This is a genomic window from Streptomyces sp. WZ-12 (assembly GCF_028898845.1).
In the GTDB taxonomy this organism is placed as follows: domain Bacteria; phylum Actinomycetota; class Actinomycetes; order Streptomycetales; family Streptomycetaceae; genus Streptomyces.
Genome location: NZ_CP118574.1, coordinates 4,969,641 through 5,025,449, shown reverse-complemented (window position 1 = coordinate 5,025,449; position 55,809 = coordinate 4,969,641). Strand labels below are relative to the sequence as shown.

General features: G+C 71.4%; 53 protein-coding genes and 1 pseudogene (2 of these 54 running past the window's edge). 23 read left to right on the top strand and 31 right to left on the bottom strand.

Annotated elements, in window-relative coordinates; all coding sequences use genetic code 11:
- On the bottom strand, window positions 1-228 hold the 5' portion of the coding sequence (locus PV796_RS21740; RefSeq protein WP_274914997.1) for a NuoB/complex I 20 kDa subunit family protein. Its footprint begins 363 nt before the window's first position; 228 of the gene's 591 nt are visible here — the first part of the coding sequence; the start codon lies at window positions 226-228; its stop codon lies off the left edge, out of view.
- A gap of 9 nt (window positions 229-237) precedes the next feature.
- On the bottom strand, window positions 238-597 hold the full coding sequence (locus tag PV796_RS21735) for an NADH-quinone oxidoreductase subunit A (protein WP_067349851.1): 360 nt from the start codon (window positions 595-597) through the stop codon (window positions 238-240).
- Between the two features lie 762 nt (window positions 598-1,359).
- On the opposite strand from PV796_RS21735, the gene PV796_RS21730 reads away from it, so the two are divergent.
- Window positions 1,360-2,184, top strand: coding sequence for a C40 family peptidase (locus tag PV796_RS21730; RefSeq protein WP_274914996.1), 825 nt, complete (start codon window positions 1,360-1,362; stop codon window positions 2,182-2,184).
- Between the two features lie 505 nt (window positions 2,185-2,689).
- Here the strand turns inward: PV796_RS21730 and PV796_RS21725 are convergent.
- Window positions 2,690-4,066, bottom strand: a pseudogene (locus tag PV796_RS21725) (geranylgeranyl reductase family protein); the annotation flags it as partial.
- Window positions 4,067-4,284: 218 nt separating this feature from the next.
- Here PV796_RS21725 and PV796_RS21720 point away from each other — a divergent pair.
- Window positions 4,285-5,196 carry a D-alanyl-D-alanine carboxypeptidase family protein gene (locus tag PV796_RS21720; protein ID WP_274914994.1) on the top strand — a complete coding sequence of 304 codons (912 nt, stop codon included), beginning with the start codon at window positions 4,285-4,287 and terminating at the stop codon, window positions 5,194-5,196.
- A gap of 507 nt (window positions 5,197-5,703) precedes the next feature.
- On the opposite strand, the gene PV796_RS21715 is transcribed toward PV796_RS21720, so the two are convergent.
- The 4 genes from PV796_RS21715 to PV796_RS21700 form a co-directional block, all read right to left on the bottom strand.
- Window positions 5,704-6,411, bottom strand: a complete 708-nt coding sequence (locus PV796_RS21715) for a demethylmenaquinone methyltransferase (RefSeq protein ID WP_274914993.1) — start codon at window positions 6,409-6,411, stop codon at window positions 5,704-5,706.
- A 990-nt stretch (window positions 6,412-7,401) separates the two neighbouring features.
- On the bottom strand, window positions 7,402-7,974 hold the full coding sequence (locus tag PV796_RS21710) for an imidazolonepropionase-like domain-containing protein (protein WP_274914992.1): 573 nt from the start codon (window positions 7,972-7,974) through the stop codon (window positions 7,402-7,404).
- A gap of 382 nt (window positions 7,975-8,356) precedes the next feature.
- Window positions 8,357-9,556, bottom strand: coding sequence for a cyclic dehypoxanthinyl futalosine synthase (gene mqnC / locus PV796_RS21705; RefSeq protein ID WP_274914991.1), 1,200 nt, complete (start codon window positions 9,554-9,556; stop codon window positions 8,357-8,359).
- A 122-nt stretch (window positions 9,557-9,678) separates the two neighbouring features.
- Window positions 9,679-11,685, bottom strand: coding sequence for a serine/threonine-protein kinase (locus PV796_RS21700; RefSeq protein WP_274914987.1), 2,007 nt, complete (start codon window positions 11,683-11,685; stop codon window positions 9,679-9,681).
- 152 nt (window positions 11,686-11,837) lie between these two features.
- Between PV796_RS21700 and PV796_RS21695 the strand changes: the two genes are divergently transcribed.
- Entirely contained in the window at window positions 11,838-12,980 is a 1,143-nt protein-coding gene (locus tag PV796_RS21695) for an alpha/beta hydrolase (RefSeq protein WP_274914986.1), read from the top strand.
- A 43-nt stretch (window positions 12,981-13,023) separates the two neighbouring features.
- Here PV796_RS21695 and PV796_RS21690 read toward each other — a convergent pair whose 3' ends face one another.
- On the bottom strand, window positions 13,024-13,935 hold the full coding sequence (locus PV796_RS21690; RefSeq protein WP_274914985.1) for a menaquinone biosynthetic enzyme MqnA/MqnD family protein: 912 nt from the start codon (window positions 13,933-13,935) through the stop codon (window positions 13,024-13,026).
- A 249-nt stretch (window positions 13,936-14,184) separates the two neighbouring features.
- Here PV796_RS21690 and PV796_RS21685 point away from each other — a divergent pair, with 249 nt between their 5' ends.
- The 3 genes from PV796_RS21685 (at window position 14,185) to PV796_RS21675 (ending at window position 15,391) form a co-directional block, all read left to right on the top strand.
- On the top strand, window positions 14,185-14,388 hold the full coding sequence (locus PV796_RS21685; protein ID WP_274914984.1) for a cold-shock protein: 204 nt from the start codon (window positions 14,185-14,187) through the stop codon (window positions 14,386-14,388).
- 541 nt (window positions 14,389-14,929) lie between these two features.
- Complete coding sequence (locus PV796_RS21680; protein ID WP_158690127.1) at window positions 14,930-15,067, top strand: hypothetical protein; 138 nt, start codon at window positions 14,930-14,932, stop codon at window positions 15,065-15,067.
- Between the two features lie 12 nt (window positions 15,068-15,079).
- On the top strand, window positions 15,080-15,391 hold the full coding sequence (locus tag PV796_RS21675) for a hypothetical protein (RefSeq protein ID WP_274914983.1): 312 nt from the start codon (window positions 15,080-15,082) through the stop codon (window positions 15,389-15,391).
- A 331-nt stretch (window positions 15,392-15,722) separates the two neighbouring features.
- Here the strand turns inward: PV796_RS21675 and PV796_RS21670 are convergent, their stop codons facing one another.
- A complete protein-coding gene (locus PV796_RS21670; protein ID WP_274914982.1) occupies window positions 15,723-16,406 on the bottom strand; it encodes a TetR/AcrR family transcriptional regulator in 684 nt (227 codons plus the stop codon).
- 212 nt (window positions 16,407-16,618) lie between these two features.
- On the opposite strand from PV796_RS21670, the gene PV796_RS21665 reads away from it, so the two are divergent.
- Window positions 16,619-17,581, top strand: coding sequence for an alpha/beta fold hydrolase (locus tag PV796_RS21665; RefSeq protein ID WP_274914981.1), 963 nt, complete (start codon window positions 16,619-16,621; stop codon window positions 17,579-17,581).
- 151 nt (window positions 17,582-17,732) lie between these two features.
- On the opposite strand, the gene PV796_RS21660 is transcribed toward PV796_RS21665, so the two are convergent.
- The 5 genes from PV796_RS21660 to PV796_RS21640 all read right to left on the bottom strand — a co-directional run bounded on the left by PV796_RS21660 (window position 17,733) and on the right by PV796_RS21640 (window position 22,271).
- A complete protein-coding gene (locus PV796_RS21660) occupies window positions 17,733-19,097 on the bottom strand; it encodes a dicarboxylate/amino acid:cation symporter (RefSeq protein ID WP_274914979.1) in 1,365 nt (454 codons plus the stop codon).
- Window positions 19,098-19,522: 425 nt separating this feature from the next.
- Complete coding sequence (locus PV796_RS21655) at window positions 19,523-19,810, bottom strand: DUF4229 domain-containing protein (RefSeq protein WP_274914978.1); 288 nt, start codon at window positions 19,808-19,810, stop codon at window positions 19,523-19,525.
- A gap of 97 nt (window positions 19,811-19,907) precedes the next feature.
- Window positions 19,908-20,432: a GNAT family N-acetyltransferase gene (locus PV796_RS21650; RefSeq protein WP_274914977.1), complete on the bottom strand. Its 525-nt coding sequence runs from the start codon at window positions 20,430-20,432 to the stop codon at window positions 19,908-19,910.
- Between the two features lie 40 nt (window positions 20,433-20,472).
- The gene (mqnE, locus tag PV796_RS21645) at window positions 20,473-21,636 is read right to left on the bottom strand and encodes an aminofutalosine synthase MqnE (protein WP_274919168.1); all 1,164 of its coding nucleotides are present in this window, start codon (window positions 21,634-21,636) and stop codon (window positions 20,473-20,475) included.
- Between the two features lie 176 nt (window positions 21,637-21,812).
- Window positions 21,813-22,271: an Lrp/AsnC family transcriptional regulator gene (locus PV796_RS21640; RefSeq protein WP_274914976.1), complete on the bottom strand. Its 459-nt coding sequence runs from the start codon at window positions 22,269-22,271 to the stop codon at window positions 21,813-21,815.
- A 126-nt stretch (window positions 22,272-22,397) separates the two neighbouring features.
- Between PV796_RS21640 and PV796_RS21635 the strand changes: the two genes are divergently transcribed.
- Window positions 22,398-22,532 carry a hypothetical protein gene (locus tag PV796_RS21635; protein ID WP_274914975.1) on the top strand — a complete coding sequence of 45 codons (135 nt, stop codon included), beginning with the start codon at window positions 22,398-22,400 and terminating at the stop codon, window positions 22,530-22,532.
- Here PV796_RS21635 and PV796_RS21630 read toward each other — a convergent pair.
- The gene (locus PV796_RS21630; protein WP_274914974.1) at window positions 22,529-23,248 is read right to left on the bottom strand and encodes a UbiX family flavin prenyltransferase; all 720 of its coding nucleotides are present in this window, start codon (window positions 23,246-23,248) and stop codon (window positions 22,529-22,531) included. The genes PV796_RS21635 and PV796_RS21630 overlap by 4 nt on opposite strands.
- 110 nt (window positions 23,249-23,358) lie before the next feature.
- On the opposite strand from PV796_RS21630, the gene PV796_RS21625 reads away from it, so the two are divergent.
- Both PV796_RS21625 and PV796_RS21620 read left to right on the top strand, forming a co-directional pair.
- Window positions 23,359-23,964, top strand: coding sequence for a rhomboid family intramembrane serine protease (locus PV796_RS21625; RefSeq protein ID WP_274914972.1), 606 nt, complete (start codon window positions 23,359-23,361; stop codon window positions 23,962-23,964).
- A gap of 119 nt (window positions 23,965-24,083) precedes the next feature.
- Entirely contained in the window at window positions 24,084-24,659 is a 576-nt protein-coding gene (locus PV796_RS21620) for a DUF4870 domain-containing protein (RefSeq protein ID WP_274914971.1), read from the top strand.
- Between the two features lie 172 nt (window positions 24,660-24,831).
- On the opposite strand, the gene mqnP is transcribed toward PV796_RS21620, so the two are convergent.
- Complete coding sequence (gene mqnP / locus PV796_RS21615; RefSeq protein WP_274914970.1) at window positions 24,832-25,734, bottom strand: menaquinone biosynthesis prenyltransferase MqnP; 903 nt, start codon at window positions 25,732-25,734, stop codon at window positions 24,832-24,834.
- Window positions 25,731-27,185 carry a menaquinone biosynthesis decarboxylase gene (locus PV796_RS21610; protein WP_274914969.1) on the bottom strand — a complete coding sequence of 485 codons (1,455 nt, stop codon included), beginning with the start codon at window positions 27,183-27,185 and terminating at the stop codon, window positions 25,731-25,733. The genes mqnP and PV796_RS21610 overlap by 4 nt, the downstream gene beginning before the upstream one ends.
- Before the next feature lie 87 nt (window positions 27,186-27,272).
- Between PV796_RS21610 and PV796_RS21605 the strand changes: the two genes are divergently transcribed.
- From PV796_RS21605 to PV796_RS21590, 4 genes are all read left to right on the top strand, one after another.
- Complete coding sequence (locus tag PV796_RS21605) at window positions 27,273-27,767, top strand: PLD nuclease N-terminal domain-containing protein (protein ID WP_274914968.1); 495 nt, start codon at window positions 27,273-27,275, stop codon at window positions 27,765-27,767.
- A 66-nt stretch (window positions 27,768-27,833) separates the two neighbouring features.
- On the top strand, window positions 27,834-28,397 hold the full coding sequence (locus PV796_RS21600) for a nucleoside deaminase (protein ID WP_342456925.1): 564 nt from the start codon (window positions 27,834-27,836) through the stop codon (window positions 28,395-28,397).
- 86 nt (window positions 28,398-28,483) lie between these two features.
- Window positions 28,484-29,122, top strand: coding sequence for a DUF4291 domain-containing protein (locus PV796_RS21595; RefSeq protein ID WP_274914967.1), 639 nt, complete (start codon window positions 28,484-28,486; stop codon window positions 29,120-29,122).
- 192 nt (window positions 29,123-29,314) lie between these two features.
- A complete protein-coding gene (locus tag PV796_RS21590; protein WP_274914966.1) occupies window positions 29,315-30,742 on the top strand; it encodes an alkaline phosphatase family protein in 1,428 nt (475 codons plus the stop codon).
- Between the two features lie 93 nt (window positions 30,743-30,835).
- On the opposite strand, the gene ccsB is transcribed toward PV796_RS21590, so the two are convergent.
- The 7 genes from ccsB to hemL form a co-directional block, all read right to left on the bottom strand.
- On the bottom strand, window positions 30,836-31,915 hold the full coding sequence (gene ccsB, locus PV796_RS21585; RefSeq protein WP_274914965.1) for a c-type cytochrome biogenesis protein CcsB: 1,080 nt from the start codon (window positions 31,913-31,915) through the stop codon (window positions 30,836-30,838).
- On the bottom strand, window positions 31,912-33,738 hold the full coding sequence (gene resB, locus PV796_RS21580; protein WP_274914964.1) for a cytochrome c biogenesis protein ResB: 1,827 nt from the start codon (window positions 33,736-33,738) through the stop codon (window positions 31,912-31,914). The genes ccsB and resB overlap by 4 nt, the downstream gene beginning before the upstream one ends.
- Before the next feature lie 3 nt (window positions 33,739-33,741).
- Entirely contained in the window at window positions 33,742-34,503 is a 762-nt protein-coding gene (locus PV796_RS21575; protein ID WP_274919166.1) for a cytochrome c biogenesis CcdA family protein, read from the bottom strand.
- Window positions 34,504-34,510: 7 nt separating this feature from the next.
- A complete protein-coding gene (locus PV796_RS21570) occupies window positions 34,511-35,125 on the bottom strand; it encodes a TlpA family protein disulfide reductase (RefSeq protein WP_274914963.1) in 615 nt (204 codons plus the stop codon).
- Window positions 35,126-35,254: 129 nt separating this feature from the next.
- The gene (locus PV796_RS21565) at window positions 35,255-36,463 is read right to left on the bottom strand and encodes a hypothetical protein (protein WP_274919165.1); all 1,209 of its coding nucleotides are present in this window, start codon (window positions 36,461-36,463) and stop codon (window positions 35,255-35,257) included.
- Between the two features lie 147 nt (window positions 36,464-36,610).
- Window positions 36,611-37,306: a histidine phosphatase family protein gene (locus PV796_RS21560; RefSeq protein ID WP_274914962.1), complete on the bottom strand. Its 696-nt coding sequence runs from the start codon at window positions 37,304-37,306 to the stop codon at window positions 36,611-36,613.
- Window positions 37,307-37,341: 35 nt separating this feature from the next.
- Window positions 37,342-38,667, bottom strand: a complete 1,326-nt coding sequence (hemL, locus tag PV796_RS21555; protein ID WP_274914960.1) for a glutamate-1-semialdehyde 2,1-aminomutase — start codon at window positions 38,665-38,667, stop codon at window positions 37,342-37,344.
- 320 nt (window positions 38,668-38,987) lie between these two features.
- Between hemL and PV796_RS21550 the strand changes: the two genes are divergently transcribed.
- Window positions 38,988-39,584: a hypothetical protein gene (locus tag PV796_RS21550; RefSeq protein ID WP_274914959.1), complete on the top strand. Its 597-nt coding sequence runs from the start codon at window positions 38,988-38,990 to the stop codon at window positions 39,582-39,584.
- A gap of 100 nt (window positions 39,585-39,684) precedes the next feature.
- Here PV796_RS21550 and PV796_RS21545 read toward each other — a convergent pair whose 3' ends face one another.
- Window positions 39,685-40,503, bottom strand: coding sequence for an SDR family NAD(P)-dependent oxidoreductase (locus tag PV796_RS21545; protein ID WP_274914958.1), 819 nt, complete (start codon window positions 40,501-40,503; stop codon window positions 39,685-39,687).
- Between the two features lie 97 nt (window positions 40,504-40,600).
- On the bottom strand, window positions 40,601-41,110 hold the full coding sequence (locus tag PV796_RS21540) for a cupin domain-containing protein (protein ID WP_274914957.1): 510 nt from the start codon (window positions 41,108-41,110) through the stop codon (window positions 40,601-40,603).
- Window positions 41,111-41,253: 143 nt separating this feature from the next.
- Between PV796_RS21540 and PV796_RS21535 the strand changes: the two genes are divergently transcribed.
- Window positions 41,254-41,679, top strand: a complete 426-nt coding sequence (locus tag PV796_RS21535) for a MazG-like family protein (RefSeq protein WP_274914956.1) — start codon at window positions 41,254-41,256, stop codon at window positions 41,677-41,679.
- A gap of 63 nt (window positions 41,680-41,742) precedes the next feature.
- Here the strand turns inward: PV796_RS21535 and PV796_RS21530 are convergent, their stop codons facing one another.
- Complete coding sequence (locus PV796_RS21530) at window positions 41,743-42,423, bottom strand: TetR/AcrR family transcriptional regulator (protein ID WP_274914955.1); 681 nt, start codon at window positions 42,421-42,423, stop codon at window positions 41,743-41,745.
- A gap of 102 nt (window positions 42,424-42,525) precedes the next feature.
- On the opposite strand from PV796_RS21530, the gene PV796_RS21525 reads away from it, so the two are divergent.
- The 3 genes from PV796_RS21525 to PV796_RS21515 all read left to right on the top strand — a co-directional run bounded on the left by PV796_RS21525 (window position 42,526) and on the right by PV796_RS21515 (window position 46,060).
- On the top strand, window positions 42,526-44,313 hold the full coding sequence (locus PV796_RS21525; RefSeq protein ID WP_274914954.1) for an FAD-dependent monooxygenase: 1,788 nt from the start codon (window positions 42,526-42,528) through the stop codon (window positions 44,311-44,313).
- A 366-nt stretch (window positions 44,314-44,679) separates the two neighbouring features.
- Window positions 44,680-45,015: a YnfA family protein gene (locus PV796_RS21520; protein WP_274914953.1), complete on the top strand. Its 336-nt coding sequence runs from the start codon at window positions 44,680-44,682 to the stop codon at window positions 45,013-45,015.
- Between the two features lie 277 nt (window positions 45,016-45,292).
- A complete protein-coding gene (locus PV796_RS21515) occupies window positions 45,293-46,060 on the top strand; it encodes an SDR family NAD(P)-dependent oxidoreductase (RefSeq protein WP_274914951.1) in 768 nt (255 codons plus the stop codon).
- Window positions 46,061-46,237: 177 nt separating this feature from the next.
- On the opposite strand, the gene PV796_RS21510 is transcribed toward PV796_RS21515, so the two are convergent.
- The gene (locus PV796_RS21510; RefSeq protein ID WP_274914950.1) at window positions 46,238-47,431 is read right to left on the bottom strand and encodes an RtcB family protein; all 1,194 of its coding nucleotides are present in this window, start codon (window positions 47,429-47,431) and stop codon (window positions 46,238-46,240) included.
- Between the two features lie 163 nt (window positions 47,432-47,594).
- On the opposite strand from PV796_RS21510, the gene PV796_RS21505 reads away from it, so the two are divergent.
- Together PV796_RS21505 and PV796_RS21500 are read left to right on the top strand one after the other, a co-directional pair.
- Window positions 47,595-48,482 (top strand): hypothetical protein, encoded by an 888-nt coding sequence (locus tag PV796_RS21505; RefSeq protein WP_274914949.1) that lies wholly within the window; start codon window positions 47,595-47,597, stop codon window positions 48,480-48,482.
- A gap of 200 nt (window positions 48,483-48,682) precedes the next feature.
- Window positions 48,683-49,396, top strand: a complete 714-nt coding sequence (locus PV796_RS21500) for a DUF3558 domain-containing protein (RefSeq protein ID WP_274914948.1) — start codon at window positions 48,683-48,685, stop codon at window positions 49,394-49,396.
- A 97-nt stretch (window positions 49,397-49,493) separates the two neighbouring features.
- Here the strand turns inward: PV796_RS21500 and PV796_RS21495 are convergent, their stop codons facing one another.
- On the bottom strand, window positions 49,494-49,703 hold the full coding sequence (locus tag PV796_RS21495; protein WP_274914947.1) for a hypothetical protein: 210 nt from the start codon (window positions 49,701-49,703) through the stop codon (window positions 49,494-49,496).
- A gap of 98 nt (window positions 49,704-49,801) precedes the next feature.
- Window positions 49,802-51,526 (bottom strand): lysine--tRNA ligase, encoded by a 1,725-nt coding sequence (gene lysS, locus PV796_RS21490; RefSeq protein ID WP_274914946.1) that lies wholly within the window; start codon window positions 51,524-51,526, stop codon window positions 49,802-49,804.
- A gap of 222 nt (window positions 51,527-51,748) precedes the next feature.
- Here lysS and argS point away from each other — a divergent pair, with 222 nt between their 5' ends.
- Window positions 51,749-53,503: an arginine--tRNA ligase gene (gene argS, locus PV796_RS21485; RefSeq protein ID WP_274914945.1), complete on the top strand. Its 1,755-nt coding sequence runs from the start codon at window positions 51,749-51,751 to the stop codon at window positions 53,501-53,503.
- A gap of 63 nt (window positions 53,504-53,566) precedes the next feature.
- On the opposite strand, the gene PV796_RS21480 is transcribed toward argS, so the two are convergent.
- The gene (locus PV796_RS21480; RefSeq protein ID WP_274914944.1) at window positions 53,567-55,006 is read right to left on the bottom strand and encodes a transcriptional regulator; all 1,440 of its coding nucleotides are present in this window, start codon (window positions 55,004-55,006) and stop codon (window positions 53,567-53,569) included.
- 328 nt (window positions 55,007-55,334) lie between these two features.
- On the opposite strand from PV796_RS21480, the gene PV796_RS21475 reads away from it, so the two are divergent.
- Window positions 55,335-55,809: the 5' portion of a DUF4232 domain-containing protein gene (locus tag PV796_RS21475; RefSeq protein WP_274914943.1), read on the top strand. The gene runs 251 nt beyond the window's last position; 475 of the gene's 726 nt are visible here — the first part of the coding sequence; it begins with the start codon at window positions 55,335-55,337; its stop codon lies off the right edge, out of view.

Below are 55,809 nucleotides of genomic sequence, written 5' to 3'. Positions count from 1 at the left end.
GACCCGGCCGGCCACGATCATCAGGTCGGCCTGCCGCGGGGAGCCGCGGAAGACCTCCATGCCGAAGCGGGCCAGGTCGTAGCGCCCGGCGCCGGTGGTCATCATCTCGATGGCACAGCAGGCCAGTCCGAAGGTCGCCGGGAAGACCGAGGACTTGCGCACCCAGCCCGCGGCCTGCTCGACAGTGGTCAGCAAAAAGCCGCTGGGCAGCTTCTCTTCCAGTCCCATTGGTGACCCCTAGTCCCATTCCAGGCCGCCACGACGCCAGACGTAGGCGTAGGCGACGAAGACGGTGAGCGCGAAGAGGAGCATCTCGACGAGCCCGAACAGTCCCAGGGCGTCGAAGCTGACCGCCCAGGGATAGAGGAAGACGATCTCGATGTCGAAGACGATGAAGAGCATCGCCGTCAGGTAGTACTTGATCGGGAAGCGGCCGCCACCGGACGGATGTGGCGTTGGCTCGATTCCGCATTCGTACGCTTCGAGCTTGGCCCGGTTGTAGCGCCTGGGGCCGATGAGCGTGGCCATGACCACGGAGAAGATCGCAAAGCCTGCCCCGAGGGCTCCCAGTACGAGGATGGGCGCGTAAGCGTTCACCGTCCTCGCTCCCTTCAGTCGACGATGACTGGATGGCGGTCCGCTCGGGCTCGACTACCCCAGGTGATCGCGGATATGTGAGGCAGTTCACAAGCCCGATGCCCGCATCTTATGCCCGTCGGTCTGTGATCTGCGACACGGGGTAAGCCAACGCCTTTGTGATCTTCACCACCTGACGAAGGATCATGAAGTCGGACGACCCGCGCACCCCGCACACCAAGCGCGCAAGTGATCACCAGAGGTGACATTGGTCGGGGTTACCGCTGGTCAGCACGGTGGTTTCATTATCAAGAAGCCTGTCACACAGGCAAATTGGTGCTGGACGGACGTCAACTGCTATACGCGCGGCGGTCGTAGACGTGATGCGGCCGTGACCCGGTCGTGATCGTCGGCGCGTGCTCGCGTTCACGAGCGGTGGCCGGATTTGTAGGGCGGCGGGGGCGGTTGGGGGCGGCGCGCGAACCGACGGCCGGTCACGGGAACATAACGGACACTCACGAGTGACCTATCCCACGCGTTTTGGAGCCATAAGACCTTGACGGCCGGGAAGCCTTGGCGTGGCGGATCAAGAAGTGGTAGGCGCCCCCGGAGGCCGCGCTCGCCGCCAAATGCCGTGCGTAGGAACATGATCACGAAATTCGGACATCGCGTCAGCTCCGCGCCGGCTGACGAAAAGTCCGTTTTATTCGCCAGGTGCACGTCAAGTGTGGTGCACCCCACCTTTGTTGGCAGCAACCATCGGCTCCTGATAGCCGTGGTGCCATGTCCCCGAACGCACTCATACCCAGCCACCGGAAGCCCCGCCGCTCCGCGTCCTCGCGGGCCCTGCGTGCGGGCGTGACCGGTGGCTTCCTCACCCTCGCGGTGACCGGCGCGACCGTGCCGGCCAACGCCGCTGAGAAGCCCGTCTCCGAAACCCAGGAGATGCCCACCATCACCGCGGCGCTGGCCACCAGCGCCGCCAAGAGCGCCGACGCCGCCCAGCAGGCCGCGTACAACTACGAGCGGCAGGCGCTCCAGGACGCCACGGAGGCCAAGGCCGACGAGGCCGCGGGCAAGGCGAAGGCCGCCGCGGAGAAGAAGGCCAAGGCCGAGGCCGAGGCGAAGAAGGCCGCCGAAGAGGCCCGCCAGGAGAAGGAAGCCGCGCAGGCCCGCGCCTCCCGCTCCGAGACGCGCAGCGCACTGAGCGCCGTCTCCGACTCCTCCTCCTCATCCTCGTCGTCGCACGCGACCGGCAGCGCCGCCTCCCTGGTCTCCTTCCTCAAGTCCCAGCTCGGCAAGGCGTATGTGCTCGGCTCCAGCGGCCCGTCCTCGTACGACTGCTCCGGCCTGACCCAGGCCGCCTTCTCGCAGATCGGCATCGACCTGCCGCGCGTCTCGCAGAGCCAGTCGACCACCGGCACCCAGGTCGGCCTCGGCAACCTCCAGGTCGGCGACATCCTCTACTGGGGCAGTGCCGGCAGCGCCTACCACGTCGCCGTCTACGTCGGGAACGGCAACTTCATCGGCGCCCAGAACCCGAGCACCGGCATCGTCGAGCGCCCGCTCAGCTACGACATGCCCACCGGCGCGGTGCGCGTCCTCTGACACCACCGCGGCGCCCTCCAGCGCGCATAACGGAACCGCCCCTTCCCCGCTCGGAAGGGGCGGTTCCGTTATGCACCCGAAGGGTCAGGTATCCGACGGGTCGGGTACCCAACGGGTCATGTCCTCAAAGGGTCAGGAGAGTTGACCTGAACCGGGACACGGCGGGTGATCCGACGCCCCGGGCCACCCGCCCCCTGTGCGGGCAGCCCGGCCACGGCCGCGACGCCGGCCTACCAGCCCGCGCCGGCCCGACTGCCGGGTCGGGGCGCTGAGCCGGTTGAACCGGCCCGTCAACCCGACCATCAGGACCAGCGCCGCCAGTTGACGCTCGTCGAAGTGGTCGGCGGGCGCCGGCGCGGCCCGCTCCTCGTCGTTGAGGTACGGAGCGCGCGCGGAGAACGTGACAACGGGCCGGCCCCCGGGGAGGGGGCCGGCCCGTTGACAGCGGGGCGCGACGGCGCATGTGGAGGCGGACGCGTGCGAGAGGGGCGGGCGCCCCGCCTCGTCACGCCTTCGGCGCGACCTTGCTCAGCCCGTTGATGATCCGGTCCATCGCGTCGCCGCCCGTCGGATCCGTGAGGTTGGCCAGCATCTTGAGCGTGAACCGCATCAGCAGCGGATGCGTCAGCCCGCGCTGGGTGGCGATCTGCATCACCTTCGGGTTGCCGATGAGCTTCACGAACGCCCGGCCCAGCGAGTAGTAGCCGCCGTAGGTGTCCTTGAGGACCTTCGGGTAGCGCTGCAGCGCCAGCTCGCGCTGGGCGTAGGTGGCCCGCGCCTGCGCCTGGACGATCACCTCGGCCGCGATCGCGCCGGACTCCATGGCGTACGCGATGCCCTCGCCGTTGAACGGGTTCACCAGCCCGCCCGCGTCGCCGACCAGCAGCAGGCCCCTGGTGTAGTGCGGCTGGCGGTTGAAGGCCATCGGGAGGGCCGCGCCGCGGATCGGCCCGGTCATGTTCTCCGGCGTGTACCCCCAGTCCTCCGGCATGGACGCGCACCACGCCTTGAGGATCTCGCGCCAGTCCAACTCCCGGAAGGCGGAGCTGGAGTTGAGGATTCCGAGGCCGACGTTGCTCGTGCCGTCGCCCATGCCGAAGATCCAGCCGTAGCCCGGCAGCAGCCGGTCCTGCGCGCCGCGGCGGTCCCACAGCTCCAGCCAGGACTCCAGGTAGTCGTCGTCGTGCCGCGGCGAGGTGAAGTACGTCCGCACCGCGACGCCCATCGGCCGGTCCTCGCGCCGGTGCAGTCCCATCCCGAGCGACAGCCGGGTGGAGTTGCCGTCGGCGGCGACCACGATCGGGGCGTGGAAGGTCGCCGGCTCCTTCTCCTCGCCCAACTTGGCGTGCACGCCGGTGATATTCCCGGTCAGCTCGTTGACGATCGGGGCGCCCACGTTGCAGCGCTCGTAGAGCCGGGCGCCGGCCTTCTGGGCCTGCCGGGCCAGTTGCTCGTCGAAGTCATCGCGCTTGCGGACCAGTCCGTAGTCCGGGAAGGAGGCGAGTTCCGGCCAGTCGAGCTGGAGCCGGGAGCCGCCGCCGATGATGCGCAACCCCTTGTTGCGCAGCCAGCCGGCCTCCTCGGAGATGTCGATGCCCATCGCGATCAACTGCTTGGTGGCGCGCGGGGTGAGCCCGTCGCCGCAGACCTTCTCGCGCGGGAACGCGGTCTTCTCCAGGAGCAGCACGTCCAGGCCGGACTTGGCGAGGTGGTAGGCGGTGGCCGAACCGGCGGGCCCGGCACCGACGACGATCACATCCGCGCTGTGCTCCGATCGGGGTGTGGTCACGGACTCGGTCACGGACGCGGACTCGGTCACGGCGTTGTCTCCCGGAAGTCGGTATCTGGCTCTGGCTCTGGCGCTTCGGAGCCCCGTCGCAGTCTATGAGGGCCGCGCTGATCGGAACCTGAAGGGTTGTCCCCGGACGTCCGCGGCCCCGGCGCCGCACCCCGCGGCCCGCTCACCCCCAGTAACCCGCCGCCTACGGAATTGACGAAAAACTGTCCGTCCGCGGCGCATCCATCGCCGCGTTCTGAGTGTCTCAAGAGTCAGCGGCACGCCCATGTGGCCGCAACGCAGGGGTATTTGGAGCATCCACTTTGAAAATCGGCATCAAAGGCATCAGGGGCATCAAGGACATCCGGCGCGCTTCCGCCGTGGCCGTCACCACCGGAGCCGTCCTGACCGCCGGGGCGTTCGGCTCCCAGGCGCAGGCCGCCGCCCTCCCGACCCCCACGATCACCGCCGCGGGCGGCTTCGTGATGAACAACGGCACCGGCTCGACGCTGTTCGCCAAGGCCGCGGACACCCGCCGGTCCACCGGCTCCACCACCAAGATCATGACGGCCCGGGTGGTGCTGGCCCAGAAGAACCTCAACCTGGATTCCAAGGTCACGATCCAGAAGGCGTACAGCGACTACATCGTCAACAACAACTGGGCCTCGTCAGCCCACTTGATCGTCGGCGACAAGGTGACGGTGCGTCAGCTCCTTTACGGGCTGATGCTCCCGTCCGGCTGCGACGCCGCCTACGCGCTGGCCGACAAGTTCGGCGCCGGCTCGACCCGCGACGCCCGGGTGAAGTCGTTCATCGGCCAGATGAACACCACCGCCAAGAACCTCGGGATGAAGAACACCCACTTCGACTCGTTCGACGGAATAGGGCGTGGCACGAACTACTCGACGCCGCGCGACCTGACCAAGCTGGCCAGCAACGCGATGAAGTTCTCCACCTTCCGCACGGTCGTGGGCACCACGTCCACCAAGCAGAAGGTCACCACGAGCAACGGCGGCTACCGCTACATGTCGTGGACCAACACCAACAACCTGCTCAGCAGCTACAAGGGCACCATCGGCGTGAAGACCGGTTCGGGCCCGGAGGCCAAGTACTGCCTGGTCTTCGCCGCCACCCGCGGCGGCAAGACCGTCATCGGCACGGTGCTCGCCTCCCCGAACCTGAACAACCGCACCGCCGACGCCAAGAAGCTCATGGACTACGCCTTCAAGAAGTAGCCAGCGAACAGGCCGGCCACCACTCGCCGGCCACGCCGCCATAAGCCAGAGGGCCCGTCCGCACCTGCGGACGGGCCCTCTGCACACCATCTCGATCTCTCCGAGCGCACGCGCCCTTCGGGCCCCTCGCCCCCTTCGGCGCCTCGATGAACGTTCGGCGCCTCGATGAACGGCCGACTCGGGCCAACTCGGGCCGGCTCATTGGCTCGACTCGCCGGCCGGCTCGGCTCTTGCCGGTGCGGACACGCCAGTTGGCTTGACTCGGCCCTCGACCGGCGGGGCCCGCACTCACGGCCGACCGTCCGTCCCAACCCGCGGCAGCCCCGCCTCAACCCCCGCCCGGCTCCGGCCCACCCGCGCCCGGCTACCGGCTACCGGCTACCGGCTACCGGCTACCGGCTACCGGCTACCGGCTACCGGCTACCGGCTACCGGCTACCGGCTACCGGCTACCGGCTCAGTCTCGGCGCCCGGCCTCGGCTCGGCGCCCCGCCTCGGTAGGTGCGGCTCAGCCTTCCTCGGGCTGCGGCTTGACGCCCCGGTGCAACGCCACGATCCCGCCGGTCAGATTGCGCCAGGCGACCTTGGTCCAGCCCACGCCCTGGAGCCGGGCGGCCAACTCGGGTTGGTTGGGCCACGTGCGGATGGACTCCGCGAGGTAGACGTACGCCTCCGGGTTGCTGCTGACCGCACGGGCGACCGGCGGCAGCGCCCGCATCAGGTACTCGGTGTAGACGGTCCGGAACGGCGCCCAGGTCGGCTCGCTGAACTCACAGATCACCACCCGCCCACCGGGCTTGGTGACGCGGTACAGCTCGGCGAGCGCCGCATCGGTGTCCTGGATGTTCCGCAGCCCGAAGGAGATCGTGACGGCGTCGAACACCCCGTCCGCGAACGGCAGCCGAGTCCCGTCCCCCGCCGTGAACGGCAGCCACGGGCGCCGCTTCTTGCCCTCCCCCAACATCCCGACCGAGAAGTCGCACGGCACGACGTACGCCCCGTTCTGCGCGAACGGCAGCGAGGAGGTACCGGTCCCGGCCGCGAGATCGAGCACCCGCTCCGCGGGCCGCGCGGCCACCGCGCGGTCCACCTCCCTGCGCCAGAGCCGCGCCTGGCCCAGCGAGAGCACGTCGTTGGTGAGGTCGTACCGCGCCGCCACGTCGTCGAACATCGCGGCGACTTCGTGCGGCTGCTTGTCCAGGGATGCTCGGGTCACCCGGCCATTGTCCACCGTGCCGAGACGGCCCCCGGCACCGGGCGTCCCGACCGGCCCGCCACCCGGGCTGCCATCCGGCCCACACCCCGGGCCGCTCCCCGGGCCCGCCTGCACCGTCCCCCGGGCCGCCCAACCCTGCGGGTGACCCGCCTGCCCGACGGGTCCCGGGCGGTCTGCCCCGCGGGTACCGGGCGAACCCGGCAGGTCCCGGGCGAAGGAGTTGGCCAGAGTTGGCCAACTCTGGCCAAGCGAACGGAAGTGACTGGCCAAGCGAACGGAAGTGATTGGTCGGGGACGGCCGTCATGCCCCCCTCTGACATTCCGGGCGGTCTAGCGGTGCGCAGTGCATCGTGAGCGGCCGGGCGACGGCCGTCCCCGCGAACATGATCCTTCCGGCCTGAATCGCCCACTCCGCTTCCGTTGACACCGCCCTGATGCACAAACGGCGCGCCCTGACGCGTTCTTGACACCCGCATGCGCCCCCGCGCTCTTCACTCCCCTCCCGCGTCCACCACTCCCCCACACACCTCAACGCCTCCCGCTCGACGCCTCCGGTCCGCCTCTCCGCCTTCCCCACTCCGCTCTCCGCCCACTCTGCGTCTTCGAGGTCCTGCACCGGCACCTGTGCACTTCGAGCCGCCTGCTGCACTTCTGCACCTGCCCCTGCACCTGCTTCGGACGCCCGCACAGGATCTGCGTGCCCGCCCCTGCGCAGGCCCTGCGCGCCTGCCGCTCTACCTCAGGAACCCCGCGCCGCGCGCCTGGTGCACGTCCGGCTCGCTCTCCCCGCGTCGCGCCGCCGCCTCCTCTTACTCCGGCAACGATTACGGAGCGTGAAGCGTTCCCAACTTCGTTACGGAGTGCGAAATTGGTGCGGCGGAGCGTGATGAGTGCAGTGGTGGTGATGGTGATGGTGGCGGGGGTGATGGTGGCGAGAGGCGTGGGGAAGTGCGGGTGTGTGGTGGTGTGGTGCGTGTGGTGCGGGGTGGTTCAGCGGCGGCGGTGGAGGAGGCGGCCGGCGAGGACGGTGGCCAGGCAGGTGCCGTCCGGGGCGAAGACGGCGAAGTCAGCCGGGGCGCCGGGGGTGAGGCGGCGCGGTGCGCCCTGGGGCGCTCGGGCGGGGGTGACGGTTTCGCGGAGGCCGGAGCGGTGGACCGCCGTGCGGACCGTGGGGCGGGTGAACGGGCCGGCGAGGCTGGTGGTGCCGGCGGCCAGCAGGCGCTGGAGGCCGCGCCGGGCGCTGGCACCCCAGCGGGCCTCGGTCATGGGGAGGGCGGCCAGCGCCGCGCCGGTCAGCGGCTCGGTGCCCAGTTCGGCGGCCTCGCGCGGATCGGGGTGGTAGGCGGCCTCCAACAGCGCCGCGCCGTCCGGTTCGTGGCGCCCCGGGGCCAGCGTCCCGTCCCACTCCCGGACCCGGGCCGTGCCGTAGGCCGCCGCCAGTTCCTCGTACGGGCCGACGGCGGCCAACCGGTCGCCGTCGACGACGACCGCGTACCCGAGGAGCGGCTCGGCGTCCTCGGCGGCGGTGAGCCGGACGGCTCGTACTCGATGCAGCGTCAGCATGGGCTTCCCGTGACCATGGGTTCTCGCGGCCAATTGGCGGGTCCCCGTGGCCGATTGACGGTCTGGGTTCAGATGTGCCCGGTCCAGATGCGTCCGATTCGGATGCGTCCAGTCCAGATGCGTCCGGTTCGGATGCGTCCGGTTCGGATGCGTCCGGTTCGGATGCGTCCGGTTCGGATGCGTCCGGTTCGGATGTGGCGTGACCCGCGGAGTGGCGTGGGATGACGGTGACGTGACCGGCCGCGGGCGGGCCGGCGGCCGGACGTCACCAACCGCAGCCGCACGCCAACCGCAGCCGCACGCTAACCGCAGTCGATCACCAACCGCGGCCGTCCACCGGCCAGTTGGAGGTCGGAGACCTGATCCGCCGGCCGGTCGGTAGTCAGTTGGCGTCGATGAGCTTCAGTTCCGGGTGGGCGGTGCCGCCCTCGATGGCCGTCGAGGAGAGGTGCGAGACGACGCGGTCGTCGACCGGGTCGTTGGCCGGGTCGTCGTGGACGACCAGGTGCTCGTACGTCGTCGCGCGCTGCGCCGGGACCCGGCCCGCCTTGCGGATCAGGTCGATGATCTCCTGGCGGTTGGAGCGGTGCTTGGCGCCGGCCGAGGAGACCACGTTCTCCTCCAGCATGATCGAGCCGAGGTCGTCCGCGCCGTAGTGCAGCGACAGTTGGCCGATCTCCTTGCCGGTGGTCAGCCACGAACCCTGGATGTGGGCGACGTTGTCGAGGAAGATGCGCGCGATCGCGATCATGCGCAGGTACTCGAAGAGGGTCGCCTGGGTCTGGCCCTTCAGGTGGTTGTTCTCGGGCTGGTAGGTGTACGGGATGAAGGCGCGGAAGCCGCCCGTCCGGTCCTGCACGTCGCGGATCATGCGCAGGTGCTCGATGCGCTCGGCGTTGGTCTCGCCGGTGCCCATCAGCATCGTGGACGTGGACTCCACGCCCAGGTTGTGCGCCGCCTCCATGATCTCCAACCAGCGCTCGCCGGACTCCTTCAGGGGCGCGATGGCCTTGCGGGGGCGCGCGGGGAGGAGCTCCGCGCCGGCGCCGGCGAAGGAGTCCAGGCCCGCGGCGTGGATCCGCTGGATCGCCTCCTCGATGCTCACCCCGGAGATCCGGGCCATGTGCTCGACCTCGGACGCGCCGAGGGAGTGGATGACCAGTTGGGGGAAGTCCTTCTTGATGGCCGCGAAGTGCTTCTCGTAGTACTCGACGCCGTAGTCCGGGTGGTGACCGCCCTGGAACATGATCTGGGTGCCGCCCAGCTCGACGGTCTCCGCGCAGCGCCGCAGGATGTCGTCGAGGTCGCGGGTCCAGCCCTTCTTGGTGTCCTTGGGCGCGGCGTAGAAGGCGCAGAACTTGCAGGCCGTCACGCAGACGTTGGTGTAGTTGATGTTGCGCTCGATGATGTACGTCGCGATGTGCTCCGTGCCGGCGTAACGGCGGCGGCGGACGGCGTCGGCGGCTTGGCCCAGCGCGTGCAGCGGCGCGGAGCGGTACAGGTCGAGCGCCTCCTCGGGGGTGATGCGGCCACCCTGTGCGGCGCGGTCGAGTACGGACTGGAGGTCGGCGTTCTCGGTCACCGGGGTGTCCCTTTCGGAGGCTGACAGTTGGCACTGACAAGTCGGACTGAAGGCGTGAACCAGCGTACGCCAGGGGTCTGACAACGTTGCTGGCGGCCGGTCCGCGGGCGGCGGCGACGCCGTCAGCCGTCGCTCTTGGTCAGGGTCGCCTTCGGGGTGCCGCCCCGTTTGTCGTCCGAGGCGAAGGTGAGCGTGCCGTTGGTGCCGAGGGTGTAGGTGACGGTGGAGGTGTTGCCGGTGCAGCCCGGCCCCTGGGTGCCGTCGGGGCTCTCCTGGAGCACCAGTTCGCGGGCGGTGGCCGACAGCAGTTTCGCCTTGGCCTGGCAGCGCACGAGCAGCGCGTCGTAGGTCGTCCGTACGACGACGTCGCCCTTGTTGCCGGCCGTGATGACGCTGGAGACGGTGCCGTTGGGGATGCCGTTGGCCATGGTGACGGATCCGTTCCAGGTGCCCAGGAAGGTGTGCGGGACGCCGCGGCCGGCGCCTTGGGCGGGTGGGGAGGGCAGGGTGGAGGGGCGGTGGCCGGACGGCGGTTCGGCGGCGCTGCCGCCGCCCCCCGGCCCCTTGAGCACGCCGAAGAGCACCCCGGCGGTGGTGGCGACCGCCAGCGCACCGGCCACCGAGAGCACCAGGGTGCAGCTCATCCTCCGGGACCGGTCCTTGCCGCCGAGCGCACCACTGAGCGCGATCCGCCGCTCCCTGGGGGCGGGCACGGCAGCCCGGGAGGGTGCGGAGCCGGTCGGCAGGTCGGCGATGTCCGAGGGGGACGCGGACGAGGGCGCGGCACCGGGCACGGCCTGAGGCGAGTACGCGGACGGCGGCGGGGGCGCGGCCGCGGCGCGCGGAGTACCGGCCTCGGGCCAGGCGGCCTGCGGAGGCACGGCCGGCGGCACGGGGCCCGCCCCGGTTCCCGGCCCGGTAGGCGCGCCCTTCCCAGGTGGCGCGTCCCCTCCTCCCTGCACCGGACTGTCGAACGGGATCAGCCCAGAGGCCGTCCCGGATGCGGCTTCTGTATCCGAAGCCGTCCCGGATGCCGCCCCCGCCCCACCCCCGTACGAGGGGTCCGGTGGCCCAAATGCCCCTCCGGGCGCCGCAGTTCCCGCCAACGGGCCGGAGGCGTCCGGGCCGCCCGCATCCGGGCCGCCGGCGCCCGAACCGACGGCACCCCGCCCAACTCCCCCTGCTCCAAAGGCCCCGGCAGCCCCCGTAGCCCCCTGACCCCCATCCCCCGCATCGAGATCCAACAGCGCCACCGCCTGCCGGCTGACCTGTTCGACGAGCGGGCCGGGCAGCCATCCGGCGCGCACCAGCGCGGCCGCGCCGGCGCTGCCCGTGAGCCGGGCCGCGACGGCTTCCGGGGCGGGCCGCCGGGCCGGGTCCTTCGCCAGACAGGAGGTCACCAACTCGCGCAGCGCGCCGGTGAGTTCCGGGCCCAGCTCGGGTTCCTCGTGCACCACCTTGTAGAGCAGCGCGGCGGTCGAGTCCCCGGGGAACGGGTTGGTCCCGGTTGCCGCGAACGCCAGCACCGCCCCCAGGGAGAAGACGTCGGCGGCCCCTTCCGCACCGTTGCCGAGGATCTGCTCGGGCGCCATGTAGCCGGGCGAACCGACCGAGGCCCCGGTGGAGGTCAGCGAGACGGTGCCGTCCGTTGCCCGGGCGATCCCGAAGTCGATCAACCGGGGCCCGTCGAGCGTCAGCAGCACGTTGGAGGGCTTGACGTCCCGGTGGACGAGCCCCAGCGCGTGCACCGCGGTCAACGCCTCGGCCAGGCCGGCGCCCAGGGCCCGTACGGAGGGTGCGGCGAGCGGGCCGTGGTCGGCGATGACGCGCGTCAAGGAGGGGCCGGCGACGTAGCCGGTGGCGACCCAGGGGACGGCGGCGTCGGGGTCGGCGTCCAGGACGGGCGCGGTCCAGGCGCCGCCGACCCGTCGCGCCGAGGCGACCTCGCGCCGGAAACGGGCCCGGAACTGTTCGTCCGCGGCGTACTGGGCGTGCACCGCCTTCACCGCCACGGTGCGGCCGCCCGCGCTGCGCCCCAGGTAGACGCGGCCCATGCCGCCCGCCCCCAGGCGGCCGAGCAGCCGGTATCCGCCCAGGACCCGTGGGTCGTCCGCGGCCAACGGTTCCATGGCGCCTCCCCCTCCAGACGGCAGCCCTCAGCTTATGACCGAGTTCATGCCGGGCCCCCGAAACCGAGAACCCGCTTTCCGCATCAAACAGGGCACAAGCCGGTCATCGGCCCCTCGACCCCGCCCAGGGCCCGTCCATCGGGAGAACGCCCATGCATCACACCCCCGGGGACCGCCCGTACGACCCGCGCCGGCTGTACCGCAGCCCCCGCCGCGGCCTCATCGGCCGTACCCGCCGCACCCGTTCATGGGACGGCCGGTCGGCCCGCCCCCGGTGGCGGATGTCCTTCCTCACCGGCCTGGTCGCCGTGCTCGGCCTCTGCGTCTACCCCGCCGTCAAGTACCTGGACGTGCTGAACGACACCGGTGAGCCGATGTCGTTCAGCCGGTCGCTGCCCGAGGGCGTGCCCGGCCCGGCGCCGGCGGTCGCGTCGGACCCGGCCGTCCGGATGCCGACCGGCCCGCGGGCCGACTTCCGTACGGCGGCGACGCTCGGCGACGGCACGAAGATCGGCGTCACCACCCTGCGCGGCGAGAAGTCGGGGTTCACCGGAGAGGTGTGGGTCTGGGCGCCGAAGGAGTACTACGAGGACCGCTACCGGAACAGCGCCTTCCCCGTCCTGATCGCCCTCCCCGGCAGCTACGGCTTCCCCGTCAACTACTGGAGCAGCCCTCAGCTCAAGCTCCAGAAGACGGTCACGGACCTGGCGGCCCTGGGGCGCGGCAGGCCGTTCATCGTGGCGATGCCGGTCCTCAATCCCGGCAAGCGCTACTACGACGGCAGCGACATCCCCGGGCAGCCGAAGATGGGCACCTGGATGTCCGACGACGTGCCCGACCTGGTCAGGGCCAACTTCCGGACGTTCACCAGCCGGGACGGGTGGGCGTTCATGGGTTCCTCGTCCGGTGGTTTCGTCGCCCTGAAGCAGGTCCTGGCGCACCCGGACCGCTTCAAGGCGGTGATCGCCAGCGGCCCGGACACCCGCCCGGACTCGCCCCTGTGGCGGGGCCACGAGGCGGCGAAGCGGGCCAACGACCCCGAGTGGCTGGCGCAGCGCCTGGCCGCCCGCCCCGGTGCCCCGGACGTCTTCATCCAGTTCCAGATAGGCACGCAGGAGGGCGGCCGGGCCAATCTGGAGCGGTTCGTGCAGCGGTACGCCAAGGGGCCGGTCCACGCCCGGGTGCACGTCATCGAGGGCGGCGGCCACAACGCCCGCAGCTACGTCCGCGGGATGCGGGACGCGAGCCTGGAAGCCGTCAGCCGGGTCCTGCGCGGCCCGACGCCGACGCCGTAGCCCCGCAAGCCGCCGGCCGCGCCCCGAGGCGGCCACCGGCCCGCTACGGCCGCGCGCCGGCCCGCTCGGCCGCCAGCAGCTCCACCGCCACATCGGCCGGGAAGCCGGTCGTCGGTCCCACCCGGCGCGCGAACTCGGTGACGCCGCCCAACTGCTCGGGCCCGAACCGGAAGTCCAGCGTCGTGAAGTACCGCTCCAGCACTTCCGCGTCGAAGTGTTCCCAGCGGGCGGCCTGTTCGGCGACCTTGCCGACCTCCTCCAGCGACAGGTCGCGCGAGGCCAGGAACGCCTCGTGCACCTGGTGGACGACCTCCGGCTCGCGCTCCAGGTAGTCGCGCCGGGCCGCCCAGACCGCGAAGACGAACGGCAGTCCCGTCCAGTCCTTCCACATCTGGCCCAGGTCGTGGACGTCCAGGCCCAGCGCGGGCCCGTCGTGCAGGTTGGCGCGGAGCGCGGCGTCGCCGATCAGCACGGCCGCGTCGGCCTCCTGCATCATCAGCCCGAGGTCCGGCGGGCAGGTGAAGTAGTCGGGCCGCACGCCGATCTTCTCGGCGAGCAGGAGCTGCGCCAGCCGGACGGAGGTCCGGGACGTCGACCCGAGGGCGATCCGGGCGCCGTCCAGTTGCTCCAGCGGCTTCTGCGAAACGATCACGCAGGACATGACCGGCCCGTCGCAGCCGACCGCGAGGTCGGGGAAGGCGACGAGGTCGTCGGCGGCGCGCAGGAACTCGACGAGGGTGATCGGTGCGATGTCGAGCTCCCCGCGCACCAGCCGCTCGCTGAGCTTCTCCGGGGTGTCCTTGGTGAGGTCCAGGTCGAGGAGGGTGCCCGTACGGGCCAGGCCCCAGTAAAGGGGCAGGCAGTTCAGGAACTGGATGTGGCCCACCCGCGGCCGGCTGCGACGGTGGTCGGCGTCGGCTCCCACGGGTGCGTCTCCGAAGGTTGAATTGTCCACACGCGGAGGCTAGACCCGCGGCTTCCGCCGGCGGACGCCGGGGGCCCGGTGTGGCCTTTCCTTCCCCCGGCCAAACGTGATCTTTGGCTCTTCCGCCTTCGGAGCGCACCATGCTAGGCTCAGGCCAAGTTGCAGTTTGGTTTCCCTTGCAGTACAGAGCCTGCGGAGCATGTGACCGCAGGCTTTTGTAGTTTTCAGACTTCTTTGCAGGTTCTGGAGCAGGGCAACCCTTTGGCCCAAGGAGGGCTCATGGCTACCGGAACCGTCAAGTGGTTCAACGCTGAAAAGGGCTTCGGCTTCATCGCCCAGGACGGCGGCGGCCCGGACGTCTTCGTCCACTACTCGGCGATCAACGCCACCGGTTTCCGCTCCCTTGAGGAGAACCAGCAGGTCACCTTCGACGTGACCCAGGGCCCGAAGGGCCCGCAGGCGGAGAACGTCTCCCCGGCCTGAGCTAACCGCTCCGGCTTCTCCTCTACAAGTCGATAAGTAGTACCCAAGGAGCCCCACTCCGCTTCGGCGGAGAGTGGGGCTCCTGCCTTTTGTACAGCCTTTCGTAGCCACACCGCCCCCGCGCCGAAAAATGAATACCTCGTGAATATTGGGCGCCCGGCGCCCGCGACCGGCGCACCGGCGACTCCATCCGCCACCCGGCGCCGCCCCCTTCCGGCACCCCGCCCTCACCCGCCACCGGTCCCCCTCGCCGGGAACGGAACGCGGAATTCCCCTCCCCCGAGAGCCCTCGGAAATACCCCGCACCAGCAAGTTCGGATTGCGGATTTCCAGGATTCCGGTGCCGGAAAACCACCGCCATTCCCACCCCGAGCCACCCCGCCACCGCCCTGGCCTGCGCCCTCCCCGCCCCGGGCGCCCCGATCCACAAATTCGACCAGTCCCGGAAAAACCGGACCCGCTCTCGCCTTCACACCCAACCCTTCACCACGATCACGGAAAGTGGTCACGCGGCCACATGACAAGTCCTACCGTGGGCAGAATGAGCGAGAACATGCCCCCGCAGAAACCCTGTCCGGACTGCGGCGGCGCGGGCACCGTCGAGTGGGAGACCCCTGGCGGCCACAAGGTCACCACGCAGTGCTCCGGCTGCGCCGGCACCGGAACCGTCCTGGCATAGAGGAGGGAGGCCATGGCGGCCTTCAGCAGAAACGGCAAGCCGGTCGGCCTGGACGCCCAGTACGTCGGCAGGCTCCCGTGCGCCGCCTGCGGATTGCGCCCGATGAAACTGCCCGGCCGGGAGGGCGGCGTGTGCATTCCCTGCTATGCGGAAGAACGGGCGGCGGCGGGTCGACGGGCCGCATCGGCCGGCGCGTGGGTCGCGGCCAGCTTCGTCGGCGACCCGTGCCTGGCCTGCGGTTCGCGTTCCGTGGACGCCAACGGATGGGCGTTCTGGTGCAACTCCTGCCAGATGCAGACAGCGGTGGCGCTGCCCCCTCGTTAGGAACCCGTCAGAAAGCAGGCCCCGTGCCACCTCCCCCACAGAGGTGACACGGGGTTCCAGTTTGACGCGCGAAGGCCCCCGGCTCCAGAGCCAGGGCAACCCCTTTCGTCAACGCGCCCCATCTCACAGCGGACCGCGACCTTGGAGCGGAAACCGGCGACCAGGACCGTCCGTCCCACGGCCGGAGAGCCGTCGACGGCGCAGGCCGACGGCCAGCAGACCGACGGGACCCGCCGGCGGGCAGTCGGCAACGACAGGAGATCACGAAGCCCCCCCCCCGCCCACCGGACGGCGCCCGCCCCCGCCCGACCGCACCGAAGGGAACGCCCCCTCACCCCCCGGCGGCCCACCGCTCCCCCGCCATCAGCCGCCCCAGCCCCACCCACGCGAAGTTCATCAGCGTCGTCGCCGCCTCCTTGGCCGTCGGCGGCGCGCACTCGCCCGCGTAGCCGAACGCCGAAGTCCCGTCGGCCGTACGGGCGTTGGCCCACTCGGCGAGCGACTCCGCGGCACCGACGAGGGCGTGCGCCAGGCCCGCCACCTCGCGGTCGGCCAGTTCCCCCACGCACCCCGCCTCCTTCGCGGCGGCCGCGATCAGCCCGGTCACGAACCGCACGATCTCCGCCCGCGTCGCGGCCACCTCGACCGCGAACGGCTCCCCCTGCGTCCGCGCCTGCTGGTGCAACACCGCCCAGCCGTCCGGGTGTTCGGCGGTGTGCGCGAAGAATCCGATCAGCCCGCTCCAGAGCTGTCGGTCGGCGGCGGCCCCGGGCTCCACGGCCGCGGTCACGGCCGCCATCAGGGCGGCCGACTCGCGCCGGATGACGGCGCTGAACAGGTCTTCCTTGGAATTGAGGTAGAGGTAGACCAACGGCTTGGAGACGCCGGCGAGTTCGGCTATCTCGTCCATGGAGGCCGCCCGGTACCCCCGTCGGGCGAACGTCCGCACCGCGGCGTCCATCATCTGCTGCTCCCGTATGGCCCGCGGCACCCGCTTGCTCTTGGCAGCTCCCACCCTGAAGCCCCTCCATCGTCCCGCCCCCGGCACGGCATTGACCGCCGAGTAAGTTTACGATCTTCGTTTTCCGGACCCTCCTTGGTTGACACGATGCGGCCATAACGAGACGATACGGTTCGTTACGCATTGATCGCGTAGCGCGCAACGCAACTCCCGCAGCCACCGGGCCCACCCAGCGCGGCCCACCCGCCCCGCCCCCGGAGGTCCCCATGCCGCAGCCGCCCCACCAGCCACACCCGCAGCGCCGCCACGAGCAGACGACGGCGGAAACCGAACAACCCGGCGCCGAGGAACGCTTCGTCGACGCCGCCCCCGGCATCCGGCTCTGGACCGAGCAGCGCGGCCCCGCCGACGCGCCCCCGCTGCTGCTGGTCATGGGCGCCCAGGCCACCGGCGTCGGCTGGCCGGAGCCGCTGGTGGACGCGCTGGCCGCGTACCACCGGGTGATCCGTTACGACCACCGGGACACCGGCCGCTCCACCTGGTCGTTCGAGGAACGGCCGTACCGGATCGCGGACCTCGCGGCCGATGTGGTCGCCGTGCTGGACGGGCTCGGCATCGAGCGGGCGCATCTCGTCGGGATGTCGCTGGGCGGCATGCTCGTCCAGATGGTGCTCGCCGACCATCCGGGACGGCTGCTCAGCGCCACCCTGATCGGCACCTGCGCGCTCAGCGCCGCCCCGTACACCCGGCCCGACGGCGGCACCGTCCCGGTGGCGGAGCTGCCGGGCGTCGCCCCGGAGGTGCGGGAGCTGTGGGCGCGCCCGGTGGTGGACCAGGGCGAGGAGGCCGAGATCGCGCGCCGGGTCACGCACTGGCGGGCGCTCGCCGGTGGTCAACTGCCGTTCGACGAGGGCTACTTCCGCGCGCTGGAGCGCCGGGTCATCGCGCACACCGGGCACCACCACGTCGGCACCGCCCACGGTCGTGCCGACGACGGCGGGATGCTCCGCACCGACGCGCTGGCGCGGAACGCGGTGCCGGTGCTGGTGGTCTCCGCGCCGGCCGAGCCGGTGTTCCCGCCGCCGCACCCGCAGCACCTCGCGCAGGCGATCGGGAACGCCGCGGTGGTGGAGGTCCCGGGGATGGGGCATGCCCTGCCGCCGGAGACCCACCGTCCGCTGACGGACGCGATCGTGACCCACACCGGGGCGCAACGGGGCGCGCGGTAAGCGCTGGCGCACAACCGGGCCGCGGCAAAGCCCCGTTGCGTGAGCCAGCGGGACACCGCAGCGCCCCCGCGGCCCGTAGGGAGAACGGGCCGCGGGGGCGCTGCGGTGAACTGCGGGGAAGGGGCAGGTACGGACCCGGGCCCGCGGCCGGTCAGGCCGCTGCCACCACCGGCTCCCGCTCCTCGGCCGCTCCGGCGCCGGTCACCGCGTCGTCGGCGATGTTCACGCTGGTGGCGCGGGCGTAGGCGTCGCGGTCCAGGATCTTCTCGCGGGCCGAGACCAGGATCGGGATGACCGACTGGCCGGCCACGTTGGTGGCGGTGCGCATCATGTCCAGGATCGGGTCGATGGCCATCAGCAGGCCGACGCCCTCCAGGGGGAGGCCCAGCGTCGAGAGGGTCAGGGTCAGCATGACCGTGGCGCCGGTGAGGCCGGCGGTGGCGGCGGAGCCGATGACCGAGACGAAGGCGATCAGGACGTAGTCGGCGATGCCCAGGTGGACGTTGAAGATCTGGGCGATGAAGATCGCGGCGATCGCCGGGTAGATGGAGGCGCAGCCGTCCATCTTGGTCGTCGAGCCGAACGGCACCGCGAAGGAGGCGTACTCCTTGGGCACGCCGAGGCGCTCGGTGACCTTCTGGGTGACCGGCATGGTGCCGACCGAGGAGCGGGAGACGAACGCCAGTTGGATGGCGGGCCAGGCGCCGCGGAAGAACTGCACCGGGTTGACCTTGGCGACGGACGACAGCAGCAGCGGGTAGACGACGAAGAGGACCAGGGCGCAGCCGACGTAGATGTCGACGGTGAAGGTCGCGTACTTGCCGATGAGGTTCCAGCCGTAGGTGGCGATGGCGTGGCCGATGAGGCCGACGGTGCCGATCGGGGCGAGCCGGATGACCCACCACAGGGCCTTCTGGAGCAGCTCCAGGGCGGAGCGGCTGATCTTGAGGACCGGTTCGGCCTTCTCCCCGAGCTGCAGCGCGGCGATGCCGGCGACGGCCGCCATGAAGACGATCTGCATGACGTTGAGCTGGGTGAACGGCGTGATGACGTCGGTGGGGACGATGCCGGTGAGGAAGTCGATCCAGGAGCCGGTGTGCTGGGGGAGCTTGCCGTCCTTGGGGGTCAGGCCGGTGCCCGCGCCGGGGTGCGTCAGCAGGCCGATGGCCAGGCCGATCGCCACCGCGATCAGCGAGGTGACCATGAACCACAGCAGGGTGCGGGTGGCCAGCCGGGCGGCGTTGTTGACCTGCCGCAGGTTGGTGATCGAGACCAGGATCGCGAAGAAGACCAGGGGGGCGACGGCCAGCTTCAGCAACTGGACGAAGAGGTCGCCGATGTGCTCCAGGGTGGAGCCGAGCCAGCCGATGTCACCGCTCTTGGCGACCCAGCCGAGCAGCACGCCGAGGACGAGACCGGCCAGGATCTGCACCCAGAACGGGATCTTGGGTATTCGGGAGGACTTCGGGGTCTGGGGCGCCTTCGCGGGCGCAGGGGTCTGGGCAGACGTGGACAACGGACACACTCCGGTGACGGGAAGACGTGGGACGCGGGGCGTCGGGAACGGCGTGCAAGAGCGCCAGGAGGTCCGTACGCGGGATCTCCGGCCGCTGGGGGCATGTCAGCGGCGGCAACAGGCCGCGGACATGCAGCGGCAAAGATCGACGTGCAGGCGCCCCACGAGCGGGACGCTCATGGGATTCGAGGGCGCGGCTGCTGTCTTCATGACAAGCACGTTAACACTTGAACTTTGAGGAACCCAAAGAAAATCTTTGAGTCGGGGACAAGGGCTGACGCAGCACCACGGAGCGGGCGGAAGGCCGCAAAACGGCGCCCGGTCCGGGGAGTTGGGACTCCGCGGACCGGGCGCCGTACGGGGGTGGGGGACGGACGGCGCGCCGACGTGACGCGTCTTACAGTCCGGGGTGGGCGGACGGGGCCTTAGAGGCTGTCCTCCATGCGCTGGTTGGCGGCGAGCCGCTCTTTCTGGCGATCCACCTTGGCCACGATCTGCTCGGACATCGCGTCCCGCTGCTTGCGCAGCAGCACGAAGCTGAGCGGCGCGGAGATGACGATGGCGAGCAGCAGCAGCCAGATCGTGTTGGAGTTGCCGGCGCCGAGCGGAATGATCCGGAAGTAGGCCAGCACCCACACCGCGGCGAAGCAGACGACGAACAGGCCGATGCGAAGGGCGGTGTAGCGGAGCGTGGCGAACTTGGAGCTACTCACGGTCGGGACCTTCTTCTCAACGGCAACCGAAAGGGTCTGCCGTCCAGTCAAGCACAGGACGCCGGGCGATCTTCCGGGCCCCCGGTCCGCGGGCGCTTCAGGCCAGGTCGAGCCACATCGTCAGGTCGTCGCGGAGCTCGTCGTCGGCGAGCTTGATCGCGCGCGGGGCGCGGCCGATCTCGCGGTAGCCGCAGGACGCGTAGAAGCGGTCCAGGCCGGTGCCGCCGCGGCAGGTGAGCCGGAGGCCGATGATGCCGTCGATGCCGCGGGCGACGTCGGCGACCGCGGCCATCAGCGCGCGGCCGGCGCCCCGGCCCTGGAGGTCGGGGTGGACCATGACGGTGGAGACCCACAGCCAGTGGGTGGACATCCAGTGCCAGTTGGCGGTGAGGAACGCGGTGGCCACGACGCGGCCGTCGGCGTCCCGGCCGAGGAGCAGCCGCTCGCCGCCCTCGGCGAGGGCGGCGAGGTGGCGCAGGAGGTGGGAGCGGACGTCCTGCGGGGTGACGGGCGGGACGAAGCCGACCGCGCCGCCCGCGTTGGAGACGTCCGCCCACAACTGGCAGATCCCGTCCCGGACTTCCGGGGTGACGGCGGGGTCCGGCTCGAAGCGCACGCTCATGGGGCGGACCCTACCGGGGCCCCGCGGGGCCCCGGCCGGATCAGAGCCGCATCGGCTGCGGGGACTCGCGGCGCTCCGGGTCCGGGCCGGGGTACTCGCGGATGGTCTCGTAGCGGGTGTTGCGCTCGACGGGGCGGAAGCCGGCGTCGCGGATCAGGTCCAGCAGGTCGTCGCGGGTGAGCTTGTTCGGCGTGCCGTAGTTGTCCGCGTCGTGCGTGATCTTGTACTCGACGACCGAGCCGTCCATGTCGTCGGCGCCGTGCTGGAGGGCGAGTTGGGCGGTCTGCACGCCGTGCATCACCCAGAAGACCTTGACGTGCGGGATGTTGTCGAAGAGGAGCCGGGAGACCGCGAAGGTCTTCAGGGCCTCGGCACCGCTGGCCATCGTGGTCCGCGCCTGGAGCTTGTTGCGGACCTTGCCGTCCTTCATGTCGACGAAGTCGTGCTGGTAGCGCAGCGGGATGAAGACCTGGAAGCCGCCGGTCTCGTCCTGGAGCTCGCGCAGCCGCAGGACGTGGTCCACGCGGTGGCGGGGCTCCTCGATGTGCCCGTAGAGCATGGTGGCCGGGGTCTTCAGGCCCTTCTCGTGGGCGAGGCGGTGGATCCGCGACCAGTCCTCCCAGTGGGTGGCGTGGTCAACGATGTGCTGACGGACCTCCCAGTCGAAGATCTCGGCGCCGCCGCCGGTCAGCGACTCCAGCCCGGCGTCGATCAGTTCGTCGAGGATCTCGGAGGCGGACAGGCCGGAGATGGTCTCGAAGTGGTGGATCTCGGTGGCGGTGAACGCCTTGAGGGAGACGTTCGGCAGCGCCTTCTTCAACTCCCGCAGCGAGCGCGGGTAGTAGCGCCACGGCAGGGTCGGGTGCAGGCCGTTGACGATGTGCAGCTCGGTGAGGTTGTCGTTCTCCATCGCCTTGGCGAGGCGGACGGCCTCCTCGATGCGCATCGTGTACGCGTCCTTCTCGCCCGGCTTGCGCTGGAACGAGCAGTACGCGCAGGACGCGGTGCACACGTTGGTCATGTTGAGGTGGCGGTTGACGTTGAAGTGGACGGCGTCGCCGTTCTTCCGGGTCCGCACCTCATGGGCGAGGCCACCCAGCCACGCCAGGTCGTCGGACTCGTACAGGGCGATCCCGTCCTCGCGGGTCAGTCGCTCCCCGGCGTGGACCTTCTCCTCCAGCTCGCGCTTGAGGCCCGCATCCATCGACGCCGCCATCGGGTCGCCTCCCACCATCTCTGTGTGTCACCGGCCGTTCCACCTGGAACGTCGGCCGTTCCTGCGAAAAACGGGCTTCGCCGAGCCTACTCCCCCGCTTCCGCGGCGGACGGAGGCCCCTTGGGCGCCGCCCGGGGCCCCGTCCGCCGCGGTGTACGCCGGGCTCAGCCGACCTCTTCGGGGAGCTCGCCGACCCGGTTCTCCCACTTGGTGGAGAGCACGATCGTGGTCCGCGTGCGGGAGACGCCCTTGGTGCCGGACAGCCGCCGGATGGTGCGCTCCAGTCCGTCCACGTCGCCGACCCGGACCTTGAGCATGTAGGAGTCGTCGCCGGCGATGAACCAGCAGTCCTCGATCTCGGCGAGGTCCTTGAGCCGGCGGGCGACGTCCTCGTGGTCGGCGGCGTCCGAGAGGGAGATGCCGACCAGGGCGGTCACGCCCAGCCCGAGCGAGGCGGCGTCGACCGTCGCGCGGTATCCGGTGATCACTCCGGCCGCTTCGAGGCGGTTGATCCGGTCCGTGACGCTGGGGCCGGAGAGGCCGACGAGCCGGCCGAGTTCCGCGTAGGAGGCCCTGCCGTTCTCGCGAAGTGCCTGAATGAGCTGCCTATCCACCGCGTCCATGCCCTCAAGCCTTCCAATCTTTCCGCGTTTCTGCGTTTTGCATGTAGAATCTAAGGCATACAGGGGTCCTAGCCCTGTGATTCATTTAGAACGATCAAGGACGATCTTTCAACAGGAGTTGTCACCGTGTACTCGATCGAGATGGCCTACGCCCGCATGCGTGAGCTGCAGGACCAGGCCAATCGTTCTCGTGCCGCCCAGCAGCCCACTACCCCGCGGGCCCGGCGCCGCCTCGGCCGCGCCCTCACCAAGAAGCGCTAACGAGCTTCGGGGGCCTCCCCCTTGGAGCCGCCCCCCAGCTCCCCTTCCCACCGCCGGTACAGCCCGTGCGGCACCTGTGCCGCATCGAGCACCCGGCCCGCGACGAAGTCCACCAGATCCTGGATGTGCGTCGCACCCGCGTAGAACGCCGGAGAGGCGGGCAGCACCACGGCGCCCGCCTCATCCAGCGCCACCAAGTGCTTGAGCGTCGGCCCGTTCAACGGGGTCTCCCGCACCGCGACGACCAACGGCCGCCGCTCCTTGAGCGTCACGCTCGCCACCCGCTGGAGCAGGTCCTTCGACAGCCCCAGCGCCACCCCGGCCACGCACGCCGTGCTCGCCGGGACGATCAGCATCCCCCGCACCGGGTACGAACCCGACGACGGCCCCGCCGCCAGGTCCCCGGCCGGCCAGTGCCGCACCCGCGCCAGCATCTCGTCGGTCACCCGGAAGGTGTCCGGCTTGCCGTCCGCGCCGCGCGCCAGCCACTCCCGAAGGTCGCTGCGCCAGTGCGCGTCCCGGAAGGCGATGCCGGTCTCGTCCAGCAGCGTCAACCGCGACGCCCGGCTGACGATCAAGTCCACCGCCTCCCCCGCGGCGAGCAACCCGCGCAGCACGGACGCGGCGTACGGCGTCCCGGACGCGCCGGAGATTCCCACGACCCACGGGCGACGGCCCGGGTCCTGCTTGCTGGTGTTGTTGTGCGGCGGCTCCACGGATCGAGCCTATCCGGCGGAACCACCGGGACCGTCACGACCGTTACTACCTGTGCGCCGGTACGACGCCACCGGGCGGCGCACGAGAACGACGACGAAGGGGGCCGGCGATGACACCGCGGACCGCAGGGGCCAGGCCCGCACTGCTGCTGATGGTGGGCTGGGTCGCGCTGCTCTGGGTCCTGGAAGGCATCGACACCCTCAGTGGCAACGCCCTCGACGCCTTCGGCATCCAGCCCCGCGATCCGGCCGAGCTGGTCGACGTGGTGCCCGCCGCCTTCCTGCACTTCGGCTTCGAGCATCTGGCGGCCAACACGCTGCCGTTGCTGGTGCTCGGCTTCGTCGCCGCGCTGCGCAGCGGCATCCGCCGGTTCCTCGCCGCGGCCCTGCTGATCATCGTCGTCAGCGGCCTGGGCGTGTGGTTGACCGCCCCGGCGCACAGCAACACCGCGGGCGCCTCCGGGGTGGTCTTCGGGCTCTTCGGCTATCTGCTGGTGCGCGGCTTCATCGAGCGCAAGCCGCTGGACATCGCGATCGGGGTGGGCGTCGGCCTGCTCTACGGCTCGATCCTGTGGGGCGCGCTGCCCACCACCAGCGGGATCAGTTGGCAGGGCCATCTGTTCGGGCTGATCGGCGGGGTGCTGGCGGCGTGCCTGCTGCGCGGGCGGGGGCGGGCGGTGCCGGCGGCCGGCACCGTTGTCAGACCCGCCCCGTAGTCTCGAACTCATCGTCCCGGTCCGGCCGTTCTCGTACCGGCGAACGGGACGTGACGGCCGCGCGACACCACGGCGCGGCCCGTCGGGAGACACGGGGACGCAGATGCGGGGGAGTAGAGATGTCGGACCCTTACCAGGTGGGCTACGGCCCGTCCGCGGGCTGGCAGCAGCCCCCGCCCGGCGGCTACGGCCACCCCGGCGCGGCCGGCTACGGCTACCAGGCCGCCCCCGGCTACGGCGTCCCACCACCGCCCGCGCCCGCGACGGGCCCGGCGATGTGGGCCCACCTCGGCGCAGTGCTGACCATCACCGCGGGCTCGATGTTCTGCGGCCTGGGCGGCTTCCTGGGCTGGATCGCCCCACTGTCCATCCGGGGCAGCGCCCGCCACAAGCACGACCCCTCTGTCCGCCACCACGCCACCCAGGCACTGAACTTCGGCCTCACCCAGACCATCGTCGCGGTGCTCGGCGTGGTGCTGTACTTCGGCAGCGCGCTCGTCTTCGCCGCCGCCGACCACAGCGGGAGCAGCGAGGCGCCGCCGGGGCTGGCCGTGCCGCTGCTGACCGTCATGGTGGTCATGGCGGCCTACGCGATATCCGGCATCGTCTACGCCATCGTCGCCACGACCAAGGCCAACAAGGGCGAGCCGTGGCGCTATCCGCGGCTGATCGCCTGGCCGCTCGTGAAGGGCTGAGCGGCAACTGCCGGGCGGGCGACGGGTCCCGGAGCACGTCGGAGCGCGGCGGGCCGCGACGTCGTCGGGTCGCCACGGCACCACGACGCCAGAACGCCCCGGCACCGCGACGTCACGGTGCCAGGGCGTCAGGGCCTCACGACGTCGGGCGTCGTTTACGGCGTCGGGTCGTTCACGGCGTCAGCCCGCGGACGAACAGATCCAGCAGCGCGCAGACGAACAGCGCGATGCCGATGAAGCTGTTGACCTGGAAGAACGCCCGGTTGAGGCGGGAGGTGTCGTGCGGGCGCACGATCGCGTGCTCGTAGCAGAAGGCCACCGCCACGATCACCAGCCCGATCCAGAAGAAGAGGCCGGCGCCGATGGCGACGCCGTACCACGCCAGCAGCGCGGTCGTGGCGACGTGGCACCAGCGGGCGCCCCAGAGCGCGCCCGGCACGCCGAAGCGGGCCGGCACGGACTTCACGCCGTTCTGGCGGTCCGCCTCGACGTCCTGGCAGGCGTAGATCAGGTCGAAGCCGCCGATCCAGATGCCGACCGCGAGCCCGAGGATCACCGACTCCCAGGACCAGGAACCGGTGACCGCGAGCCAGGCGCCGACCGGGGCCATCGCCTGGGCGAGGCCGAGGATGGCGTGCGGGAAGTTGGTGAAGCGCTTGCCGTAGGGGTAGACCACCATCGGCACCACGGCCACCGGCGCCAGCGCGAGGCACAGCGGGTTGAGCAGCGCGGCCGCGCCCAGGAAGACCACCACGGCGATCAGCGCGCCGGTCCAGGCGGACTTCACCGAGACCGCGCCGGTGACCAGTTCGCGCCCGGCCGTGCGCGGGTTACGGGCGTCGATCTCCCGGTCGATGATGCGGTTGACGGCCATCGCGAAGGTGCGCAGGCCGACCATGGCGACGGTGACGAGCAACAGCCGCAGCCAGTGGACGTGTTGGTCCAGCCGCTGCATCGCGGTGAACGCGGCGATGTAGGCGAAGGGCAGCGCGAAGACCGAGTGCTCGATGACGACGAGCCGCAGGAAGGCCCTGGTCTTTCCCGTTTGCGGTACCGCGGCAGCAGACGCGCTCACAGCCCGTACTCCTTCCAACGCTTCGTCACCCGCTCGGCGATCGCCGGGTCCGACTCGACCATGTCTGGCCAGCCCCCGTCGCGGGTGTAGCCCTCCTCGGGCCACTTCTTGGTGGCGTCGATGCCCGCCTTGCCGCCCCAGAACTGCTGGTAGGAGGCGTGGTCGAGGTGGTCGACCGGGCCCTCGACGACGGTCAGGTCGCGGGCGTAGTCGGTGTTGCCCAGCGCCCGCCAGGAGACCTCGTGGAGGTCGTGCACATCGCAGTCCGCGTCCACCACCACGATCAGCTTGGTCAGCGACATCATGTGGGCGCCCCAGATGGCGTGCATCACCTTCTGGGCGTGCTTGGGGTACTTCTTGTCGATCGAGACGATCGCGCAGTTGTGGAAGCCGCCGGACTCGGGGAGGTGGTAGTCCACGATGTCCGGGACGATGATCTTGAGGAGCGGGAGGAAGAACCGCTCGGTGGCCCGGCCCAGCGGGCCGTCCTCGGTCGGCGGCCGGCCCACCACGATCGACTGGAGCAGCGGGCGCCGCCGCATCGTGACGCAGTCGATCTTCAGCGCGGGGAACGGTTCCTGCGGCGTGTAGAAGCCGGTGTGGTCGCCGAACGGGCCCTCCGGCAGCATCTCGCCGGGCTCCAGCCACCCCTCGATGACGACCTCGGCGTTGGCCGGGACCTGGAGCGGGACCGTCTTGCAGTCCACCATCTCGATCCGCTTGCCCTGGAGGAAGCCGGCGAAGAGGTACTCGTCGATGTCGCCGGGCAGCGGGGCGGTGGAGGCGTAGGTCACCGCCGGCGGGCAGCCGAAGGCGATCGCGACCGGCAGCCGCTCGCCGCGCTTGGCGGCGACCTGGTAGTGGTTGCGGCTGTCCTTGTGGATCTGCCAGTGCATCCCGATGGTGCGCTTGTCGTGGCGCTGGAGGCGGTAGAGGCCGAGGTTGCGGACGCCGGTCTCGGGGTGCTTGGTGTGGGTCAGCCCGAGGTTGAAGAAGGAGCCGCCGTCCTTGGGCCAGGTGAACAGCGCCGGCAGCTTCTCCAGGTCGACGTCGTCGCCGGTGAGCACGACCTCCTGGACGGGCGCCTCGCCCTTGACCCTCTTCGGGGGGACGTGCGTCATGTTCGCCAGCTTGCCGAACGCCTCCCGCACTCCCACGAAGCCGTGCGGCAGTTCGGGCTTGAGCAGCCCGCTGATCTTCTCGCTGATCTGCTCGTAGTCGGTCAGGCCGAGCGCCTTGAGGAGCCGGCGGTCGGTGCCGTAGACGTTCATGGCCAGCGGCATCGCCGAGCCCTTGACGTTCTCGAAGAGCAGCGCCGGCCCGCCGGCCTTCTGCACCCGGTCCACGATCTCGCCGACTTCCAGATACGGGTCGACCTCGGCCTTGATGCGCTTGAGGTCGCCCTCGCGCTCCAGGGCCCGCAGCAGGGAGCGAAGATCGTCATAAGCCATGCGTTCCAGTATCCGGTACGCACTACCCTGTACGGGTCACGGGGCCCCGTCGCGGGTCCGCCCGCGCGCCCAGGGGGACCGTCCGTCATGCTCAGGTATCTGCCGTTCCTACTGGTGCTGGCGCTGTGGATCTACGCCTTCATCGACTGCCTCAACACCCCCGAGTCGCAGGTCCGCGGGCTGCCGAAGGTGGCGTGGGTGTTCATCATCCTGCTCTTCGGCGAGGTGCTGATCGGGCCGATCGCCTGGCTGGTGGCGGGCCGGCCGCGGGACCGCGTCCCGAACGGCCGGGGCGGCACGCCCGCCGAGCGGCACCGCAACTCCGGCGCCGCGTGGGTGGCGCCGGACGACAACCCCGAGTTCCTGCGGTCGCTGCGCGAGGAGAACACGAAGGACGAGGCGCTGCTCAAGGATTGGGAGGCCGATCTGCGCCGCCGCGAGGAGGAGCTGCGCCGCAAGGAGGCCGGGCCCGGCGACGGCCCGAAGGGCCCGAAGGGCGCGGACGGCAGCGGCGCCGGGGGGTCCGGCGACGGGCCCGGCGGCCGCAAGGGCCCCGAGGAGACCCCGCCCGCCGCGTCCTGAGCCCCCCTCACGGCCGTCCGGCCCAGCGGGCGTTGCGACGGCCGGCCGGGCGGGAAGAGTGACCGCATGGACCAGGCACCGGATCGGGACCGGCCGCGGACGTGGGGACAGGACCGCGAGGCCGTCCGCCGCTACGGCCACATCGACGGCCACGAGGATCTGTCCGGGCACCCCGACCACCTCCAGGAGCAGGCCCGCGCGATGCTGGCGACGGCCCTCGCCGAGGCCCGGGCGGGGCTGGCCGAGGGCGGCATCCCCATCGGGGCGGCGCTCTACGGACCGGACGGCGCGCCGCTGGGCCTGGGCCGCAACCGCCGCGTGCAGGACGGCGATCCGTCCCGGCACGCCGAGATCGTGGCCTTCCAGGCGGCCGGACGGCGGCGCGGCTACCGGGGCACGACGATGGTCACCACGCTGTCGCCGTGCTGGCTGTGCAGCGGGCTGGTCCGCCAGTTCGGGATCTCCCGGGTCGTCATCGGCGAGGCCCGGACCTTCCACGGCGGGCACGACTGGCTGGCCCGGCACGGCGTGCAGGTGGTGCTGCTGGACGACCGCGCATGCGCGGCGCTGATGCGGGAGTTCATCGGGGCGCACCCGGAGCTGTGGCAGGAGGACATCGGCGGCGTCTGAGGCCGTCGGCCCGTCGGAGCGGGGCGCCGAAGGCTGACGCGTAATCCGGTGGTCCGCGGCGCCCGGCGTCGGCAGGATGGGCCGTCATGAGCCCCGGCACCCCCACGTCCCGCGAGCCGTTCCGCCGCGTCCGCGCACTGCACACCACCGACACCGTCACCGTCTACCAGGCGTACGCGCCGGCGCTGGGCCACCCCGCGGCGCGCGAGGGCCGTTTCCCGGCCGCCTGGAAACGGGACCGGATGACGTGGATCAAGCCGTCGTTCCTGTGGATGATGTACCGCTGCGGCTGGGCCACCAAGGCCGGCCAGGAGACGGTGCTGGCCATCGAGATCGCCCGGGAGGGCTTCGACCGGGCGCTGCGCGACGCGTGCCTGTCGCACTACGACCCCGCCCAGCACCCCGACCGCGCCGCCTGGCAGCGCGCGTTGCGCGCCTCCCCGGCCCGCGTCCAGTGGGACCCCGAGCGCGATCTGCGCCTGCGGCCGCTCCCGCACCGCTCGCTCCAACTGGGGCTGTCCGGCGCGCTGTCCCGGGCGTACGCGGACGAGTGGCTGGTCGCCGTCCGCGAGGTGACGCCGCTGGCCCGGAAGATCCGCGCGCTGGTGCGCGCCGGCGAGGAGGACGCCGCCCGCGCACTGCTCCCCGACGAACGCCCGTACCCGGCGCCCGAGGGAACTCCGGGCGTAAGCCGCGTGTCCCCGTCAATCGCCGCAAAGGCGTAGCCGGAGTGGTGCGCAAGTGGTCGTGCGCTGCGTCACGTGACGTACGGGACGTAGGGCTGACCAGCCAACTCGGGTCTGTTCACGGCCAATTGACGCGCCGTTCAGCAACCTCCCCCTGCCCGCGAAACTAGGCCACCGCCAAAGTCGGGAAGGTCCACCGAGGGCCTACGCGACTCAGGGAGAGTGGCACATATGCCGAATATGACCCGACGCAGACTCCTCGGCTCGGCGGCAGCGGCGATCGGCGGCACCGCCGCACTGTCGCTACTGCCGCCCAGCGTCCAGAAGGCCGTCGCCGCGGGTCCCCCCCGTAACGGCTCACTGCGCGACATCGAGCACGTCGTCCTGCTGATGCAGGAGAACCGTTCTTTCGATCACTACTTCGGCACCCTCCGCGGCGTCCGCGGCTTCAACGACCCGCACGCGCTCGAACTCTCCACCGGCCGCTCCGTCTTCTACCAGCCCGACGCCGAGAACCCCGACGGCTATCTGCTGCCGTTCCGCCTCAACACCCATACCTCCAGCGCCCAGGCCATCCCCTCCACCAGCCACGCCTGGTCGGTCCAGCACGAGGCGTGGAACGGCGGCAAGATGGACCGCTGGCTGCCCGCGCACCGCAAGGCCGACGGCATCAACGGCCCCTACGTGATGGGCTACCACACCCGCCAGGACATCCCCTTCCAGTTCGCCCTCGCCGAGGCGTTCACCCTCTGCGACAACTACTTCTGCTCGGTCTTCGGGCCGACCTGGCCCAACCGCCTGTACTGGATGACCGGCACCCTCGACCCGGGCGGCACCCACGGCGGCCCGATCCTCGACAACACCGCGCCCAAGCCGTACCGATGGACGACGTACGCGGAGCGGCTCCAGGCGGCCGGCATCAGTTGGCAGGTGTACCAGGAGGAGGACAACTACGGCTGCAACCTGCTGGAGCAGTTCCAGACGTTCCGGGACGCCAAGCCGGACAGCGCCCTGTACGAGCGGGGCATGCGGCGCCGGCCGGCCGGCTCCTTCGAGGACGACGCCCGCAACGACCGGCTGCCGGCGGTCTCCTGGCTGATTCCCACCAGCCACCAGTCGGAGCACCCGGACTACCTGCCGGCCGCCGGCGCCGACTACGTGGCCCAGAAGATCGAGGCGGTCGCCTCGAACCCCAAGGTGTGGGCGAAGACCGCCTTCATCCTCAACTACGACGAGAACGACGGCCTGTTCGACCACGTGCCGCCGCCGGTGGCGCCGGCCGGGACCAAGGACGAGTTCGTCCAGGGCCTGCCGATCGGGGCCGGCTTCCGGGTGCCGTGCCTGATCATCTCCCCCTGGACGGTGGGCGGCTGGGCGGCCGGCGACGCCTTCGACCACACCTCGGTGCTGCAGTTCCTGGAACGGTTCACGGGCGTGACCGAGCCCAACATCAGCGACTGGCGGCGGGACACGTTCGGCGATCTGACCTCGGCGTTCGGCTTCCGCTCCCCCGCGCACCACGCGCCGCGGCTGCCCCGGGACACCGCCGAGAAGCTGGCCGAGGCGCAGTGGGAGGTGGCCCACCTGCCGAAGCCGGAGCTGCCGGGCGCGGACCAGCGCCCGCCGCGGCAGGAACACGGCGGGCGCAGGCGCCGCTGACAGAAGGCCGCGCAGACGACGGTGCCGTACGGACGGCCTCGGGAAGAGGCCGTCCGTACGGCACCGGTTGCGTGGAGGTCGGGCGGGACCCGCTCAGACGCCGGCGTAGGAGTGCAGGCCGGTGACGAAGATGTTCACGCCGTAGTAGTTGAAGAGGTAGCAGGCGAAGGCGATCAGGCCCAGCCAGGCGGCCTTGCGGCCCTTCCAGCCGACGGTCGCGCGGGCGTGCAGGTAGCAGGCGTAGGCGACCCAGGTGATGAAGGACCAGACCTCCTTGGGGTCCCAGCCCCAGTAGCGGCCCCAGGCGGCCTCGGCCCAGATGGCGCCCGCGATGATGGTGAACGTCCACAGCGGGAAGACGGTGGCGTTGACCCGGTAGGCGAACTTGTCGAGCGAGGCGGACGAGGGCAGCCGCTCCAGGATCGAGGTGGCGAAGGCGCCGGGCTGCGGGCCGTCCGGGTTGGCCAGCTTGGCCTCGTAGCGGTCGCGGAAGAGGAACAGCAGGGTGGCGACGGCGCCGAGGTAGAGCACCGCGCCGGAGAGGATCGCGCAGGAGACGTGGATCCACAGCCAGTACGAGTGCAGCGCGGGCACCAGTTGGTCGCTGGCGGTGTAGAGGACGCTGACCGCCAGGCCCAGGGTGAGCAGGACGGTGGTGACCAGCGGCAGGCCGATCCAGCGGACGTTCTTCTTCAGCAGCAGCAGGACGAGGTAGACGCCCACCGCGACCCCGGCGAAGGTCGTGGAGAACTCGTACATGTTGCCCCAGGGGGCGCGCTGCACGGACAGGGCGCGGGTGACGATGCCGCCGACGTGCAGCGCCCAGGCCAGGACGGACAGCGAGATCGCGATCCGGCCGTAGAGGTCACCCTTCTCGGTGCCGCCGTGCGCACCGGGGCCGTCGGGCACGTCCCGGCTGCCGGCCGCGGCCCGGGTGACGACCTTGGGACGCTCCAGGACGGCGGTGCCCCCCTTCTGCGCGCGTTGGGCGGGAGCCGGCGCGGTGGCCGCGACGGTCAGGGCGGCGGCGGACCGGCCGACCTTGCTGCGGCTGCCGAACACCCACTCGGCCATGTGGGCAACGAAGGCGAGGGTGTAGACGGCCATCGCCGAATAGACCAGCACATTGCTGTTGTGAGCCAGTGTCTCGTTGGCTGCGGCAGCGAGATTCACGCGCGCGCTCCTTCGGAGGGGTCAGCAGGATCGGCAGAGTCGGTGGGCTCCGTCGGGTCTTCGGCGGACGGTTCGGGGGCTTCCCCGGTGTCCGGTGCGGGCGCGGCCAGCGGGGCGCTCGGGGTCAACGCGGCCGCGAGGGCGGCGAGTTCCTCCGCCACCCGGGCCGACTCGCTGCGGCCGAGGCTGGCCATCTCGACGACGGTGCCGCCGCCGTCGGCGGGCTCCGCCCGGACCCAGACCCGGCGCCGCTGGATGAACAGCGAGGCGGCCAGGCCGAGCAGCGCGCAGACCGCGCCGGCCAGCGCGAGCCCGTTGCCCGGCTGGTGGGCGATCTTGAAGCTGGCCCAGGTCTTGATGCCGTCGAAGGTGATGGAGCCCTCGCCGTTCGGGAGCTTCATCGTGGACTCGGCGTCGAGTTGGTCGGGCGTCAGCTTGGCGCCGGCGTGGCCGAGCATCTGCCCGGCGCGGTCCTTGGGCAGCAGCATCTTCTTGAAGATGTCGCCGCTGGCGTCCTTGTACTGCTTCAGCCGCTTGGTGTCGAGCTGGTAGACGTTCTGCGGCAGGCCGGAGTCCATGCCGAGGTCGCCGTGCCAGGCGTTCACCGACAGCACGGGGAAGTCGGGCGCCGGGAACTGGGAGAACATCGACCCGGAGTTCTTGCCGCCGAAGGTCGGGACGAACAGCGCCTGGAAACCGAGCTGGTTGCGCTGGCCGTCCTTGGTCTGGGCGCCGGGGACCTTCACCACGCCGGAGGAGGTGAAGTTCTTGGGGTCCTGCGGGAGGAACGGCACCGCACCGTGGTAGACGGTCTTGCCGCGGCCGTCCTTGACGGTGACGACCGGCGCGTAGCCGTGGGAGAGCAGGTAGACCTTGTTGCCCTCGATGTCGAGCGGGGTGTTCACCCGGATCGTCTGCTTGTGCTCGGCGCCGTCCGCGCCGGAGAAGTAGCTGATGTTGGCCTGGAAGGTGCGGGGGGTGCCCTTCTGCGGGCCGGTCCGCTCGTAGGTCGCGTCGAAGGAGTTCAGGGTGAAGCCGAACGGCGCCATGGTGTCGGTGTCGAAGAACGGCCCGGAGGAGAAGTCGTCGTACTGGGTGAGGCTGTTGGAGAAGCCGTCGCCCTCGACGATCAGCTTGCCGCCCTCGGACTTCCACAGGCTGCCGACGGCGAACGCCACCAGCATCACGATCAGCGCGACGTGGAAGAGGAGGTTGCCGGCCTCGCGGAGGTAGCCCTTCTCGGAGGCGACCGCGGTGCCCTCCCGGCGGATCCGGAAGCGCCGCTTCTTCAGCATCCGCTCGGCGGCGTCGAGGACGTCCTCGGGCGCCGCCTCGGTGCGCCACGTGGTGTACGCGGGCAGCCGGGTCAACCGGCGGGGGGCGACCGGCGGGCGGCCCCGGAGCTGCCCGACGAACTGCCAGGCGCGCGGCACGATGCAGCCGATCAGCGAGATGAACAGCAGCAGGTAGATCGCCGAGAACCACACCGAGCTGTAGACGTGGAACATCCCCAGCTTGTCGTAGACCCCGCCGAGGGTGGCGTGCTCGGCCTTGAACTGGTCGACCTTGACCGGGTCGATGCTGGTCTGCGGGATCAGCGAGCCGGGGATCGCGCCGATGGACAGCAGGAAGAGCAGCAGCAGCGCCACCCGCATCGAGGTCAACTGCCGCCAGAACCACCGCGCCCAGCCGATCGGGCCGAGCGAGGGGAGGCTGATGTCCTCCTTGGGGGCGGTGGAGAGCTGGGATCCGGCCGCGCCGAGATCACCGCCCTGGTCGGCGGTGGCGCCCGGCTCGTCCGTGGTGTCGGTCTTGGTGGACATCAATCAGATCCCAACGGTGATGCTTTGCGTCCAGCTCTGGAGCTGCGACATCAGACTGTCCCAGACGCCGGTGACGAGGAGCACGCCGAGGGCGATCATCATGCCGCCGCCCGCCCTCATCACCCATACGTAGTGCCGCTTGACCCAGCCGAAGGCGCCGAGCATCCGGCGGAAGGCGAGCGCCACCGCGATGAACGGCAGCCCCAGGCCCAGGCAGTAGGCCACGGTGAGCAGTGCGCCGCGGCCGGCGCTGGCCTCCTGGAAGGACAGGGCGTTGACGGCGGTGAAGGTGGGTCCCAGGCAGGGCGTCCAGCCGACGCCGAAGAGCACCCCGAGCACCGGCGCGCCGCTCAGCCCCATCGAGGGCTTCCTGTGGAACCGCAACTCCCGCTGGCCGAACCGCTTCAGGAGGCCGGCGAAGGCCAGCCCGAGCAGGATCATCAGCACGCCCAGGACGCGCGAGATGACGGGCTTGTACTCCTGGAGGGTCTGGCCGAAGAATCCGAAGAGGGCGCCGCCGGAGACGAAGACGGCGGTGAAGCCGAGGACGAAGAGGCCGGCGCCGGCCAGCATCCGGCCCCGCCGGGCCTCGGCGAGGTCGGTGCCGGTCACGCCGGTGACGTAGGACATGTAGCCCGGGACCAGGGGGAGGACACAGGGCGAGAAGAACGAGACCAGGCCGGCGAAGAGGGCCAGCGGGACGGCGGCGAGCAGCGTGCCGGTGAGGATGGTCTGGTTCTGCGCGGTGGCGGCGGCGAGCGCGATCACGCGATCACTTCTCGGCGATCAGCGGGTCGACCATCTTGCGCAGGTCGTCCTCGGCGAGCGGGCCGATCGAGCGCGCGGCGATCCGCCCCTGCCGGTCGATGGCGATGGTGGACGGGATCGCCTGCGGGTTGAGGCTGCCCTTGGGGAAGCGCAGCATCAACTTGCCCTGGGGGTCGAACAGGCTCGGGTAGGGCATCTTGTGCTCTTCCTCGAACTGGGTGGCCTGCGCCTTCTCGACGTCGCGGGTGTTGATCCCGATGAACTGGACGCCCTTGGCCTTGGTCTCGTTGGCGACCTTGGCGAAGTTGGCGGCCTCGGCGATGCAGGGGCCGCACCACGAGCCCCAGACGTTGATGATGACGACCTTGCCCTTGTAGTCCGCCACGTTCAGCTTCTTGCCGGTGGTGGTCTCGCCGGACAGGTCGGGCGCCGGCTGCCGCTCGTCGGGCTGGACGGTGTCGACGCCGTTCTTGCCCTGGACGAACCGGGTCTGCGCCGAACCGCCGGAGGCACCGTCGCCGCAGGCGCCGAGCGTCAGCGAGGCGGCCGCCGCTCCCGCGGCGTACAGGGCGAGACGGCGGCGACTGGTGAGGCGGCGGGGGGCGCGGCTGTCACTCATGTGAAAAGTTTCGCATGGGCCAATTGCGGATCTTCCGCGCCCCCCTCGCCCCGCCGCGCTCCGCGCGAAGAGCCATGTCAGACCCACCGGAACCGCCCATTCCGGCGCGCCGCACGGGCCGACCGACCGTCAGGCGAGGAAGTTCTTCCAGCCGCCGGCCGGCCGTTCGCCGACGCCCATCCGCTGGAGCTTGCGGACGACCTGCGGGTCCTGCGCGTCGAGCCAGTCGGTGAACTGCCGGAAGGAGACCAGCCGGACGTCCTTGTTCTTCTCGTCGGCGATGTGCTTGAACGCCTCCTCGACGGCGTCCATGTAGATGCCGCCGTTCCACTCCTCGAAGTGGTTGCCGATGAAGAACGGCGCGCGGTTGGTCTCGTAGGCGCGGCGGAAACCGGAGATGTACGCGTCGGCGGCCTGCCGGCGCCAGCCCGGGTAGTTGGCCGGCGGCGCCTTCGTGGAGTTCTTGGACTGGTTGGCCAGGATGTTGTAGTCCATCGACAGGACCTCGAACGAGTGGCCGGGGAAAGGTATCTGCTGGAGCGGGAAGTCCCAGATGCCCTGCTTCTTACGGGGCCACATCTGGAGGCCGCCGGGCGAGCTCGCGTCGTAGCGCCATCCCAGTTGGCGGGCGGTGGGCAGCAGGTTCTCCTGGCCGAGCAGGCAGGGGGTGCGACCGCCGACCAGTTCCTTGCGGTAGTCGAAGGGCAGCGGGTCCGCGTCGGAGAGGCCGGTGTGCGTCCGCCACTTGGTGACGAAGCCCACGGCCTGGTCTATCTCGGACTGCCACTGCTGCGGCGTCCAGTGCTTGACGCTGCCCCGGCCGGAACAGAAGTGGCCGTTGAAGTGGGTGCCTATCTCGTGCCCGTCGAGCCACGACTGACGGACGTTGTCGAGCGTCTCCTTGATGTGGGCGTCGTTGAGGTAGCCGATGTCGGAGGCGCCGGGCTTGTTGTTCGGCGGGAGGTAGAGGTGCTTCTTCTGCTCGGGCAGGAGGTACAGCCCGGAGAGGAAGAAGGTCATGGCCGCGCCGTGGTCCTTGGCCAGCTTGCGGAAGCGGGGGTAGAGGCCGTTGCCGACCTCCCCCGCCCCGTCCCAGGAGAAGACCACGAACTGCGGCGGGGTCTGACCCGGCTCCAGCCGCTCGGGGGCGGCGGGCTGGTTGGGCTGCTTGCCGTAGTCCGAGGTCGAGCCGTCGCCTATGAGCTTGGGGCGGGCCGGCGCCGCGTTCTTCACCCGCTGACCGCCGCCGGACCCGGAACTGGAGCAGCCCGCCACGCCCAGCGCGGCGGCCGCCCCAACTCCCATGCCCAGCAGGCTTCGCCGACTCATCGCGCCCATAGCGTCGTTCCCCATCCGTGCTCGACGAACTAGATATCCATATAAACGGACATCTTTATAGAGGGCATGTCGGACGGTGAGGTTCCGTGCTATTGGCTCAGACTTTGCATTTCCGGCGAATTTGACATTTCGCCACGTGACGGCCTATCAGGCGCCGAACGCCTTGGATCCGCCCTTCACGGGCTTGGCGCCCGCCAACAGGTGGGACGGCACCAGGTCACGCGCCGGTTCGCTGTACCCCACGGAAATGATCTTGTCGCCGTGGAAGGTGAACGACGTCAGCGAGGCCAGCGTGCACTGCCGCTTCCGCGGGTCGTGCCACAGCCGCCGCCGCTCGGCGAAGCTGCGCACGATCCAGATCGGGAGCTGGTGGCTGACCGCCACCGCCTCGTGCCCGCGGGCCGCGTCCCGGGCCGCGCCGAGCGCCGCCATCATCCGGACGACCTGCTCGATGTACGGCTCGCCCCACGACGGGCGGAACGGGTTGGTGAGGTACTTCCAGTTGCCCGGCTTCTTCAGCGCGCCGTCGCCCACCCCGAAGGTCTTGCCCTCGAAGACGTTGGCGGCCTCGATCAGCCGCTCGTCGGTGGCGATCTGGAGGCCGTGCGCGTCGGCGATCGGCGACGCGGTCTCCTGCGCGCGCTCCAGCGGCGAGGCCACCACGTGCGTGATGTCCCGGTCGGCGAGGTGCTCGGCGACCCGGTCGGCCATCTTCCGCCCCAGATCGGAGAGGTGGTAGCCGGGCCGGCGCCCGTAGAGCACGCCCTCGGGGTTGTGCACCTCGCCGTGCCGCATCAGGTGGACGACGGTGGTCTCGTCGCCGTTCGCGTCGCCGTTGTTCATGTCACCCATCTTCCGGTCCGCTCCACCCGTGCCGCTCACGCGGTCGCCTCGGCCGCGGCCCGCGCGGCGGCCGGCAGCGCGGCGGCGATCCGCTCGATCGCCGCGTCGTCGTGCGCGGTCGAGACGAACCACGACTCGAACGCGGACGGCGGGAGGTACACGCCCTGCGACAGCATCGAGTGGAAGAAGGCGGTGAAACGGAACGACTCCTGCGCCTTGGCCTTGTCGTAGTCCGTGACCTCGGCGTCGGTGAAGAAGACGGAGAACATGTTCCCAGCGACCTGGAGCCGGTGCGCCACGCCCTCCTTGGCCAGCGCGGCGGTGACCAGCCCGCGGACCTCCGTCGAGACCGCGTCGACCTTGGCGTACGCGGCGTCGTCGAGCAGTCGGAGCTGCGCGACGCCGGCGGCGGTGGCGATCGGGTTCCCGGACAACGTGCCCGCCTGGTAGACCGGCCCGGCCGGGGCCAGGTGCGCCATGACGTCCGCGCGGCCGCCGAAGGCCGCGGCCGGGAAGCCGCCGCCCATGACCTTCCCGAACGTCATCAGGTCCGGGCGGACGCCGTCGATGCCGTACCAACCGGCCTTGCTGACCCGGAATCCGGTCATGACCTCGTCGGAGATGAAGAGCGCGCCGTGCTCTTCGCAGAGGTCCGCAAGGCCCTGGTTGAAGCCCGGCAGCGGCGGGACGACGCCCATGTTGCCCGGCGACGCCTCGGTGATCACACAGGCGATCTCGCCCTGGTGCGCGGCGAACGCGGCCCGGACCGCGTCGAGGTCGTTGTACGGCAGCACGACGGTGTCGCCGGCCTGCGCACCGGTGACCCCGGGGGTGTCCGGCAGTCCGAACGTCGCCACGCCCGAACCGGCCGCGGCCAACAGCGCGTCCACGTGCCCGTGGTAGCAGCCGGCGAACTTGATCACCTTGGCCCGGCCGGTGAAGCCGCGCGCCAACCGGATCGCCGACATCGTCGCCTCGGTGCCGCTGGAGACCAGCCGCACCTGCTCGACGGGCGCGATCCGCGCCACGATCTCCTCGGCGAGCTCCACCTCGCCGGCGCCGGGCGTCCCGAAGGACGTGCCGTGGGACACCGCCTCCTGGACCGCCGCGATCACCTCGGGGTGCGAGTGGCCGAGGATCATCGGTCCCCACGAGCACACCAGGTCGACGTACTCCCGGCCGTCGGCATCGGTGAGGTACGGGCCGGTACCGGACACCATGAACCGGGGCGTACCGCCCACGGCCCGGAAGGCCCGCACCGGAGAATTCACGCCGCCCGGGGTCACCACGGACGCGCGGTCGAACAGCGACTGCGAAACAGGGGCTTCATACGGAAAAGACACTGTGATCCTGACCTGCATATACGGAGGGGGGAGGGCGGCGGCGCGCGGACACGGCCCGGCTGGCTGGGGCGCGGGGAACCACCCGCGGACCACCCGGCCCGCCCGCGCGATTCCCCTGCATTCCCACTTGGTTTCTTTTTCGTTCCTCTCGCTCGCGACCGGGCGTCAGCCCCCGCGCGTCTGCGAAACTGGGGCGTCGTACGAGTAAGTCACGCAAGCAATGGTCTCAGAGGTGCACGGGGGCGTGCGGCCGGGCGTTTCACGCGCCGGTGACGGGGGAGGTCTCTGGGACGATGATCGGGTTGCGCGGCTGGGGCTGCGAGTGGTCGGGTGGAGATATGCATCGCGGTGGCGAACTGGGCGAGGGAACCAATGACCGGGGTCCCGAGCGCGCCCAGCGCGGCCGTCACCGGCGGGAGGGCTCCGAACACCAGGGGGACGACGACCGGTACAGGGGCGCCGAGAGCATTACGGGTGGGGAAAACAGGGGCGGCCGCATGGGGGTGACGTACAAGTACTTCGGCGCGCCCAACGGCGCCACGGCCGCCCGGGTCCCGATCTCGATGCGCCCCGAGGAACTCGGCGGCGACGAGCTCGGCATGGGCGGCATGTTCACCAAGATCAAGCCCGAGACCATGGCGGCCATGGTCCTCACCGGTATAGAGGGCATACCGCTGCACAAGGTGCCCCCGTTGGAACTGGTCGTCCTCCACCCCGACTACGCCGTCGTCAAGCTCCCGATGACCGTGGTCGATCCGCTGCGCGGCGTCGGCGAGGAGTCGGTCGGCGCGGCCGCCTTCATCTGGTCCACCGTCCCCGACCGCGGCGGCCCGCGCGACGCCTTCAGCGTCTACCAACTCCTGCACGAATGGCAGGACTTCTCCCACCGCCTCCACGAGGCGGGGCACCAGGCGTACTGCCTGGTGTGGCCGTGAGCCGCCGGACCCGGTCCCGATAGGGCCCGACCGGGTCGGCGCCGCGGGGCCGACGCACCGCGGGGGACGGTTCGCGGACGGGCGCGGCACCGCGACGGACTCACCAGGTGGGACGGGCTAAGACCCCGCCGTCCACGACGAGGTCGTGGCCGGTGATCCAGGAAGCCATCGGCGAGGCGAGGAAGACGCAGGCGTCGCCGACGTCCTCGGGGCGCCCCAACCGCCCGGTGGGCGCGGCCCGTTGCCATCGGGCCACCCCCTCCGGCCAGTCCTCGGCCAGCCCTGGCCGCGCGATCAGCCCCGGCGAGACGCTGTTGACGCGGATCCCGTACGGCCCGTACTCCAGGGCCGCCGCCCGGGCGTGCATCACCACCGCCGCCTTGGACGCGCAGTAGTGGGCGTGCCGCGGCGCCGGGCGGTCCGCCTCGATGGAGGCGATGTGGGTCACCGTGCCGCCGCCGGCCGCGCGCAGCGCCGGCACGGCGGCCTGGGTGCAGGCGAAGACGCTGTGCACGTTGGGGTCGGCGACGGCCCGCCAGTCGGCGAGCGACATCCCGGCCAGCTCCTGGGTGGGCTGTACCCCCGCGTTGTTCACCAGCGCGGTCAGCCGCCCGCGCCACCCGGCCGCCTCCGCGACCAGCCGGTGGCACTCCTCCTCCGCGGTCAGGTCGGCGCGCAGCGCGAGCGCCCGGCCGCCGCCCCGTTGGATCTCCTCGACCAGCGCCCCAGCGGCCTCCTCGCCGGCCCGGTAGTGCGCGACCACGTCCGCCCCGGCGGCGGCGAACCGCAGCGCGATGCCCCGGCCGATCCCGCCCGACGCCCCGGTGATCAGGGCCACTTGACCGGTGAGGTCGGGCAGGGCGGGGTCGGGCGCGCCCGGCCGGGGGCCGGGGTGGTCGGCATGCGGGGTGCTCGTCATGGGGTGGGGTTCTCCTTGCCGGCGGTCTTCTTGGCGCTTCTCGCTGCGGGGCGGGGCCGGTTTGGTATCGGGTGGGCCCGTTGGGCGGGCGTCGTCGTCATGTTCGGCTCAACGCCCCGATCCGCGCCGCCTCTTGGGGGAAGAGCGCGGCCAGCCGGCCGGCGTCCCCGTGCTCGTAGTCGGCGAAGGTGAAGCCGGGCGCCATGGTGCAGCCGAAGAGCGTCCAGGAGCCGCCGGGGGCGACCTCGGCGGCCATCCAGGTGCCGGCCGGCACCGTGAACTGGACGTGCTGGCCGCCGAGTACGTCCGGGCCGAGGACGACGGTGCGGGCGTCACCGTGCTCGGGCAGCAGGAGCAGGGTGAGCGGGTCGCCCCGGTAGAAGTGCCAGATCTCGTCGGTCGGGAGCCGGTGCAGGGCGGAGAAGACGCCCGGCTCTGCGGTCAGCAGCATCACGATCGCCGTGCCCTCGGGTCGGCCGTCCGGCCGTTTTGGACCGGCCCAGGTGCTGCGGTACCAGCCGCCTTCACGGGGCAGCCGGGTCAGCCCGTAGAACGCGATCAGCTCCTGTGGGAACCGGTCGCGGGGCGTCGCGGGGTGCTCGTCCATCCGCCTGGCCGCCTTCCGCTCGTCCGCCGCGCCGGGGGCCGCCCCGGTGCGCCGGTCTGTCGGTCGTCGCCTCTCCTGCCGGTGTCGCCTCACCCTAGGGGCCACGGGGGCGCGGGCCGTGGAACGAGCGGCAGAATCGGGCCATGTCCGATCACCCCGCCGCCCCGCCGGAGCCCGCGCACACTCCGGCCGCCGCCAACTCCCGGCCCGTTCCCGCCCGTTCTTCCGCGCTCCCGTCCGACGCGGCCCCCTGGGACACCGTCGCCGGGCTGGTGCGCTGGCTCGACCGGGAGAGCGCGCTGCCGGCCGAGCAGGAGCGGCTGCTGCGTTTCCTGAAGCTCTCGGAGGAGGCCGGCGAGGTCGCCCAGGCCGTCATCGGGGCCACCGGCCAGAATCCGCGCAAGGGCCACAGTCACACCTGGGACGACGTCCAGGCGGAGCTGTGCGATGTGATCGTGACGGCGATGGTGGCGCTGCGGACGCTGACGCCCGAGGCGCGGCGGGTCTTCGAGGGCCATCTGCGGCGGATCGCGGGGCGGGTGCCGGACGGGGACGCGGGACCGTCCTGAGCCGCCGGCCGCCGCGCCGCCCGATGACCCGGCGGCGCGGTGTCGCCCCAACGGGGGCCGCCGCTACGGTCGTTCGGCCGTCAGATAGCGCTGGATGGTGGGGGCCATCCAGGCGACGAGCTCGTCGTGGCTGAAGTCGGCGGCGGGGCCGAAGTGCAGGACGTAGCGGCACAGCGCCATGCCCAGGATCTGCGATCCGACCAGGGCGGCGCGGGCCGGCGCCTCCTTTGGCACGGTGCAGACCGCGTCGAGCATCGGGCGGACCTGCTCGGTGAAGACCTGCCGCATCCGCTCCGCGCCGGCCTCGTTGGTGACGCCGACGCGCATCATCCCGGTGAGCGTCTCATCGCCCTCCCAGAGCTCGATGAAGTGGCGGACGAGCCGGGCGCCCCGCTCCTCGATCGGCACCGCGGCGAGGTCGAGGGCGGGCAGATGGATCGCGGAGGCGGCGACGAAGAGGCCCTCCTTGTTGCCGTAGTAGCGCATCACCATCGACGGGTCGATGCCGGCGTCCCGGGCGATGGCGCGGATGGTGGCCCGCTCGTAGCCGTCGGCGGCGAAGCGGTCCCGGGCGGCGGTGAGGATCGCGGCGCGGGTGGCGTCGGAGCGGCGGGGGCGGGGGTGGACGCCGGCGTCGGGGGCCTCGGGGACGACGGGGGCGGGGCCGTTGTCGACCTCCGGCCGGACCTCGGGGGCGCCGGGAGACGCGTCGGCGGGGGTGGCGGAGGGATCACGTTCGACCATGCCAACAAATGTAGGCCAACGCTCGTTGACACGCGAGTCGTGGGCGCCCTACGCTTTTGCCAACAGGCGTTGACCAACATGCGTTGGCAGGAGGCGACAGTCATGGATGCCCTCAACCGCAAGCCAGGAGTCACCCGGGGCGACGGCGAGAGCCGCGCCGGCGGCAGAGCGGACGCGCGCCCGACCGGCGCCGCGCCGACCGGGCGGGATGCGGACGCGATCGTGGTGGGCGCCGGCCCGACCGGGCTGCTGCTCGCCGGCGACCTCGCCGAGGCCGGCCTGGCCGTCACGCTCCTGGAGCGCCGGAAGCGCACCACCAGCAATCTCAGCCGGGCCCTGGCCGTGCACGCCCGGTCGCTGGAGCAGTTGGACGCCCGCGGGCTCGCCGACGAGCTGGTCGCGGGCGGCCATCGGCTCGCCGGGCTCCAGTTGTTCGGGATGGCGACGCTGCCGATGGCCCGGCTCCGCTCCCGATTCCCCTTCGTCCTGATCACCCCGCAGTACGAGGTCGAGCGCCTGCTGCTGCGGCGCGCCGAGCGGGCCGGCGTCACCTTCCGGTACGGCTCCGAGGTGCTGGGCCTGGATCAGGACGAGGACGGTGCAACGGTCCACTTCCGGGCGGCCGTTGGCGCGCACGACGGCGCGGGCGACGGCCAGGGGCGCGGCGGTACGGAGCGCGGCGGCGCGGGCGACGGCCTCGGGAGCCTGCGTGCCGCGTATGTGGTCGGCACCGACGGGGGCCGCAGCTCCGTCCGCGAAGCGATCGGCCTGCCCTTCCCCGGCAAGGCCGTCATCCGCTCCGTCGTCCTCGCCGACGTCCGGCTGACCCAGCCCCCCGCCTCCCCCTTCGCCGTCAACGCCACCCCGGACGCCTTCGGCCTGATCGCCTCGTTCGGGGACGGCTGGTACCGCGTCATCGGCTGGAACCGCCACGCCCAGGCCGCCGAGGACGCCCCCGCCACCCTGGACGAGGTCCGCGAGGTCACCCGCCTCGCCTTCGGCTCCGACTACGGCCTGCACGACGCCCGTTGGATCTCCCGCTTCCACAGCGACGAGCGGCAGGCCCCGGCCTACCGCGTCGGCCGGGTCTTCCTCGCCGGGGACGCCGCGCACGTCCACTCCCCGGCCGGCGGCCAGGGGATGAACGTCGGCCTCCAGGACGCGGCCAACCTCGGTTGGAAGCTGGCGGCGGTGTTCCGGGGCCACGCCCCCGACAGCCTGCTGGACAGCTACCAGGCGGAGCGCCATCCGGTCGGCAAGACGGTGCTGCGCAGCAGCGGCGCCCTCATCCGGCTCGCGCTGGTGCACTCCGCCCCCGGCCGGGCGCTGCGCGGCCTCGGCCTGCAGCTCCTCCGGCGGGTGCCGGCGCTGCCCCGCCGGGCGATCGGCGGTCTCTCCGGCATCGACCTCGCCTACCCGGCCGGCCCCGGCGCCCATCGACTGGCCGGCCGGCGCGCCCCCGACGTCCGCCTCGCCGGCGGCGGCCGACTCTACGAGCTCCTCCGGCAGGGCAAGTTCGCCCTGATAACCCCCCAGCACGAGCCGACGTCGGACGCACCGGCGTTGGACGCACCGGCAACGGACGCACCGGCGTTGGACGCACCGGCGTCAGACAGGACCCCGGTCCCCGCCCGCGACCGGTTCGTCACCGCCTCCTGGGCGAGCGACCGCAAGACGGCCGTCCTGGTCCGCCCCGACGGCTACATCGCCTGGGCCACGGACACCACCACCCCCACCGAGCGCACCGCCGAAATCCGCACCGCCCTCACCCACTGGACCGGCACCGCGACGGCCTCCGCCATCCCCCAACCCCCGCCCGCCGCCGCACCGTTCGCCCCCTCCGGGCCCTCGGCCCCGTCCGGGCGCCCCGAGCCTTCCGGGCAGATATGACCTGCCGTCGCCCCGCACCGCTCACTCTGGGCCGCTCGCCCCGGGGTGGAGCCCCGTTCCCTCACGGGAGGGTGTGGGGCCGGAGGGGCGACTGTTCGGACGTAAAGCGCAGCAGCCCGAACGACCACCCCAAAGACCCCACACCCCACACCCCACACCCGGCACCCACCACGACGAGAGGGAGGCGCACACCGCACCCGGCCCCGACGCCGGGCCACCCAGCCCCTGGGCCGCCGAGAGGCGAGGCCGAGGCGTCGGGCACCGGGCACGGGCACCAGGCATCGAGCACGGTGCATCGGGCACGGGAACACCCCGATACCGGGCCGCCAAGGCATCGGCCCGCCCGCCTTCTCTACGCTGGGCGGCATGCTCGTCGCCCGCTCCGCCGCCCTGTTCATCGTCGCCGCGCTCTTCGAGATCGGCGGTGCCTGGCTGGTCTGGCAGGGGGTGCGGGAACACCGGGGCTGGGTGTGGGTCGGCGCCGGGGTGATCGCCCTGGGGCTGTACGGCTTCGTCGCCACGCTCCAGTCGGACGCCCATTTCGGCCGGATCCTCGCCGCGTACGGCGGGGTGTTCGTCGCCGGGTCGCTGCTCTGGGGCATGGTCGCGGACGGCTACCGCCCCGACCGCTGGGACGTCATCGGCGCGCTGATCTGCCTGGCCGGCATGGCCATGATCATGTACGCCCCCCGCGGCCGCTAGACGAACGAGCGGCCCCGCCCCAGTCCCCCGCGCCGGGACGCCACCAGGCCCCCCGGGAGCGATGGGGGAAGCGCACACCCACCGGCCGTCAACGCACCCTCCACCACTGCATATCCTGGCCACAGACGCATCACCCACACCACAGGACACGTTCCGCGCCGCGGGGCGCGAACCGCGCTGCCGCCCATGCACCGCACCACGGTCCATGCGCCGCGCCGCAGTTCACGTGCCGCACCGCGGCTCGCCGTCCACCCACACCGTGTAGAGGGAGAGCACCATGACCGCCGACACCGCCGGCCTCCGTACCGCCGTCGTCACCGGAGCGAGCAGTGGCATCGGTGCCGCGACCGCCCGGGCCCTGGCCGCCGCCGGTTACCGCGTGGTGCTCACCGCCCGCCGCAAGGACCGGATCGAGGCCCTCGCCGCCGAGTTGCCGCGCGCCGAGGCGTACGCGCTCGACGTCACCGACCGCGCCGCCGTCGACGCCTTCGCGCGGGACCTGGACCGCTTCCCCTCCATCGACGTCCTGGTGAACAACGCCGGTGGCGCGCTCGGTTCGGAGACGGTCGCCACCGGCGACCCGGCTGACTGGCGCGCGATGTACGAGGTCAACGTGCTCGGCGTGCTGCACATGACCCAGGCGCTGCTGCCCGCGCTGACGACCTCCGGCGACGGCACCGTCGTCGTCCTCTCCTCCACCGCCGGGCACGCGACGTACGAGGGCGGCGGCGGGTACGTCGCCGCGAAGCACGGCGCCCATGTCCTCGCCGAGACGCTCCGCCTGGAGCTGTGCGGGCAGCCGGTGCGGGTCATCGAGGTGGCCCCCGGCATGGTCAAGACCGAGGAGTTCGCCACCACCCGCTTCCGCGGCGACACCGACAAGGCCGCCCGGGTCTACGAGGGCGTGGACGCGCCGCTCACCGCGGAGGACGTCGCCGACACCGTCGCCTGGGCGGTCACCCGCCCCCCGCACGTCAACATCGACCTGCTCGTCGTCCGCCCCCGCGCCCAGGCGTCCAACACCAAGGTGCACCGCGGCAATTGAGGCAAAAAGCCGGGCGGGGCGCCCCAACAGCGCCCCGCCCCGGGCCGGTTCCGAGCCCGCTCCGTAGCGGCACTCCACCCTGGACGTTCCGCGCCGGAGCCCCGGCCCAGGCCGGACGCCCCCCTCAGGCACCCCTGCCGAGCCCGCTTAAGGCCCGGCCCGGCGCGCTCCCGCCCCTCACCCCTTGACGCACACCACCTGCTTGAGCTTGGCGACGACCTCGACCAGGTCCCGCTGCTGGTCCATGACCTTCTCGATCGGCTTGTACGCGCCGGGGATCTCGTCGACGACCCCGGAGTCCTTCCGGCACTCCACGCCCCGGGTCTGCTCCTCCAGGTCGCGCGTGGAGAAGCGCTTCTTCGCGGCGTTCCGGCTCATCTTCCGACCGGCGCCGTGCGAGGCGGAGTTGAAGGACGCCGGGTTCCCCAGCCCCCGGACGATGTACGAACCGGTGCCCATCGAGCCGGGGATGATCCCCAAGTCACCGCTGCCGGCTCGGATCGCGCCCTTGCGGGTCACCAGCAGGTCCATGCCGTCGTAGCTCTCCTCCGCCACGTAGTTGTGGTGGCAGGAGATCACCGGCTCGAAGGTCGGCCGGGCCTTGGGGAACTCCTTGCGGACGACGTCCTGGAACAGGGCCATCATCACGTCACGGTTGTGCCGGGCGTACTCCTGCGCCCAGAACAGGTCGTTGCGGTAGGCCGCCATCTGCGGGGTGTCCGCGATGAAGACGGCGAGGTCGCGGTCGACCAGCCCCTGGTTGTGCGGCAGGTTGCGGGCCTGCTCGATGTGGTGCTCGGCCAGTTCCTTGCCGATGTTGCGGGAGCCGGAGTGCAGCATCAGCCAGACCGCACCGGTCTCGTCGAGGCAGAACTCGATGAAGTGGTTGCCCGAACCCAGCGAACCGAGCTGCTTGGCGGCCCGCTCGTGCCGGAACCTGACCGCCTCGGCCACCCCGTCGAAGCGCGCCCAGAAGTCGTCCCAGCCCGCTGCCGGGAAGCCGTGGATCCGGCGCGGGTCGACCGGGTCGTCGTGCATCCCCCGGCCCACCGGGATGGTGCGCTCGATCCGGGAGCGCAGCCGGGACAGGTCGTCGGGCAGGTCGTCGGCGGTGAGCGAGGTCCTGACCGCGCTCATGCCGCAGCCGATGTCCACGCCGACGGCGGCCGGGCAGACCGCCCCGTTCATCGCGATGACCGAGCCGACGGTGGCCCCCTTGCCGAAGTGCACGTCCGGCATGACGGCCAGGCCCTTGATCCACGGCAGCGTGGCGACGTTGCGCAACTGCTGCATCGCGACACCCTCGACCGTGGACGGGTCGGCCCACATCCGGATCGGCACCTGGGCGCCGGGCACTTCGGTGTACGACATGGCTGAACCCTTTCCCCCGGAAATCTTAAAAACGCACTATGCGGACAATACGTCCGTTCCTGGACAGCGAGCCGGCGTTCACGGCTCGACGTGCGGTACACATTGTGTCCATCGGCCGCCGCCCGGCGGCAACCACATTTCCGCAGGAGAGGAGCCACGAACGGTGCCCCGCAAATCGTTCGTACCCGGTGCCGCGCTGCTGGTCACCGCAGCCCTGGCCGCCGGCCTCACCGGCTGCTCCGGCGGTTCCACCACCGACCCCAGCGGCGGCGACGGCAAGGGCGGCGACGCCACCGCCGCCAGCCAGTCCGCCCAGCCCGGCCGCTACCAGACCCTGCCGGAGCCCTGCACCCTCCCCGCGCGCAGCACCCTGCGCGACATGCTGCCCGGCGACGGCCAGCAACCGTCGCAGGCGGACGCGGAGAAGATCCTCGCCGGCCGGGCCGACATCACCTACGACACCGATCGCCGGGTCGGCTGCCAGTGGGCGCGGGAGACCACCGCGGGCACCCGCCACCTCACGCTCGACATCCAGCGCGTGGTCTCGTACGACGCCGCGGTCAGCGACGACGACCGGGCGCAGCAGCTCTACTCCGACAAGGAGAAGGCCGCCAAGATCCCGTCCGCCGGCACCGAGGCCGCCTCGCCCTCGACGTCCCCGAAGGACCAGCCCTCGGGCCAGCCCAAGCCCGGGGACAGCGCCACGGGCAAGGACGCCGGCGGGAAGAAGGCGGACGGTTCGGCGGACAAGGGCTCGCCGTCGGCCAGCCCGTCCGACACCCCCTCCGCCCCCGCGTCGAACCCGGGCGGCCCGCTCGCGCCGCGCGTCCTGGACGGCCTCGGCGACGTGGGCTTCCTCAACGACCAACTGATCACCGCCGACTCCGGCGTGCACCGCGACATCACTGTGGTCTTTCGCACGTCGAACGTCATCGTGACGCTCACCTACGACCAGTGGTCCACGGACAAGACGCGGCTGCCGGAAAGCCAGGAACTGCAGGACAAGGCCCGTTCCCTGGCCGGCGAACTGGCTGACAGGCTCAGCGAATAGCGCCGTAAGAGCGGATCACCCCGAAGGGGAAGTTGACCCCGATTTCGCCCGATTCGCCCCGTCGATCAATCGCCGCGAAACGACCACTCGCCTCGCTCCGCCGCGTACCGTGCCCTTGGACCCGTCCCGACCGGTGGGGTGGGTCGTCACGCTCCACAAGGGTCCGCAACGACTCGACGACGACGAACAGCGAAGGAACCATGCACCGATCAGCCAAGCGACTCGCCAGCCTCCTCACCTGCGCAGCAGTACCGGTGCTGCTCGTCGCCGGGTGCTCCGGCTCGGACAGCAAGAGCTCCGGTGGCAGCACTCCCTCCGGCTCGTCCAGCGCCACGGGCTCCCCGTCGCCGACCGTCGCGGCAGCCAAGTTCAAGAAGCTGCCGAACGCCTGCGAGGCGTTCTCCAAGGACACCCTCAACAAGATGCTGCCCAAGGTGAAGGACGCCGCCGGCAACCAGGGCAAGTCCACCGACGCCAACGCCCGCGGGGCCTGCTCCTGGAGCAGCTCGGACGAGCAGGGCGTCGACGGCACCCAGTTCCGCTGGCTGGACGTCGCCTACCAGCGCTACGACTCCGACCCGACCGTCGGCTCCGGCGACAAGCGCGCCACGGACTTCTACACCCAGCAGATCAACGATGCCAAGGGCACCCAGGGCGCCAAGAAGGTCAACGCCGTGGCGACCACCGGCACCGGTGACGCGGCCACCGCCCTCACCTACGACATCTCCAAGGACGGCAACGACTTCAAGAACACGACGGTCGTGGCGCGCACCGCCAACATCGTCGTGACGATCAACTACAACGGCGCGGGCATGGCCGGGGCCGACTCCCCCAACGGCAACGACCTGCTGAAGGCCGTCCAGGCCGCCGCCAAGGAGGCCGTCGCCGCGGCGGCCAAGGCCAACGGCGCCTGACACGTCACAGGACCGTCGGAGGAGACCCTCCGACGGTCCTTGCGGCAAGCGGCCTTGGCGAAGCGGGAGTTGGCGCCGCGGATGCCCGTAGGCGCCGTCAGGCGCCCTCCGCCGCCTTCCCCTTGCGGTTGCGGTCCCACTCCTCCCAACCCAGCAGGGCGACGCCGACGGCGAAGATGCCGGCGTAGGCGGGCGTCGGCAGGTCGACGAAGTGGTGCAGCACGCCCCAGGGACCGTCGAAGAAGAGCCGGCCGACGAGGCCCAGGCCGCCTTGGAGCATGACGATGAAACCGATGATTCCCCTCATGCAGCCATCGTGACGGGTTCGGCCCCGGGAACCCTCGTTCCCGGGGCCGAACCCGTTCTCGCTCTCAGGTAGGAGCCGACGCCGTCGAGCTCCTCCGCTCAGCCGCCCAGCAGCGTGCGGACCCGGTCCGCACCCACCGCGAGCAGCAGCGTGGGCAGCCGGGGGCCGGTGTCGCGGCCGACCAGGAGGTTGTAGAGCAGGGCGAAGAAGGCGCGCTGGGCGACCTTCAGCTCCGGGGTCGGCTTGGCCTCCGGGGTGAGGCCCGCCTGGACCTTCGGGACGCCGTAGACCAGCGTGGTCAGGCCGTCCAACGACCAGTGGTCGTCCAGGCCCGCCAGCAACAGCCGCAGCGCGCCGCGGGACTGGTCGTCCAGGGTGGCCAGCAGCTCGGCGTCCGGCTCCGCGCGGACGACGGTGCGCTGGTCGGCGGGGACCTGGGTGGCGATCCAGTGCTCCGCCTTGTCGAGCCGCGGCCGGGTCTCGTCCAGGGACGCGACCGGGTGCTCCGGGTCCAGCTCGCTCAGGATGCGCAGGGTCTGCTCGTCGTGGCCCGCGGTGATGTCCGCGACGGAGGCCAGCGTGCGGTACGGCAACGGGCGCGGCGTGGACGGGAGTTCACCGGCGGCGGTGCCGATCGCCCGGGCGTGCGCCGCGGCGTCCGCGGGCTGCGCGGTGCCGTCGGCGACCTTGGCGACCAGCTTGTCCCACTCGTCGTAGAGCCGCTGGATCTCCTGGTCGAAGGCGATCTTGAAGGACTGGTTGGGCTTGCGGCGGGCGTACAGCCAGCGCAGCAGCGGCGCCTCCATGATCTGCAGCGCGTCGCCCGGGGTGGGCACCCCGCCCTTGGACGAGGACATCTTCGCCATGCCGCTGATGCCGACGAAGGCGTACATCGGGCCGATCGGCTGGTCGCCGCCGAACACCTCGCGGACGATCTGGCCGCCGACGACGAACGACGAGCCGGGCGAGGAGTGGTCCACGCCGGACGGCTCGAAGATCACGCCCTCGTAGGCCCAGCGCATCGGCCAGTCGACCTTCCAGACCAGCTTGCCGTGGTCGAACTCGCGCAGCGCCACGGTCTCGGAGTGACCGCAGGCGACGCACTCGTAGGTCAGGTCGGTGGTCGCGTCGTCGTAGCCGATGACCTTGGTGAAGTCCTTGTTGCAGACCGTGCAGTAGGGCTTGTACGGGTAGTAGCCCGCGCCGCCGGCGCTGCCGTCGTCCTCGGTGGCCGCGCCGGAGCCCTCCGCCGCCTCCAACTCGGCCTCGTCGACCGGCTTCTGCTGCTTCTTCGGCTTGCCGGTCGCCTTGTCCTTGGTGCGGTAGCGGTCCAGGACGGCGTCGATGTCGTTGCGGTGCTTCATCGCGTGCAGGACCTGCTCGCGGTAGGCGCCGGAGGTGTACTGCGCGGTCTGGCTGACGCCGCGGTACGTAACGCCCAGCTCCGCCAGCGCCTCCTCCATGGCGGCCCGGAAGTGCTCGGCCCAGTTGGCGTGGGTGCTGCCGGGCGGGGCCGGCACCGCGGTCAGCGGCTTGCCGATGTGCTCCTCCCAGGACGGGTCGACGCCGGCCGGGACCTTGCGGTACCGGTCGTAGTCGTCCCAGCTCAGGATGTGCACGCAGGCGTGGCCGCGGCGGCGGATCTCGTCGGCGACCAGGTGCGGGGTCATCACCTCGCGGAGGTTGCCGAGGTGGATCGGGCCGGACGGGCTCAGGCCCGAGGCGACGACGACCGGTTTGCCGGGGGCGCGGCGCTCCGCCTCGGCAATGACCTCGTCCGCGAACCTGGAGACCCAGTCGGTCTCGGTGCTCTGCTGAGCCACGATCGGCCCTTCCTCTTCCTGGTGCTCTTCCCGGTGGCTTTCCGATGCGCCCACTCGCGCCCTCCGGTGCCGCGCTCCGTCACCCGCGGCGCGGGCGGAACGGTCCGGACGGACAAGCCTGACGCCGCCCATTGTCCCAGACGCCCGCCGCCCGGAAATTCAGTGGTGGTGCCGTGGGATACTCGGGGCAAACCCTTTCCACCCCAACGGAACGGCAGCTCAATGGCCTCGGTCACCTCCCTGTCAGCTACGGTCAACCAGCGCGTCGCGGACGCCCTCTCGGCAGCCCTGCCGGAGGCCGGCGCCGCGGACCCGCTGCTGCGACGTAGCGACCGGGCCGACTTCCAGGCCAACGGGCTGCTGGCGCTGGCCAAGAAGCTGGGGGGCAACCCGCGGGAGCTGGCCGGCAAGGTCGTCGAGGGGCTCGGCTCCGACGACGTCCTGGCGGAGGTCGAGGTCTCCGGCCCCGGCTTCCTCAACATCACCGTCGCGGACTCGGCGATCACCACCACGCTCGCCGGGCGCGCCGCCGACGACCGGCTCGGCGTGCCGCTCGCGGCCACCACCGGCACCACGGTCATCGACTACGCGCAGCCCAACGTCGCCAAGGAGATGCACGTCGGCCACCTGCGGTCGGCGGTGATCGGCGACGCCCTGCGCAACATGCTGGACTTCACCGGTGAGAAGACCATCGGTCGCCACCACATCGGCGACTGGGGCACGCAGTTCGGCATGCTCATCCAGTACCTGATCGAGCACCCGGACCAGCTCGCGCCGGCCGCCGACACCGACGGCGACCAGGCGATGAGCAACCTCAACCGCGTCTACAAGGCGTCCCGCGCGGTCTTCGACGCCGACGAGGAGTTCAAGGAGCGGGCGCGCAAGCGGGTCGTCGCGCTGCAGTCCGGCGACGAGCAGACCCTCGCCCTGTGGCAGCGGTTCGTGGACGAGTCGAAGGTCTACTTCTCCTCGGTCTTCGAGAAGTTGGACATGGAGATCCGCGACGAGGAGATCGTCGGCGAGTCCGCGTACAACGCGATGATGGCCGAGACCGCGCGGCTGCTGGAGGAGTCCGGCGTCGCCGTGCGCTCCGAGGGCGCGCTGGTCGTCTTCTTCGACGAGATCAAGGGCAAGGACGACAAGCCGGTCCCGCTGATCGTGCAGAAGGCGGACGGCGGCTTCGGCTACGCGGCCAGCGACCTCTCCGCGATCCGCAACCGCGTCTTCGACCTCGACGCCACCACGCTGCTGTACGTCGTGGACGTCCGCCAGTCGCTGCACTTCCGGATGGTCTTCGAGACGGCCCGCCGGGCGGGCTGGCTGAACGACCGGACCAAGGCCCACAACATGGGCTACGGCACGGTGCTCGGCGCGGACGGCAAGCCGTTCAAGACCCGCGAGGGCGAGACGGTGCGGCTGCAGGACCTGCTCGACGAGGCCGTCCAGCGCGCCGCCGAGGTGGTCCGCGAGAAGGCGCTGGACCTCACCGAGGACGAGATCCAGGAGCGGGCCGCGCAGGTCGGCATCGGCGCGGTGAAGTACGCGGACCTGTCCACGTCGCCGAGCCGCGACTACAAGTTCGACCTGGACCAGATGGTGTCGCTCAACGGCGACACCTCCGTCTACCTCCAGTACGCCTACGCGCGCATCCAGTCGATCCTGCGCAAGGCCGGCGAGACCCGGCCGACCGCCCACCCGGAGCTCGAACTGGCCCCGGCGGAGCGGGCGTTGGGCCTGCACCTGGACGCGTTCGGCGACACCGTCGCCGAGGCCGCGGCGGAGTACGCCCCGCACAAGCTGGCCGCGTACCTCTACCAGCTCGCGTCGCTCTACACGACCTTCTACGACCAGTGCCCGGTGCTGAAGGCGGACACCCCGCAGCAGGTGGAGAACCGCCTCTTCCTCTGCGACCTGACCGCCCGCACCCTGCACAAGGGCATGGCGCTGCTGGGCATCCGCACCCCCGAGCGGCTGTAGGCACCCGCCCCGCAACGCAACGCCCGGGCCCCGTACCGCACTTCGCGGTGCGGGGCCCGGCGTTCACGCGCCGTCCGGGACCTCGGTGACCGCTCCGTCCGGTCCGCGCCGGATCCGCACCCACGCCTTCTTGTCGAGCGAGTACCCGTACTGCGGCCGGCCCCGGTCGCCGCTGGTGCGGAACGGCTGCTGCCCGGTGTCACCGATGGTCATCGTCCCGCGCCGCCCGCCGCTGGACCAGGTCAACTCCAGGTACCAGCGCACGTGGTGGTCCTTGACGGTCGCGTTGACGTAGAAGGTCTCCGGGTCGTGCGCGCTGACCGTGTACGGGAAGTCGTCCCTCGCCTCCGACGACGGGGTCAGGCGGGGCACCGAGGCGTCGAGGTCCGTGTCGAAGGAGTGCTTGGGGACATTGCCGCCGCAGCCCACCCCGACGTACCCCATCGCGTAGTCGTTCCAGGCGAGCGGGGCGCCGGTGCCGACGACACGGACGTGCAGGGACTCCAGGACGACGGTGTCCGCGCCGGTGCCCTGGACGATCAGCCGCACGGTCTGCTCGCCGGCGGACACCGCCTGGTAGACCGACACCCAGCCGGGGGCGTCCTGTTCGTTGGGCGGGGGCGTGAGGGCGGACGGGGCGCGGTCGAGGAGGTAGGGGTGGCCGCAGGGGCTGTCCCAGAACTGCGGCTGGGTGGAGACGGTCAGCGGGGTGCCGGTGGCCGGCCGGCCGCCGCCGGGGGCGGTCGTGCCGGGGGAAGCGGTGTCCCCGGTGCCCTTGCCGTCGGCCCCGCGCCTGCCGTGCGCGTCGTCGCCGGTGCCCTGCCCGTCGGCGCCGCGCCCCTTGGTGCCCGCTCCGTCCGTGCTGCTCGGGAGATGCTCCGGGCCGCCGGCTCCCGGTTTCCCGGTCGCGGACCGGCCGGCCCCGTCGGGCGACGCCTCCGCGGCCGTCCCCGATGCCCGCGAACCGCCCTGCACGGCGAGGGCGGTGGCGCCGAGGGCCAGGGCCAGGGCCACGCCGACGACGGCGGCCAGGCGGCGCGCGCGAGGAACACGTGGGGCGGACGGGGGTGGTGGGGTTGAGGAGGCCGACGGGGTCGGCGGGGTCGGAAGGGCCGGTGGGGGTCCCGACTCCCCTTCCGGTGCCGGTTGTTGCACCGGTAGCGGTCGCTCGGGCTCGGGTCGCTCCGATTCCGGTTGCTTCGGTTCCGGTTCGCGCTCCGTTAGTGGTTCCGCTTTCTGCGGTGTCGGTTCCGCGGTCCGGCGCCCCCGCGCCGCGTCCGCCACGATCCACCGCCGGTGGACCTCCACCAACTCCTCCGGCGTCGCCCGGCACAACCGCGCCAGCCGCTCGACCGGCGCGAACTCCGTCGGAACCGCGGTCCCGTTGACATACCGGTGCAGCGTCGACGTGCTCATGTGCAGCCGCTTGGCGAGCACCCCGTAGCTCAGCCCCGACCGCTCCTTCAACTCCCGCAGCAATGCGGTGAGATCCCCCGCCCCCATGTGCTCCTCCGTCCCCCCGCCGTTCCCACCAGGCGTTCCAAGCGGCACCCATTCTCCCAGGTCAGAGCCGGTTTGAGCGTTCCAGCGTCCCGGGTTTCCGGGCGGCACTGGCGGCTGGGACGCGGCGGGCCGCAAGCTGGGGCCATCCAAGCACGCCGCTCCCCTCGAACGGGTCGAGCACCGCGCGTGACCCGGTCGCCCGGGTCACCGGCCGCGCGCCCCACTCGCAGATACCGACAGCCCAGCCAGCCCCACCGGTCCGGTCGGCCACGTCCGGTCGGTCCCGTCAGCCACGTCCCACCAGCCGCACAGATAGCGAGATCCAGCCATGCGCTCCCCGGGCCTCAGCCGACCCCGCACCCGCCTGTTCGCCGCCGCCACCCTCGCGCTCGCCGCGCTCTCGCTCACGGCCTGCGGCCCCGACAACGGCTCGGGCGTACGGAGCGAGGGCTCCGCCGCGGCGAACGCCACCGCGTCCGCCACCGCCGCCTCTCCGGGCCCGGCACCGGAGCCGAACGCCTCGAACTCCTCCGGTTCCGCTTCCGGTTCTTCCTCCGGTTCGCATTCCGGATCGTCCACCGGCGGCGGCTCGACGGCGTCCTCCAGCAAGCGGCACCCGGCGGCCTCCGACCCCTACGACCCGGCCCACCGCGTCCCCTGCACCGCCGCCAACACCAAGGTCACCGCCACCCTGGCGCCGCGCCCGCTCAACCACCTGCTCCTGACGGTCACCAACACCGGCTCCACGATGTGCGACCTGAAGGACTACCCGATCGTCCAGTTCGAGGGCGCGCAGTCCGTGC

What these genes read in the sequence shown, in the direction of transcription:
- PV796_RS21730 (WP_274914996.1), top strand. Translation starts at nt 1,360, where the DNA reads ATGTCCCCGAACGCACTCATACCCAGCCACCGGAAGCCCCGCCGCTCC.
- PV796_RS21710 (WP_274914992.1), bottom strand. Translation starts at nt 7,974, where the DNA reads ATGCTGACGCTGCATCGAGTACGAGCCGTCCGGCTCACCGCCGCCGAG.
- PV796_RS21700 (WP_274914987.1), bottom strand. Translation starts at nt 11,685, where the DNA reads ATGGAACCGTTGGCCGCGGACGACCCACGGGTCCTGGGCGGATACCGG.
- PV796_RS21695 (WP_274914986.1), top strand. Translation starts at nt 11,838, where the DNA reads ATGCATCACACCCCCGGGGACCGCCCGTACGACCCGCGCCGGCTGTAC.
- PV796_RS21685 (WP_274914984.1), top strand. Translation starts at nt 14,185, where the DNA reads ATGGCTACCGGAACCGTCAAGTGGTTCAACGCTGAAAAGGGCTTCGGC.
- PV796_RS21680 (WP_158690127.1), top strand. Translation starts at nt 14,930, where the DNA reads ATGAGCGAGAACATGCCCCCGCAGAAACCCTGTCCGGACTGCGGCGGC.
- PV796_RS21675 (WP_274914983.1), top strand. Translation starts at nt 15,080, where the DNA reads ATGGCGGCCTTCAGCAGAAACGGCAAGCCGGTCGGCCTGGACGCCCAG.
- PV796_RS21665 (WP_274914981.1), top strand. Translation starts at nt 16,619, where the DNA reads ATGCCGCAGCCGCCCCACCAGCCACACCCGCAGCGCCGCCACGAGCAG.
- PV796_RS21650 (WP_274914977.1), bottom strand. Translation starts at nt 20,432, where the DNA reads ATGAGCGTGCGCTTCGAGCCGGACCCCGCCGTCACCCCGGAAGTCCGG.
- mqnE (WP_274919168.1), bottom strand. Translation starts at nt 21,636, where the DNA reads ATGGATGCGGGCCTCAAGCGCGAGCTGGAGGAGAAGGTCCACGCCGGG.
- PV796_RS21640 (WP_274914976.1), bottom strand. Translation starts at nt 22,271, where the DNA reads ATGGACGCGGTGGATAGGCAGCTCATTCAGGCACTTCGCGAGAACGGC.
- PV796_RS21625 (WP_274914972.1), top strand. Translation starts at nt 23,359, where the DNA reads ATGACACCGCGGACCGCAGGGGCCAGGCCCGCACTGCTGCTGATGGTG.
- PV796_RS21620 (WP_274914971.1), top strand. Translation starts at nt 24,084, where the DNA reads ATGTCGGACCCTTACCAGGTGGGCTACGGCCCGTCCGCGGGCTGGCAG.
- PV796_RS21610 (WP_274914969.1), bottom strand. Translation starts at nt 27,185, where the DNA reads ATGGCTTATGACGATCTTCGCTCCCTGCTGCGGGCCCTGGAGCGCGAG.
- PV796_RS21605 (WP_274914968.1), top strand. Translation starts at nt 27,273, where the DNA reads ATGCTCAGGTATCTGCCGTTCCTACTGGTGCTGGCGCTGTGGATCTAC.
- PV796_RS21600 (WP_342456925.1), top strand. Translation starts at nt 27,834, where the DNA reads ATGGACCAGGCACCGGATCGGGACCGGCCGCGGACGTGGGGACAGGAC.
- PV796_RS21595 (WP_274914967.1), top strand. Translation starts at nt 28,484, where the DNA reads ATGAGCCCCGGCACCCCCACGTCCCGCGAGCCGTTCCGCCGCGTCCGC.
- PV796_RS21590 (WP_274914966.1), top strand. Translation starts at nt 29,315, where the DNA reads ATGCCGAATATGACCCGACGCAGACTCCTCGGCTCGGCGGCAGCGGCG.
- resB (WP_274914964.1), bottom strand. Translation starts at nt 33,738, where the DNA reads ATGTCCACCAAGACCGACACCACGGACGAGCCGGGCGCCACCGCCGAC.
- PV796_RS21570 (WP_274914963.1), bottom strand. Translation starts at nt 35,125, where the DNA reads ATGAGTGACAGCCGCGCCCCCCGCCGCCTCACCAGTCGCCGCCGTCTC.
- PV796_RS21565 (WP_274919165.1), bottom strand. Translation starts at nt 36,463, where the DNA reads ATGGGCGCGATGAGTCGGCGAAGCCTGCTGGGCATGGGAGTTGGGGCG.
- PV796_RS21560 (WP_274914962.1), bottom strand. Translation starts at nt 37,306, where the DNA reads ATGAACAACGGCGACGCGAACGGCGACGAGACCACCGTCGTCCACCTG.
- hemL (WP_274914960.1), bottom strand. Translation starts at nt 38,667, where the DNA reads ATGCAGGTCAGGATCACAGTGTCTTTTCCGTATGAAGCCCCTGTTTCG.
- PV796_RS21550 (WP_274914959.1), top strand. Translation starts at nt 38,988, where the DNA reads ATGCATCGCGGTGGCGAACTGGGCGAGGGAACCAATGACCGGGGTCCC.
- PV796_RS21545 (WP_274914958.1), bottom strand. Translation starts at nt 40,503, where the DNA reads ATGACGAGCACCCCGCATGCCGACCACCCCGGCCCCCGGCCGGGCGCG.
- PV796_RS21540 (WP_274914957.1), bottom strand. Translation starts at nt 41,110, where the DNA reads ATGGACGAGCACCCCGCGACGCCCCGCGACCGGTTCCCACAGGAGCTG.
- PV796_RS21535 (WP_274914956.1), top strand. Translation starts at nt 41,254, where the DNA reads ATGTCCGATCACCCCGCCGCCCCGCCGGAGCCCGCGCACACTCCGGCC.
- PV796_RS21530 (WP_274914955.1), bottom strand. Translation starts at nt 42,423, where the DNA reads ATGGTCGAACGTGATCCCTCCGCCACCCCCGCCGACGCGTCTCCCGGC.
- PV796_RS21525 (WP_274914954.1), top strand. Translation starts at nt 42,526, where the DNA reads ATGGATGCCCTCAACCGCAAGCCAGGAGTCACCCGGGGCGACGGCGAG.
- PV796_RS21520 (WP_274914953.1), top strand. Translation starts at nt 44,680, where the DNA reads ATGCTCGTCGCCCGCTCCGCCGCCCTGTTCATCGTCGCCGCGCTCTTC.
- PV796_RS21515 (WP_274914951.1), top strand. Translation starts at nt 45,293, where the DNA reads ATGACCGCCGACACCGCCGGCCTCCGTACCGCCGTCGTCACCGGAGCG.
- PV796_RS21510 (WP_274914950.1), bottom strand. Translation starts at nt 47,431, where the DNA reads ATGTCGTACACCGAAGTGCCCGGCGCCCAGGTGCCGATCCGGATGTGG.
- PV796_RS21500 (WP_274914948.1), top strand. Translation starts at nt 48,683, where the DNA reads ATGCACCGATCAGCCAAGCGACTCGCCAGCCTCCTCACCTGCGCAGCA.
- PV796_RS21495 (WP_274914947.1), bottom strand. Translation starts at nt 49,703, where the DNA reads ATGAGGGGAATCATCGGTTTCATCGTCATGCTCCAAGGCGGCCTGGGC.
- argS (WP_274914945.1), top strand. Translation starts at nt 51,749, where the DNA reads ATGGCCTCGGTCACCTCCCTGTCAGCTACGGTCAACCAGCGCGTCGCG.
- PV796_RS21480 (WP_274914944.1), bottom strand. Translation starts at nt 55,006, where the DNA reads ATGGGGGCGGGGGATCTCACCGCATTGCTGCGGGAGTTGAAGGAGCGG.